Here is a 57,671-nt window from a genome sequence, read left to right on the forward strand (position 1 = left end):
CTGAGTAATTGAACTTAGGAATACTAAAAACAAGTATAGTCCCATTTTAGCTTGTTCCCAATATAAAATTGAGACAAGCAATAAATATAAATTAAAAATGAAACTCGACTCCTATTTAGTCGCTGAGTAAGTTTGAGGAACGAAATATGAAAATTCCGACTCTCACTTAACTATTTTCAAAATCCAATTACAATGCCATTTTGCCTATTGCATATATAAACATAGATTTAATTGCAAATTATTATTCTTGAAATATAACTGAATTTACTTGTGCTACAATTTCTTCTTTTTTATCTTTAGATTTATTAAATAAATCATCTAATTCTTCTTTTATTTCATTAAAGAATATTTCATCATCTCTTAAGCCATTTAAATTAACTTTGACATTCATTATTGCACTCTCTATAGTGCAGTGTAATAATATTGCTGACATGCCTAAGTCTGATAAAAGCATTTTGTTACCATACTTACTCATAACATCTAAATTTTTATAAAACTCAAAAGATTCTCTTGCTAATTTTAATGGTGGTAACATAGCTTCTTTTGTACCTTCTTTTATAGCATTATTTCTATTGCTTTTTTCTTCTTCTGTATCTTTAGGAAGTTTGTAGCAATCCATTAACTTTAAAAATCCATTTCGATCTTCTTCCATAAGTTCTAGGCTTCTATATGTAAATCCTTTAGATTTTTCTCTAAAATCATCTATCATAGTTTTAATTTCTTCATCTAATTGTTGGTATTTTTTCTTACCTACTGTTAAAGAATATACCATTGAATTCAGTGCACCTGATAATGCACCTATTAGCCCTGCTACACTTCCGCCACCTGGTGATGCTTTATCACTTTCTACATCCCCAATAAATTCTTTAATTGTTTGTTTATAAAATTCCATTAAAAATCCCCCTTATTTATTATTGCTTATATTTTTATTATCTAATATAGATATTATATATCCAAGATATATCCAAAACATAATAGATATAAAACTTATTATATAAACTAAATTACTTTCAAATGCATTTACTGCTAATATTCCAAGTAACATGGAAGATATTGTAGTCATTTGAAGCTTTTCTTTCCCCTTCAGCTTATCTAATCTCTTTATTAGAAATACCATAATACTTATTAGAAAAATTAAAATTAATGCTAATGAAATAATTCCATTTACAGTTGCTATTTGAAGATAAATATTATGAAGTCCACCATATTCTATTCCTGGTAAATATTCAACTATTCTAGCATTTCTTACTGCTTCTATTAAATCTGAATTTCCTACTCCAAGCAACAGATTGTCTTTTATAACAAAACTAGCTGATTTCCATAAAATATTTCTTCCACTTGTAAAGCTATGTAGTCTGTCTTCATCAAAAGTTAATAATACACTTGAACATAATAATGGAATTATTAATAATGCTATTCTTAAATGTTTACTTTTTAAATATACAAATATAAATAAATATATTACAGCAATTATAAGCAAATATGAACTTCTTCCATTTGCTTTTACCATTGTAATACCTTGTATAATAACATTTAGAAATAATAATATTTTCATCTTAATATTATTATTTTTTAACATTAAATATATACTTAATACAACTGCTAATCCTGCTGCTATAGATAAAGCATTTTGATTTACAAAAATCCCAAATGATCGACCTGTTCCAAATACCATATCAGTTGCTTGTATAGTTATCTTCTTATAGTCCACATATAATGATACTATTGATAATGGTAACATTAAAGCAATATAAAAATATGATATAATATTCATTTCTTTTATATTTTGCCTTTTGCTTTTAAATACATCTATTGTATATAAAGATGTAAATATCATTAAATTAACTATCCATATTTTGATGTTTTCCGTAGTCCTATAAGCAAATATGTTAAGTGCTAAAGTAAAAATTATAAATAAAATTATTGGAATATCAAATTTATATATCTTTCTTGTTTTATAATCTTTAAATATCATAATTAATATTAGTAAAATACCCCATGCTAAAACAATAGTATTTAATTTTTTTATTGCTGGAACATATAAAAAAATAGTTGCAAAACCTAAGCTGACTAATATATATAGTAATCTAAAATATAATCTGTTACCTATAAAATTGTAAATTTTATTTAATACCTCTTTCATTTACTTTTTTATACACTCCCTTCAAATTCTTTACCAATAAATCTTCTGAATAATTTTTAACTGTCATATCTCTAATATTGCTTTCATTATAATTTTTATAATTTTCTTTCATATATTTCAATGCAGATATTAATTGTTCTTCATTGTTTTTTTCAACAATAATTCCATTTTTTTTAGTTATTATATCTTCAGCGCCACCATTTTTAGCACCTATAACAGGTTTGCCACAAGCTAAAGCCTCTATATATACAACGCCAAAGGTTTCATGTTCTGATGGTAATGCAAATATATCACAATTTTTCATTTCATTAGCTACCTCTTGCCTTGATAACGCCCCTAAAAAAAATATCTGTTTTTCCATACCTATACTTTTAACTAATTCTTCTAATGAAGATTTTAGAGACCCGTCTCCCCCTATTTTAAGTACCACATTTTCATTAATAAACACTTCTTTAAAAGATTTTATTAACAACTCCATACCTTTTCCCTCTTCAAGAAAAGCACATGAGAAAAAAGTAAGCGTATTATTCTTTGCGTCTTTATTGCACTCTGCTTCCATATTAAATAAAGATAAATCAACCATATTATGAATAACTTCTATATCTCTATTTACATATGTGTTAAGTTCCTTTTTTAAGCCATTACCTACTGCTATTAATGAATCACAACTTTCATAAGCTTTATAAATATGTTTTCTATAACTATCTTTTAAATATTTTGCATACTTTAGTGATGAATGCTCTGTTATAACTAATGGTATATTATATTTTTTACTTATATAAGCTGCAGAAATTCCACCCCACATTGCAGAATGGGCATGTATTATATCAACTTTACCTTCTTTTTTAACTATTTCTTTATATAATTTATCCATTCTCTTATTAAAGCTTTTAAACATTAATGGGTTCTTAGGAAAATAATTGAAATCTTTATATCTATAAGTTCTAAGGTTATCTTCTATACTAAAATTAATTTTTCTTTTTTCTTTTATTTTACCAATTAACGTAAGTGGCCAAATTTCATTATAAGCCACCGTAATTTTTTCATCACTATTAGATAATGCTTTAAACTGTTCTTTAAAAAAGCTTCCATGAATTTTATTTCTTGGTGATGAATACCACGATGGTATTACCATAATATGCATTTTTATCACTTCTCTTCTAATATAGTATTTAGCTTCTTAACTATGCTATTCCATTCATATCTATAATCTGGTTCTGACTTTATATTATTACTTTTATATAAGCCTATTAACCTATATATATTATCTTTTATTTCTTTAACAGAATTACTAGCATTAATGCACTTTTCATTATTCTCAACTATATCTTTAATTGGATCATTATCATCACCATAAATAACAAAAATTCTTGCATCCGTTCCAAAATAATCATATATTTTTGCAGGTATTTGTTTAGAATTTTTATTACCAAATAAAATTAATATTTCTGAATTTAACATATACTTAAGTGCTTCATCAAAAGGTATTCTAGATGAAACTTTTGCTATTTCTAGATTACTTAATTTTCTTTTAACTTCAATATCATCTATGTTGCCAAAAAATAAAATATTAAGTAATTCATAGTCATCTTTATTTTCATTTTTAATCTCTTCTAACGCTTCAATGAAAGGATTTATATTTCTTAATTTAGTAAATATTTCTCCTGTATAAACCATGTTAATTTTATTGCTTTGTATAAGTGATGGAGTATTTTCTAATGATAATTTATTATATAATTCTTTATCAAATCCTCTATTTAATATATAAGTAAAATCGCTTTTAGCTTCAACAACTTTGTATTGATTTAAGTAATCTTTTCTATTTTCTTCAGTTACAAAAATAAATTTATCTGATAATTCAACAACCTTCTTTTCCATATTCTTTTCGATTAGTTTTTTTAATATAAAAGAATTTTGACGTGTTGAATCCTTAAGCCAAGGATCACTCCAATATGTAATCCATGGTATATTTTTGAATTTTCTTTTTATATAGTATGCACACAAATGAGAAGATGGCGGCTCATGCATTGAAAATATAACATCAAATTTTTCTTGTTGCATAAGTTGAATTCCATACTTTGCTGCTTTTTTAGCCCATCCATAATACATATCAGGTATTACAAGTGCATTTTTAATCCTTCTTAAAATTTTTCTATTTTTTATAGATTCTTTATTTATCTTAGATACACTTTGCTTTCTAGGAATAAATTTTTTAAATATTACTCCACCATCAATTAAATGATATTTTATTTTGCTATCCATCATAGAAAATAAATATTCATCATAATATATTGAATTTTTAGGAAAATTAACAGTTAATAAATGTATCTCATTTCCTGGAATTTCGCTTAATTTATTTAAATACTGCAAAGTTTCTATTGCAGCTGAATTATTTATTAATGGAGAATAACAAGCTATAAATAATATTTTCATATGTCCTCCTATTATTTCTTCTTTACTTTGTTTAAAAATAAATTTTTTATCTCCTGTACCTCTTTTATATTAAATAAATTACATAATATAAAATAGCTTATGATACCAATAATAGTTCCAAAAATAATAATCATTATTTTTGGTATTATTTCATCCATAAAATTTATAAATGTAATAATGACTAATCCCATTAAAATTGAATTAATAATTATCTTGAATATTTTAACAAATAAATCTTTATAAGTAAAATTACGTTCTAATTTTGTAATACTAATAAATAATAAAATCGAAGTTATCATCATAGCTATAGAAGATGCTAATGCTACTCCATATATTCCTATAGTTTTTGATAATATTATGCTTAAACATATATTTATGATTACTCCTATAATTCCATTTACAGTTGTAATCTTAGTTTTTCCCATAGAAAATAAAGTAGAATTTAATATATCTCTCATTCCAGTAAAAAATATTCCAACTGTATATCCAAGTAAAGCTAAACTTGTTAATTTTACTGCATATTCTGTGAATTTTCCTCTTTCATATATAATACTTACAATATCTTCTTTAAATATTATAACTCCAACTGTAATTGGTATTAAAATTAGAGCTAAATATATAAGAGATTTTTTTAATAATTCTACAAACTCATCTATTTTTTTTGCATTCCTAGCATTAGCCATCATAGGATATGCAACACTAGATATAGATGTTGTTATTATACTATTTATAAAAAATATAAGCTTTTCTGCATAACCTAATGCTGAAATAGATCCGATCTCTAATGATGATGCAATTCTTTTGTCAACTATCATATTTAGAGAATTTGCACCCGCTGCTATAACCACTGGAATTATTAAGAATAAAATGGCTCTTAATCCTTCATCTTTTAAGTTAACAAAAAATTTATATTTATACCCATGTGATACTAACGATGGTACTTGAACTACTACTCTAAAAAAGTTTCCTATAACATTAGCTATAGTTAATCCAATAATATCATAACTTCTAAAAAATAGTAAATACACTATCATAGGTAAATTAAAAAACAAACCTAATATTGATGGTATAACAAAATCTTCATTAACTTGTAATAATGATGTAAAACATGCGTTAATTGACATAAATAATAAATTAATCAGTGTAATTCTAGTTAATCTAATTGCTAAAATAGTTGTTTCTGTATCAAACCCTTTTCCCAAAGCCATAACTATTTCTTTTGAAAAAATACTAGTTATAGCAAAAAATATAACTGAAATAATAAATAATATATTAATCACATTATTAGCAAAATAATACATTTCATTTTTGCCTTTTTTCGCCTTTATCTTACTTAGTACTGGTAAAAATGATGTAGAGATTGCAAGGCCTATAAGCATAAATATAGTTTCCGGTACAGTAACAGCAATATTATATGCATCTGTATACATACCAGCTCCAAAATTATTTGCAATAAGCATATCTCTAACAAAACCTATAACTCTGCTTATACACGATACTATCATTATTATTAAAGTAGATTTTAATAAAGTATTCTTCTTCATATTTATCACCTTTTATTATACTTTAATACTTTTATTAAAAACTTAGGTATAGAAGTAAGTCTTGTTATTCTCCAAGGTTCCTTTATCACCCTGTAAAGCCATTCAAGTCCTAAATTTATCATCCATTTAGGTGCTCTTTTAGAAATTCCTGAAAATATATCAAAACTTCCTCCAACACCCATAAATATATTACAAGGTAATATATCCATATATTTTTCAATAAAATATTCTTGTCTTGGGCATCCCATAGCAATAAAAATAGCCCAAGGCTTTTTCTCTTTTATTTCATCTTTTATTTCAGCACAACTATCTAAATCAAAATATCCATTATGTAAACCGCATATATCTAAATTATTAAATTCATTTTTAATATTTTCCGCACATTTTTGAATTACTTCTTCTTTTGCTCCTAATAAATAAATAGATTTATTTTCTAAATTAGCTTTTGATAAAAGATCTTTCATAACCTCTATTCCAGCTATTTTTTCTTTTACTGGATTTTTTAACAATTTAGAAGCAAGAACTGTCCCTACCCCATCAGGAATAATTACAGAGTTGTCTTCTTTAAAACATCTATTAAGTATTTTATCATTTAATCCATTAAATAATATCTCTGGATTTCCTGATATAATATTTATCTTTTCAAATTTCTCTATGTATTTCATCAGTTCTTTTTTGTTGCCATTAAATATTTTAAAATTAAGTATATCTGTAAACATAAAATTCGCTACTTAAAATTACAAAGTTAAAAATTTAGATATAATTTAAAGTAGTTTCTCCTTTCATTATGTAGTATTTTCATAAATATAATACTTATTATTGATTAGACTATTATATCATATAATAAATCCCTTTTTATGTATTAAAATAATAATTTTTTAAAATTGCTATGTTTTAGCAACGTGTTGATATATGCATATTAAAACATCTTTTCCTATATATAAAAAGCACTAACAAAATATCTAATGCTATTTTGATAGTGCTGAAATAAAACCCTTTATTTAAAAATAGTGTTCATAATTTTAGTATAAGGGCGCAGTAGCATTGAAATTTACTTTTTAGAACTCTTAATAGATATTTGTTGAATTAATTGCTTGTCACAATGTTTCATTGGGAGCATGCATTAATTAGACTAATATCTGTTTTAGTGTTCTTAAATGAAATTTCCCTGTCTACGAGCTTTATACTAAAATTATAAACTTTCTTTTAAAACACAAACTTAACTATTTAGTTAAAGCTTTTTCTAATTGACTTACAATTTCATCTTCAGGTTTTAATTTTTTAGCAATTTCTAAATGAAGTTTTGCTTGTTCATTATCGCCTAAATTCATATAACACATTATTATGTTAGTACAAATTTCAACATCTCTTGAAGCCTCAAAAGCCTTTTTAAAGTATTTTATTGCTTCTTCATAATTACCAAGACAAGCATAATTTATACCAAGTTCATTAACTACTTCTAATATACCTGATTCAATACTTAAACTTTGATTTAAATAGTATATAGCTTTTTCATAGTTTTCTAAATTTCTATATCCAACTGCTAAGTAATAATATAAAAGTGGATTTGTTTCAAATTGGTCAACTAATGGCAATAACATTTCTATTGCTTTTTCTGGCTTTTCATTTAAAAGCTCTATTGCTTTTTCATATTGACTTACATTGTTAATATCGTTGATTATTTGATCTATCTCTCCGCTCTTTACTCCGCCTTTATTTAGGTAGCTATTAATTTCTTCTTTAGCATTTATAAAGTCTCCATCATCTCTTAATATAAGTGCATTATACAAGTAAGGTTCTGGCATATTTTTAAACTTTATCTTTCCTTCTTCAATATCTTGTAATAGTATTGATTTGAATTTAGAATCCTTTTCTCTCAAGGCTTCCCCTGTCAATAATAGATTTTTAAAAACCTCTTCTTCTCTATTATATATATATAATCCTTTTAATAATATATAAGCTTCTTCTAATCTTTCTTCTTTAATTCTATTAGCTATAAGACTTTTTATAGATTCTTCGGCATTAGCAATATAAGTTAAAATAATTCCATAATCATCATTAAATCTTAATTTTTCATCACATGCAAAACATATAAACATTCCTTCAATAAAATAATATATAGGTAAGTTCTTCATTTTTATTTCATCATTAACATTAGATGTTATATATTCTGAACTTATAGGCATATATAAATCTTTATTTTTAAATGTCACATATTCCGGAATATTTACAGTCTTTTTAAATCCCTCTATATCCATTTCTAAAAATAATATCTTACTTAATTTTTCCTTCAACATTGTTTTATAATCCATTATGTTACACCACCTAATTTTATCTTGATAGTATTTAAGAACAAAAGCTGTCTCAAATGATTATTATATCACTTAAAACAGCTTATTTGTAGAATTAATTTAGTTTAATTTTTCATTAATTAATTTCATGACATTTTCTTTGAATTCTGATATTTGCTTTTCAGCATCAGTCAAGCTATTTCCCTTAATAGATAAATAAACTTTCATTTTGGGTTCAGTTCCTGACGGTCTCACTACAAAATAAGAATCATCTTCAAGTATAAATTTTAATACATTTGATTTTGGTAAATCAATTGCTACCTTACTTCCGTTTTCTACATCTTCATCCATACTTAATTTATAATCTAATTTTCTGACTACTTTTACATTATTAATTTCACTTACTTTACTATTTCTCATAGCATCTATACAAGAAGCTATTTTTTCTTGACCTTCTTTTCCTGCTAATTCTAAAGATACAAGAGTTTCTTTAAAGTATCCATATTTTTCATATAATTCTATTAAAGCATCATATAAACTCTTTCCATGTTCTTTATAATATAAACACATTTCACATATTAACATTGAAGCTATTACTGCATCTTTGTCACGAACAAAGTCTCCTGCAAGATATCCATAACTTTCTTCAAATCCAAATAAGTAAGTATGTTCTCCTGATTCTTTAAATTCTCTTATCTTTTCTCCTATATATTTAAATCCAGTTAGTACATCTAATATTTCTATATTAAAATCATCAGCAATTGCTTTAGCACCTTCTGTAGTTACTATTGTCTTAATAACTACTCCATTTTCAGGTAACTTATTCGTTTCTTTTAATGAACTTAACATATAATGAGTTAATAATAATCCAGTTTGGTTACCAGTTAAAACTTTGTATTCACCTTTGCTGTCTTTTACAACAACACCAATTCTATCACAATCAGGATCTGTTCCAAATATGATATCTGGATTTGTGCTTTGTGCCATATTTAAAGCTAATTTAAATACATCTGGATTTTCTGGATTAGGATAAGATGCTGTTGGAAAGTTTCCATCTGGAGCTTCTTGTTCTTTTACAACTTCTACATTTGTATATCCTAATTCTTTTAATACTCTTCTAACTGGAACATTGCCTGATCCATGAATTGGAGTATATATAACATTTAAAGTATTAGCTTTTTCACTAACTAATTCTTTTCTAATAGTTAAAGATTTTACTTTTTCCATATAAACTTTATCTAATTCTTCACCTACATATTCAAGTAAACCTTTTTCTAAAGCATCTTTTTCATCTATAATTTTAATTTGTGAAAAATCTTCAATTTGGTTAACACAAGTTATTATTTTGTTAGCTTTGTCATCTGTAACTTGTCCTCCAAATTCATCATAAACCTTATATCCATTATATTGTTTTGGATTATGTGAAGCGGTTACAACTATTCCACCACTACATTTTAATTCTCTTGTAGCAAAAGATAACACTGGTGTTGGTCTTAAACTTTCATATAAGTATACTTTTACATTGTTAGCGCATAATGTAAGTGCTGCTGCCTTAGCAAATTCCTTTGACATATTTCTAGAATCGTATGCAATTGCAACTGCTGGTTTGTTAAAGTTTTCATTTAAGTAATTAGCAAAACCTTGAGTGGCTTTTGAAACACTATATACATTCATTCTGTTGCTTCCTGCACCAATTACACCTCTTAATCCACCTGTACCAAACTCTAAATCTTTATAAAATCTATCTTCTATTTCTTTTTCATCACATATAGCTTTTAATTCATTCTTTGTTTCTTCATTTATACTCTCAGAATTAAGCCATGAGTTATATTTTTCTTTATAATCCATATATGTTCCCTCCCATTTGTATAAATCATTTGTTAAACATTTATACTAACTTAACAAAATTTTACTTAATACTTCTATTATTATACAATACTTATCCATAATAAAAAATAGTTTTTTTAATATTTTATAGTATTTAGTAATAAATTTTTCCAATTACTAACATTTCTTATTTTTCATGTTCATTCTTTATAGTTTTAATTTCCTCTATTGTTAGCCCTGTAGCTTCTGATATTTCATCTATTTCAGTAAATCCCATAAGATCTTCTGCTAAAGATATTATTAGTCTTTTTACATTATCCTTAACTCGACTTGGCAAATCAGAAAATTCATCTAAACATTCTGTCAAATCCAATGACTCATCATAATCATCTTCCTCTAAGTTTAAAAATTTTTTTCTTTTTAATTTGTTTTCAAAATATTCATTTAAATATATTAATTTTTCATTATTAGGTTCTATATCTTCTTCAGAAAATACTTCTATTCCTTCTTTTTGCAATAAGTATGCAGTAAGTCCCATTCCATCTATTTTGTTTCCTTGAAAGCTTCCATCATATACTTTATTAACACCACATGATGGACTTTTTTCTTTTAAAATAGCCTTTGTAGCATTCACTTCTTTAGCTATCTTTAATGTTTCATATGCACCTTTTACAAATTGATTTGTAACATCTAAACCATCTTTTGTAATTGCTATTCCATGCCCTTCTAGTATATCCTGAGCAGAATTTTTTAATTCTACTGGAGTTCTAGGAGTACTTAATCCTCCAAGTTGTTCAGGACATACCAAAATAGCTTTTCCTCTTCTAAATAACTCAACACACTTTTCATTTAAATTATTTTCCCCACTATATTTACAGTTAACTCCACATAAACATGCACTTATAATATACATGCACTCACCTCAAAATTTCTTCATATTTATTTCTTATTCTACCCTATTTTAAATATGTTGATCTTTTGTTATAAAGGCGAAGTGGCATTGAAATTTACTTTTCTAGAACTCTTAAGTAAGAGTCAAAATTTTATATTTTGCTACTCTTACTTACTCAGCGAATGTACTTGAGTTGAGTTTCCTTTTAGCCTTACAATTAATTGCTTGTCAAAAGTAAGTGTCCAAATTTCATATTTGAAAACACGAACTTTCACACAGTACAATGTTTCATTGGGAGCATGCATTAATTGGACTAAGCTTTATTTTAGAGTTCTTAAAACAAATTTCTCTGTCCACGAGCTTTATACAAAAGATCAATATTTCAAAACATCACATTATTTTAGTTCGACTATTGTTGCACCATCTCCACCTTCACCATATCCACCTAATCTATAATTTTTAACATGTATATGTCTCTTAAGCATGTCATTTATTGCTTTTCTAAGAATTCCAGTACCTTTTCCATGAACTATTGTTACTTCTCCAAGATTGCCCATATAAGCATCGTCTAAATACTTATCTACTCTATAACAAGCTTCTTCTGCATCTAACCCTCTTAAATCTATACGATTTTCAACTTTACTTAAATTTAATTTTAATTCTCTCTTTTTCTTTACCTTTTCAACTTTAGATTGTTTAGTTTTTCTAAGATCCTTTAACTTAACTGAAATTTTCATAATCCCAGCTTCAACTTGTACTTCCCCTTTATTATCAGGCATAGAAATCACTATCACATTTTGATTGAAAGATGGCAAAAACGCTTCCATACCTAATGTTACTTTTTCAAGTACTTCACCATCATTTTCTTTCATTTTATATAAATTCTTTTCTTTTTCTTCTAAACTATCTTTAAGTTTTTTACGTTCTTCTTCTAGTCTTTGTCTTCCACCACTTGAAATACCAAGTTTTTCAAGTTCTCTCATAGCTTTTAATATATCATCTGCTTCGTCTTTTGCATTAGATACTATCTTTTTAGCCTCTTCTCTTGCTTCCATATAAGCCTTATCTTTAACTTTTTCAAGTCTTTCAAGCTTTTGTTCATATTTATTCTTTAATTCTTCCGCTTGATCTTTAATGACTTTTGCATCTCTTGCATCTTTTTTAGCTATAATACTCTTTTCTTGAAGATTTCTTATTAAGCCTTCAAACTCTAAATTTTCTTTAGACATATAATTTTTTGCACAATCTATAACTTCTTTTCCAAGTCCTATTCTTATAGAAATCTCAAATGCATTGGATTTTCCTGGAACTCCAATTAACAATCTATATGTAGGTCTTAATGTATTAATATCAAACTCTACAGATGCATTTTCAACTCTCTCTTTATTTAATGCATATGCCTTTAATTCACTATAGTGAGTTGTTGCTATTAATTTTGCACCTTTACTACTTAAATTTTCTATAATAGCTATTGCAAGTGCTGCACCTTCTGCTGGATCAGTTCCTCCACCTAATTCATCAAATAGAATAAGTGATTGTCTATTATCATATTCCATGATATTTACTATATTAGTTAAATGAGATGAGAAAGTTGATAAACTCTGCTCAATACTTTGCTCATCTCCTATATCAGCAAATACTTCCTTAAAGAATGATACTGATGAATTAGAACTTGCAGGTATAAGCAGTCCACTCAATGCCATTATATGAAGCAATCCCACTGTTTTTAATGTAACAGTTTTACCACCTGTATTAGGTCCAGTTATCATCAAAGTGTCAAATTCATCACCTAAATTTACATCTAAAGGTACAACTTTATCTTTTTCAATTAAAGGATGTCTACCAGACATTATGTTGAATATTCCGTCATCTCTTACCATAGGTTTTATTGCATTTAATTCACATGCATATTTACCCTTTGAAAAAATAAAATCTAAATTAGTAAGTATTTTAAAATTACTCTCGCAGTGTTCTGCATTCATTTTTACTTTTAATGACAATGCTGAAAGTATCCTATCTATTTCAGCCTTTTCTTTTAACATAAGTTCTTTTATTTCATTATTTAAATTAACTAACCCCATAGGTTCTATAAAAAGAGTAGCTCCTGTTGAACTTTGATCATGTACAAGCCCTGGCACTGAACCCTTATATTCAGCCTTTACTGGAATTACATATCTATCACCTCTTATTGTATATAAAGAGTCTTGTAAATACTTTGAATTACTTCTAACTATTGAATTTATTTTTTCTCTTACTGAAGAATTCTTTTCTTTTAAACTTCTTCTTATATTATATAAAGTAGTGCTAGCATTATCACTAACTTCATCTTCTGATAAAATAGATCTCTCAATTTCTTTTTCCAAGTCATTAATAGGTGCTAATATATACGCTAAATCTTCTAACTTAGGAAAAGATACTTCTTGTTCTTCTCTTTTAAAAAATTCCTGCATTCTTCTAGTTGCTGTAAGCATTCCTAATACCTTTAATAATTGTTCTGGCGTTAATGTACCTCCTTTTTTCGCTCTTTGAAGTATATCTCCTATATCACAAAGACCTTCTATTGGAGGATTACCCTTCTTCATTAATATTTCAAGTGCCTCATTAGATTCTTCTAATCCATTGTTTATTTCATATGTATTGTCATAAGGTACAAGTTCATCTACTAATTTCTTAGCAGAACTGCTATATGCATACTTTTTAAGTATTTCCTTTACTTTATTAAATTCTAAAACTCTTAAAGATCTCTTGTTCATTTATAGTTCCCCTCTATTCTACACCACGTTTATAATGACCTTTAGTATAGATTCTATTTTCACTTTTTTTAAGTTTTTTCACTTCTTCTAATATCACTTTAACTTCATTATAAGTTTCATCTTTAAAGTCAAATCTAAACGTAGATATATTAAATGTTTTTAACTCTTCAATTTCTTCTATTAAATTTAAAGAAAGTGAATTTAATATATGACTTCTACAGCTATTATCACCTAATACTTTAAATGTTTCATTTTTTCTATCTACTAATGTGAATTCATCTCTCATACAAACTCCATTACACTCTTTAGAAGTAGATTTATTTCCAAATGTACTTCCTATTGGACAGTACTCACTAACCATTAATTCTGTTTTTCCATAAACACCAACTGCAACATTATAATTAACACTTTTCATTATTTCTTTAATTTCTTTTCTGTTTAATTCTAAGCTTAATGTTGGAATCTCAATATCTTTCCTATAAAAATCTAAAGCTTCTTTATTAAACAGATTTAATTTATAATCACCTATTATAAATAATTTATCTTTATATAAATTAAGTATTCCTACATTTGAAGTTATTAATCCTTTTATATATGGAATAACTTCATCTATTTGTTTAACTACATTTTTAAATTCTTCTTTTATTATATTAGGAGTCATAAAATATAAGTTTTTATTTTCTACATTTTTAAAATCACTTATATTTAACGCACCTTTATGCTTAGTATAAGATATATCTAATGCTATGTTTTTAACAGTATGATCTTCTAATAATGCTTTCAATTGTTCTTTATTTATACAACTATAAATATAACCTAAACTTTCGCCTGATTTCAAGTTTTCACCTAAAGTATCAGCCTTAAATCTTTTACGCCTATAAGAAGAAGCTTCTTCTTTTAATATTTTTTCAAATAATTCTCTTCTTAAGTTATTTAAAGAAGCTATTCTTATAAATCCGTCTTCAAAAGCATTAAATAATACTTTTTCGAACTTATATGGTATTTCTCCAGATTTCATTAAACATTCTTCTACTCTTTTTATATCTAATGGTGACTTCTCTGCTACTTCAACTGTATCGCCTAAAGCTTCATATTCTTTTCCATTGAATTTAGTTTTTAATTTTAAAGGTAAACCAACTCTAAATTCTAATTCACCTTGTAATAATACTTTTCTTTTATATGGTTTTACATAGTCCTTTAATTCATCATATAACTTTTTATCAGACATTCTGTATATTAAATCACCTTTTTTATAACCACTAGGTATTAATTTAACTTTATCCCCTTTAAGTGCTTCCTTTACTTCTTTGCCATTAAGTAATATTTTACCTAATACAAATCCGTCATTCCTATATCTTATTCCGTCTCCAATGCTTATATTTCCATCTAATATAATTTCATTTTTATCAACAGCCTTACCTATAGGAATACCAGTATTTTTAGGAAAATTATAACTCATCATATCTTTTCCTGTATTTTTATAAAGATATGCTTTAGAAAATCCTTCTCTATTAAATAACTGAGCTAATTGAATTCTTCCCTTTTTTAAATCAAATTTTTGTTTACAAGTTACTCTATCAATTGCTTTTCTATAAGTATCTACAACTCCTGAAACATACTCAGGTCTCTTCATTCTTCCTTCTACTTTTAAAGATGATGTTCCACTTTTTATTAATTCTTCTACATCATCAATTAAGCACATATCTTTTGGGCTAAGTAAATATGCCTTTTTAGGTGAAGTATTTTCTCCTTGTATTGTATATTCCATTCTACAAGGTTGAGCACATCTTCCCCTATTGCCACTTCTTCCTCCTATCATAGAACTCATTAAGCATTGTCCTGAATAGCATACACAAAGTGCTCCATGTACAAATATCTCTGTTTCTATACCTAAATCCTTTGATATATACTTAATTTCATTCAAAGAAAGCTCTCGAGATAAAACTATTCTAGACAATCCCTTTTCTGTAAAATACATTGCACCTTCACCATTATGTACTGTCATTTGAGTTGATGCATGTAATTCAAAATCTGTATATGTTTTTTGTATTAAATTAATAAGTCCCGTGTCTTGTATAATTAAAGCATCTACCCCTATATCATAAAGATATCCTGCATATTTTAAAGCTTCTTTTATTTCATTTTCTTTTAATAAGGTATTTATAGTTACATATACCCGAGCTCCATAACCATGTGCATAATCTACAGCTTTCATCATCATTTCATTATCAAAATTTGATGCATATGCCCTTGCAGAAAATTTATTTCCTCCTAAATAAATAGCATCAGCGCCTCTATTTATAGCCGCTATTAAACTTTCCATACTACCTGCTGGTGCTAACAGTTCTATTTTTTTCATTAATTTCCTCCTAAGTATTTATACTTATCTTTGTTTTAAATTAATATTAATATTTTAGTATAAAGGCGTAGTGACATTGAAATTCGCTTATACGACAATATGAATACTATCTTAAAAACAAAACATCATACTTTTATTATTCTTAAAAACCTTTAAAAACTGCTATTAAAAATAGCAGTTTTTAAAAAATTATTATAATTCTATTAATATTATCCTACTTTTTATGTGAAAGTGGTCCTATAACTTTTTTTGTTTTACCATTTAAAAATTGTTGGCTTTTTAATGCTGCTAATTCTATTTCTACATTTAATAGTTTATCCTTTAATTCCATAACTTTATACTTAGATGTTCTAAGATTATTATTTACAGTTTTGCTTCTTTCCATAAGTTTACTCTTATGCTTATTTAATTCTTCAACTTTATTTTCTAATTCTACTACAGAAGCATCCTTTTTACTTAAAGTATTTTTTAATACCTCTAAGGTTTTCTCTTTTTCATCTAAGTTATCTTTTAATTTTTCTAATGACTTTTCTTTGCACTCTAAGATATTTTTTATATCTATTAATGATTTATCTTTATTGCTTAAATCATCTCTTAATTCTTCTATTTCTTTATGTTTTATATTTATTGTCTTTTTACTATTATCTTCATTGACAATTAACTTAGAATACTTATCCCTTAAGCTTGTAAGTTCCTCATTTACTTTTAAATTCTCTTGTTTTATTTTATTTTTTTCATTATTTATTGAATTAATATTATTATTTAATTTTTTAATATTATCTTCTAATACTTTTTTATTTTTTATTTCCATGTTTATTTTAGAATTTAATTTTTCATTTTCTCTATTGACTTCTTCAATTTTTTGTTTGAAAATTGTAACTTCTTTATCAGTTTCATAATAAAGATCACTGATATTTTCAAGCTCTTCTTTACATTTAGTATATTCTTCTTGAAGAACTCGTTTATTGCTCTTTTCATTTGATATTAATAATGTTAATTCTTCTATCTTACTTTGTAAAGTTAAGCAATTGTCTTCTAAAGACTTACTTTTTTCAATCAAGATAGAATTTTCTTCTTCTAAACTAGCTCTAACTTTAATCATTCTTTCAAGTTCTAATGAATTTTCTGTATTTAAAGTATTTAAATCATCAAACTTTTTACCTAAGTTAGTACATTTGTTTTCTAAAAAAGAAACTTTATTTTCTAATTCTTTAACATTTCCACTTGAAACTTGTAATTTATTTCTTAACTCTACTTCTTTTCCTTTAGATTCATCTACTTTTTTATAAAGGAACTTATTTTTCTCTTTTATTTCTACAACTTCTTTGTTTAGTACTTCATTTAAATTACTAATTTCTTTTAAATTATTTTCCAACTTATTATTCTTCTCTAATAATAGGCCCTTTTCTTTTTCTAGATTAGTTGCCTCTTCTTTTAAATTAGTAAGTGTCTCTTCTATTTCTAAATATTTTTCTTTTAAAGATTGCTCACCATTTACTAATTGTTCTTGAAGTTTTGTTTTCTCTACTAATGTTGTTTTTAAATCTTCATTTAACTTGTCTACTTTTTGAATCAATTCACTTTTTTCAGTTTCTATATTTTTCTTCTTATTAATGGCATTTCTTAAATTAGAATCACATTCGTAAAGTTCATCTGCTATATTTACTGCCGCAAGTACTGTTGCAGCACTCGTGCTTAATCTAGAATTTTTACTCATTATCTCTTTTACTTTACTATCAACAAAATCAGCTAAATCAACTAAGTATTGTTCATTTTTATCACCTTTTAAGTTGTAATCCATACCATTTATATTAACTGTTACCTTAATCATAAATTACACCTCTTAAAATTTCTTTCTCATTGTTTAATTATATTCTATATTCACTCATAACACAATTATATTGATACATACTTATGATATAAAAATATTTACTTTTTTCTTACTTTTTTTAATATTAAAAGTCTCTTTATATCTAACATTAAAATTTAATAATTTTTGTAGTCGAATAATTGATACTAAATTCTCAATTTTTAATATTAGTAATATTTATGCTATATAAAAATTATAAGAACCAAGAGATAAATTCAAATAATTCACTTCTTGGTTCTTATAATCTTTATTTAATACAAAACATTATAACTTATGTTTTAAATTATTAGCATGTTCCTTTATAATTTCACCTTGTTCTGTCATCTTACCTTTTATTTCCCTTGCAGTTTCTTTTATTTCTGTCTTCATTTTTCTAGCAGTATCTTTTATTTCTTCTCCAAATTTTTCCATGATACATTTTCTCCTTTCAAAAATAAATTTATACACTTATAAGTTTGTGTAAAAATATAAATATTATAAATAATATTTATATTTTTTATCAATTCACAAATTTCAAATTCATTTATTTAAAATAAATTGAATTTTTTAGTATTTAAGGGTATAATTTAATAATTATTTTTATATTTAGCTCTGTTTTAAATATTAATAAAAGGAGATTTAAGATGAAATTAAAAAATAAATTGATACTTATATTTTCCCCATATTCAGGACTCCCTAAAGAAATTTATATACTTTTTCTAGGTAAAATAATAAATTGTATAGGATCTTTTATTTATCCATTGTTATCACTAATACTTATTCAAAAAATAGGTCTATCTATAAGCCAAGCTGGTGAATTTGTAACCTTTTTAGCTATTCTTCAAGCCCCCTGTGTATTAATAGGAGGTAAACTAGTTGACTCTATAGGAAGAAAAAAAGTAATACTTGTTTTTCAAGGATTGTCAGCTTGTACATTTATAATTTGTGGTTTTTTACCTTTATCTAATACATTAACTAACTTTATACTATTAGCATCTTGTTTTTCATCGGTATCTTTGCCTGCTTATGATGCACTAGTTTCAGATATCACAACTTCTGAAAATAGAAAAAATTCTTTTTCACTTATATATATAGGATTAAATTTAGGATTTGCAATAGGACCACTATTAGGTGGCTTATTATTTAATAATTATTTAAGTCTAATATTTATAGGTGATGGTGTTACAACATTGATTTATCTTTTATTAATAGGATATTTTATAAAAGATATTAAACCTAATTTATTAGAAGGTTCCATTAACGAAAATAAGAGTTCTTTCGAGAAAGCTGAAAATTGTTCAGTATTTAAAATATTTCTTAAACGTCCTATTCTAATTTATTATTCCTTACTAATGTTAACATTTCATTTTGCTTATTCTCAGTGGGGATTTGCAGTACCAATACAATTAAATGATATATTTAGCACTAATGGTGCTAGATACTTTGGGGTTTTGAGTAGTTTCAATGGATTAATAGTAATTCTATTTACTCCAATAATAACAGTTCTAACAAAGAAATATAGAATACTTTCTATCATTTCAGTTGGAGGACTTCTGTATTCATTGGCCTTTGGCCTTTGTAGCTTTGCCTCTAATATTTTTTCATTTTTTATCATTGTTACTATAATGACTATAGGCGAAATATCAATTGCTACAAATTCTCAAACTTTTATAGCAAATCTTAGTCCTTCATCACATAGAGGAAGAATAAATTCAATTTTACCTTTATTGTATGGTACAGGAAATGGTATTGGACCTATAATCATGGGTAGAATGATTTCTGTAGTTGGAATAAGACAGGCTTGGTTAATTGTTAGCTTAATCGTTGGAATAGGTGGAATGTTAATGTATCTTCTTAATTATATTAATATATCTTCATATAATAAGAAGTAGTAATACTGTATTCTTACTACTTCTTAATTTTTAAAAATATCTCTGTTTTAAATATATGTATATATATGCACTAATTGAATTTTTAAACTTATACTAATAATTGTTCTTTAGCATCTATAAACTTTCGATAAAACATGTCTGTGCTCTCAGGTTTTCCAAATAGATATCCTTGAATATAATCTGGGTTTACTTTATTTATAATTTCAAATTCTTCTACAGTTTCAATACCTTCAATACATACTTTAATATTAATGCTATGCATAAGTTTTATTACATACTCTATAAATGTAAAATTATAACTTTTTTCCGTAAGATGTCTTACAAAAGAACGATCTATCTTTACAATATTTACTGGTAAATTTCTAAGATAATTTAATGAAGAATATCCTGTTCCAAAATCATCTATAGCCATATTTATGCCATATTCCTCAAAATCAGCAAATTTTTTAATTAAAAATTTAAAATCTGGTGCCCAACAACTTTCTGTTAATTCTAGTATAACAGAATTTTTATTTATTCCGAATTCTTTTATACATTCATCTAAATACACATTAAAATTATCTTCCTTTAATTGAATATATGAAACATTTATGCTCATTTTAAAATCTTCGATTATACTTTGCCAATTCATACACATTTTTAATGCTTCCCTAATAACCCATTTACCAACCTTTACAATTAAACCACTCTCTTCTAAAAACGGAATAAATTCTAAAGGAGATATTTCTCCTAGTTCAGGTGAATTCCATCTAAGTAGTGCTTCTGCACCCTTTAATTCATGATTAGACGCCTTAACTTGTGGTTGATAATACAATTCAAATCCATCAAAATTATTTCTTATACTTTCTCTTAATTGCTCTTGAAGTGTTAGGAAACGTATTTTCTTATTATATAATTCTTCTGAAAAAAATTCTAATCTATTTTTTCCACTTATTTTGGCAAATTCCATGGCACTATTAGCCCTTTGAAATAGTTCCATACATGAAAGTGCATCATTAGGATATAATGCTACTCCACATGATAAAGTGCAAAAATATTTTTTATCATCAATTTCATGTTGTACATTCATATAGTCCTTAATGTTATTAAATAATACTTCTACTTTTTTATAATTTGCGTCCTTATAAAAAATTGCAAATTTATCTCCATCAATTCTATATATATTCATATTCTTAGGTAGCATTAAAGTGATTTTTTGAGCCACATCTCTAATAACCATGTCACCAAATAAATAACCATGTTTCTCATTTATGTTTTTAAAATTATCAATTCCCATAACTATAACTGCAGAAACAATTTCAGATTTATTATCAAGAAAATTCATCATATCTTCTTGAAATTTACTTCTATTTAGCACTCCTGTTATAAAATCTATTTTTGTATCTTTATTCATATCAGTTATATGTCCAAATACAATTATAGCGTTTTCATTTTCATCTTTTAATAAACTTCCACGAAAAGAAATCCATATCACTTCACCTTTTTTATTTACAAGACGGCATTGAAAAATATTAATATTTGAAAGTCCTGATTTTATTTTATTTATTCCATGCAAAAATATATCTTTATCATCATTATATATAATTTTAGACCAATATTCTTCTATGTCACTAGTTGTTGTACCATCTAAATCAAAATCACATAAAATAGATGATGATATTTTAAATACATTGCTATTAACATCCCAAATAAATACATAATCATCAGTACTGTTATCTATTAACTTGTATATTGTGGAAGCTTGTTCAAAATTTATAATTTTCGAATTATACTTATGCTTCACCTATATCACTTCTTTCTAGAATATTAAACTTAAATTATAAACACTTTTATAACAAAATAATAATTTTAAACATATTATATCATGTTATGGAATATTTTTATATAAATTTGTCAAAAAATATCTATTTTTGTTAATAGAATATATATAAACCACAATTAAGTAAATTACAAATTTAACAATTATCTACTTATATATTCGTATTATTTTTATAAAACTTCTATTTTAAAAAGCAACTAATAAAAAAAACAGAACCTACCAGAACCACTTACTAGGGTTAAGATAATTTCTGTTATTTTTTACTTATAATTATTTATTGTTTTTTCTCTTAAAATGGTTATATTTAACTCTTTTTTGTTTTAACTGATATAGTCTTTCCATTAGATGTTACTGTTATTTCACCTTGTAAGTCTGTTCTATAAGTTTCTATTCCATTTTTAGAAATCTTACTCATGGTTTCTTTATTAGGATGACCATAACTATTATCTGTGCCACAACTTATTATCCCATATTGTGGTGATACAGCTTGTATAAATTCATTACTTGAAGATGTGCTTGACCCATGATGACCAAACTTTAATACATCTGCTTTAAGATCTTTTGAATATTTAGACAAAACTTCTTGTTCTACAAGTGTTTCTGCATCCCCAGTAAACATTAACTTTTTATCACCAAATGTTAATTTCATTATAGGTGAGTAATTATTAAACTCCTCATAACTTTCTTTTATTGGAGAATATACATCTATTTTAGCACCAGAACCTAAATCAAATTTCATACCTTCTTTTATCGTTTGAATCTTAATCCCTTCATTTGAAACTGCATTTAACATATTTTCAAATGTTTTTGTTGTATGAGTAACTTTAGGCATATAAAAATTTTCTACTTTATACTTTTGAAATATTTTTGTCATTCCACCTATATGATCTTCATGTGGATGAGTCGCAATTACCATTTCAAAATCATCTATATTTTTTTCTTCTAATTGCTTTAATAAATGATCTGCTTCACTTCTTGGACCTGCATCTATTAATATATCAAAATCATTAACTCTTATATATGCAGCATCACCTTGTCCAACATCCAAATAAGAAACTTCTAAGTTCCCACTTACATTTCCTAAATTTTCTGGGGTATTAGAATTAAAATCATTTCCAAAAACAAAGCTCATAAGTCCTATAATAGCAAAAAGTATTATTGTTATGAATTGCGCCTTTTTATTACCTTTATTTTTTTTCATACTCTTTTTAAAAGCTTTTTTTAGTTTGTCATTATTATTACTCAAATTATTTCCTCCATCTTAATAATTAAAATTCTTTTCATCTCTTAGTTAAACTGCTTTTAACTAAGACTATGTTTTAAATATGTATTGATATATTCAATAGGAAAATTGGATATGTCCACACGCTACTAAAATATAAACTATCATTCAAAACATATGTTCGCTAATTTATAGTATAAACTAATAAAGTTATCAAATAAAGACCTTTATTTGATAACTTTATCTAAATCATATTATTTATGTCTATATTTTAAATATGCAATAGGTAAAGATCATTGTAATTGAACTTTATTGCTTAATTTCTTTATTCTAAAATATTTATCTCTTGATTATCTGCATTAATTTTTATTTTAGCACCTAAAGGAAGGGTAAGTGTTGGTAAACAATGTCCACAATAAACATCATATAATGCAGGTTTCCCCTCTGATGCTATTAACTCTTCAAATATTTGCATTAATGACAAGCTTTCTCTACCCTTTGGTGGTAAACAATCAGTCCATTTCCCTAAAATTATCCCACTTGCATCCTTTAATTTATTGCATTGTTTTAATTGCATAATCATTCTATCAATTTTGTATGGATATTCATCAATCTCTTCTAAAAATAATATTTTTCCTTTAGTATCTATTTCATAATCTGTTCCTAGTGTTGAACAAATTACTGAAAGATTTCCTCCAACTAATCTTCCTTCTGCTTCTCCTTCAAATAAAGTTTTAATTTCTGTGCTCTCTATATTTCTTAATTTTCCTAAAGGCTTTAATGTAAATATACTCTTTTTAAAATAATACTCAGTGTACTTATCTAGTCCCTTATACATTTCTGTTGCTGGCATAGGTGCATGAAATGTAATAAAATTACACCTCTTATTTATTACATTATGAATAGCTGTAACATCACTATATCCTGAAAATACTTTAGCATTCTTTTTTATCATATTATAATCTAGCTTATCTAAAATCCTTGTTGATCCATACCCTCCCCTTATTGCAAAAATTCCAGATATTGATTTATCAGAAAACATAGTATTTAAATCATTAGCTCTCATATCATCACTTCCAGATAAATAACCATAATGAGCTTTACAACTTTCACCAACTACAACTTCAAATCCTAATTCTCTCATTGCTTTAATAGATAATTCTAATCTTTCTTCAGTTGTTGGACTAGATAATCCTACAAGAGCTATTTTATCTCCTTTTTTTAATGGTTTAGGTCTTCTCAATATATTTCCATCCTCTATAATTACTTTAATATCAATATATTTAAACTTAAACTTATTTATCCTTAAAGTATAAAAAAATGACTAGATTTTAAATTATAAAATCCAGTCATTTTTAATTTCAATTTAATTAGTCTCTTAAAGTAGCACCTAATTTATATTCTAAAGATCTTAATATCTTATCATGTACTTTATTAACTTCTTTATCTGTTAATGTTTTATCCGCTCTATAGCAAATAGCATAAGCTATACTCTTCTTACCATCAGGAATTTGTTTTCCTTTGTATATATCGAATAATTCTACTTTTTCAACTAAATTTCCGCCAGCTTTTCTTATGCACTCTTCAATTTCTTGAACTAGTATACTATCATCTACAAGTAACGCAATATCTCTTGTAACCGCAGGGAATTTAGGTAATGCTTTATATTTTTTATCCATGTCAGCATTTTCATATAATGCATCTAAGTTGAGTTCTGCAATAAAGCAAGGTACATCAATACCATAATTTTCAGTTATATCTAAATGAACTTCTCCTAAAGTACCAACTACATTCTTACCTATAACAAGTTTTGCAGTTTTTCCTGGATGATAACTTACATTTTCACTTTCTCTTTCATATTTAGAATTCTTTATTCCAAGACCATCTATTATGTTTTCAACTGCGCCTTTAAGATCTAAATAATCGCAATCTCCATACATACCAATAGTTAATATGTTTCTTTCAGTTGGAATCTTAGTTTCATCTTCATTTTTAATATATACTTTAGCCATTTCAAATAGTCTAACATAGTCATTATTTCTTGAGTAATTTCTTCCTAAACATTCCATCATTGAAGGTATAGTCGAAGTTCTCATAACACTATAATCTTCACCTAATGGATTTTTAATTCTAACTACATTTCTAAGCTCGCTATCTTCTGGTACATTAATTTTATCAAATACCTTTGGAGATACAAATGAATAACTTATAGATTGATTTAATCCACTGCCTGTAGCAAGCATTACTACTTTATCATCTAATAATCTCTTTCTATATTTAGGTTCTCTTGATGTAGCTACGCTAAATATTGTAGCAGGAATAACATCATATCCATATATTCTAGCTATTTCTTCTGCTATATCTTCTTTAATAGCTATATCTATTCTAAATGTTGGAGCTGTTACATTTAAATTGTCTCCATGGATTTCTGTAAATAAATCAACACTATCTAGGCATTTTTTCATTTCTTCTTTAGAAATATCTGTTCCAAGGAATTTATTGACCCAGTTAAAATCAACAACTAATTTTCCAGTTTCTTTCTTTTTATTATATATATCTATTGTTCCTTCTACAATTTCTCCAGCACCTAATTCACAAATTAAAGCACATGCTCTATCAATTGCAAGTTTAGCCAAGTTAGGATCTATATCTTTTTCAAATCTTCCAGAAGCTTCACTTCTTAAGTTTAACTTCTTAGAATTAACTCTTATGTTAGTACCATCAAAGTTTGCAGATTCGAAAATAACTTCAGTTGTATCTTCTTTTATTTCTGAGTTTAATCCACCCATTATTCCAGCTAATCCAACTATTTTATTGTCATCTTTTATGCAAAGCATAGAGTCATCTAATTCTCTTTCAGCTTCATCTAAAGTAGTGAATTTTTCACCTTGTTTAGCTCTTTCAACTACTATTTTATTAGTAGATATTTCTCTAGCATCATAAGCATGCATCGGTTGACCTAATTCAAGCATTACAAAGTTTGTAATATCAACTATATTATCTATAGGTCTTATTCCTGCTTCAAGAAGTCTTTCTTGAAGCCAACCTGGTGATGGTTTCACTTTTACATTTTTAACTTTTCTAGCCATGTATCTTAAACACAAATCATCTTTTACTTCAACTTTTAGTTCATTATCTACATTGCCTTCACCAGAAACTTTATATTCTAAATTAGGCATCTTATAAGTAGTTCTTAAAGCTGCTGCTGTTTCTCTAGCCATACCAACTATACTTAAACAATCAGGTCTATTTGAAGTTATTTCAAAATCTAAAATAGCTTTATTTAACTTTAATAATTCTTTAAGTTCTACTCCAAGTTTAGTATCTGTAGGTAAAATCATTAATCCATGAACGGGTTCATCTCCTGCAATTCCAAGTTCTTCTTCAGAACAGAACATACCATTTGATGGTACCCCTCTAAGCTTACCTTTTTTAATCTTAGTTCCATCTGCCAATGTTGAACCATGTAAAGCTACTGGTACTACGTCTTGCTCTTTCATGTTTGTTGCAGCAGTAACTATTTGAATAGTTTCAGTTCCAATATCAACTTGACAAATGCTTAGTTTATCAGCATCCGGATGTTTTTCTATTTCAGTAATTTTTCCTGTAACAACTTTATCTATAACATCACCTTGAATTATTAATTCTTCTAATTGTGATCCTGTTAAAGTTAATTTATCTCCTAATTCTTTAGGGCTAACATTTATATCAACATAATCTTGTAACCAACTAAATGGTACTTTCATATTTTTTCCTCCTCATTTACCTTTAAATTCTTTATTAAAATTGATTTAAGAATCTCATGTCACTTTCGTATAGTAATCTTATATCATCTATACCATACTTAAGCATTACCATTCTATCAACACCAAATCCGAAAGCGAATCCACTATATACTTGTGGATCTATTCCACAATTTCTAAGTACATTTGGATGAACCATACCACAACCTAAAAGTTCTATCCATCCACTATTTTTACATACTCTACAGCCTTCTCCTCCACATACAAAACAAGTTGCATCCATTTCAGCTGATGGTTCTGTAAATGGGAAGTGATGTGGTCTAAACTTAGTTTGAACTTTATCGCCAAACATCTTCTTAGCAAATAATTCTAAAGTTCCTTTTAAATCTGCAAAAGTAACTCCTTTATCTATAACCAAACCCTCCATTTGATAGAATATAGGTGAATGTGTTGCATCCACTGAATCTGATCTATAAACTTTACCTGGTGAAATCATCTTAATTGGTGGCTTTTGATTTTCCATAGTTCTAACTTGAACTGGTGAAGTTTGAGTTCTAAGAACTATATTATCATTTATATATAATGTATCTTGTTCACTTCTAGCCGGATGATTTTTAGGTATATTTAATGCTTCAAAATTATAGTGATCATATTCAACTTCTGGACCTTCTTCAATTGTAAATCCCATTGATACAAATATATCTTCCATATTTTGAAGTGTTAATTCTAATGGATGTCTCTTTCCTATAACCTTCTTTTTACCTGGAAGTGAAATATCTATAGTTTCACTAGCAAGTTTTTCTGTTTTCTCTTTATCTTTTATTTTCTTTATTGCTGTCTCTAATTTTTCTTCTACTTTAGCTTTAGCTTCATTAACTAGCTTTCCTACTAAAGGTCTTTCTTCTGCAGATAATGCCCCCATACCTCTTAATATTGTAGTAAGTTCCCCTTTTTTTCCTAAGAACTTAACTCTAATTTCTTCTAATTCATTACTTTTCATTGAATTTTCAATTTGCTTTAATGCAAGTTCTTGCAATTCTTTAAGTTTTTCTTTCATGTTTTTTCTCCTTTCAAACATTTTTATGTACAATAAAAAATCGTCCCCCTATAAAAGGGACGAATTATCCGCGTTACCACCCTAATTGAAACTTATAAAAATATATTATAAGAATCCAACTTAAAATTTAACGGCATTGACCGCTAGCTACTACTTAATTTCACAGCTAGAACTCCTGAGTGAACTTCAACATTATTTCATTTAAATAAGCTTCCAGTCTATGACTTATTCTCCCTAAAAACTTTCTAATATCTACTCTCTCATTCACAGTTTATAATTATTTAATTCCCTATAATTATACAAATAAACTAATTAAAATTCAATACTAAAAATTCAATTAAAATTTTGTCTTACTTTTTCATAAATTATAATGGATGTCGCTATAGCTACATTTAAAGATTCTGCTCCACCTGGCATGGGTATTTTAACTCTTCTATCGGCTAAGTCTAACACTTCATCAGATACACCATTTCCTTCATTGCCAACTGTAAGTATAGTCTTTCCTTTTAAATCTTCTTTAAAAAAATCTTTACTACTTTCTAATGACGTAACTATTAATTTAAATCCATCTTTTTTCAATGATTTTATTAATGAAAAATCATCATCATAATATATAGGCATATAAAACAATGATCCCATTGTTGATCTTATTGTTTTTTCATTATATATGTCTACAGTTCCTTTAGATAATATTATTCCATTTACACCTGCTGCATGAGCAGTTCTTATTATAGTTCCTAGATTTCCTGGATCTTGTACTTTATCGCAAAACAAATAAAAATCCCCTTGAAAATCTAGATTTTTATTCTCCATTTTAACTATAGCAATTATTCCTTGAGGATTTTCTGTTGATGTTAAATCTTTAAATAAATTATCAGCAATACAATAAACCTTTTTATTTTCTATATTGTTTTTATCTATATAATTATCTAATTTTTCATACCCTACTTCAGTTAATATTAAATAATCTATATCTAAATTTGCTTTTATTGCTTCATTAACAAGTCTAAATCCTTCAATTACATATTTATTAATTTTATTTCTATTTTTTCTCTCTTTGAGTTTTTTAGCTTCTTTATATATAGTATTTTCTTTACTTTCAATAAAAATCAAAGTCTACACCTCAATTATTTTAATCTTACTATCATACCCTCAAGTTTACTTAAATCTTCTGCTGAACCAATAGCTACTATTATATCTTTAGCTTTTACAATGTGATCAGCTGAAGGTGATATATTTATATCTTCGCCTTCTTTAATTGCCATAACATTTATTCCATACTGACTTCTTAATTTTATTTCCCTTAGACTTTTTCCATCCCATTCATCTAAAGCTTCAATTTCCATTATACTGTAGTCTGAAGATAATTCAATATAATCTAATATACTAGAAGAAACTAAATTATGAGCAACTCTAACCCCCATATCTTGTTCTGGTAATATTACCCTATCAGCACCAATTTTATACAAAACTTTAGAATGTATCTTATTATTAGCTTTTGCAATTATATATTTAACACCTAATTCTTTAACAAGTAATGTTGCCATAATGCTTGCTTGTATATTAGATCCTATAGTTACAATTGCAACATCAAAATTTCTAAGTCCTAATGTTCTTAATGCATTCTCATCAGTAGAATCCATTTGAACTGCATGAGTTACATTATCAGAAATATCTTGAATTATATCTTCGTCTTTATCTATTACTAAAACATCATTTCCTAAGTCATATAAAGTCTTAGCAACAGAAGCACCAAATCGACCTAACCCAATCACCACAAATTGTTTGTTTACCAAAACTAAGTCACTCCTATCCTATCAATATCTTACCTTCTGGATATCTATATCCCTTTTTTTTCTTTCTATTTAACAATGCTAAAATTACAGTTAATGGACCAACTCTACCACAATACATAGTAAGCATTATTACAATCTTTCCTGTAAATGATAATTGTTGCGTTACTCCAGTAGTTAATCCTACTGTACCAAAAGCTGAAGTTGCTTCATAAAGTAAATTTATAAAAGATTGATTTGGTTCCACTATGGTAAGAATCATTGTCACTATCATCACAAGCATCATTGCAATAAAAAATAAAGTAAATGCTTTATATACTAAATCTTTTGAAAATCTTTTTTCAAATGCTTCAGTATCTTCTCTTCCTTTTAAAACAGAAATTACTGTTAAAATCAGAACACCAAATGTAGCAGTTTTTAAACCACCTGCTGTTGAACCCGATGATCCTCCTATAAACATTAATATTATAGTAATTAATTTACCAGACATCGTCATATCATCAGTAGAAATACTATTAAATCCTGCTGTTCTTGGAGATACAGATGCAAAAAATGAATTTAATATTTTGTCTTTAAAAGACATCCCACCTATAGTTTGCATATTCTTATATTCAAATAAAAATATACATATAAATCCAAAAATAATTAAAAATATAGTAACTAATAATACCACCTTAGAATTAAGAGATAATCTTTTAGAACTTTTATTATAATTATATATTTCAAGCCATACTGTAAAACCTAAACCACCAATTATTATTAAAGCACTTATGCTTAATATTACTACTATATTACTAGAATAACCAGTTAAACTATTAAAATTTCCAAATAAATCAAACCCTGCATTACAAAATGCTGAAATAGAATGAAATATACTATAAAATAATCCCTTTGAAAATCCAAGCTGCGGTATGAACTGAGTTGATAATAATAAGGCGCCAAAAAACTGAACTGAAAATGTTAATGCAAAAACATATTGAACCATTCTTACTAAACCTTCAATATTGAAAGTGTTCATAGCTTCCTGCATTAATAATCTATCCCTTAAAGTTATCTTTTTTCCTAATAATATTGCAATAAATGTAGTAAAAGACATGAAGCCCATGCCACCAATTTCTATTAACATTATAATTATAACTTGACCAAAAGTACTCCAGTGAGTTCCTGTGTCTAATGTAACTAACCCAGTAACACATACTGCTGATGTAGATGTAAAAATGGCATCTATAAAATTTGTACTTTCACCGCTGACAGAAGAAATAGGTAAAGTTAATATAAGTGCTCCTATTAAAACAACTATAGCAAAACCTATAGATAGCACTTGAACTGCATTAAGTCTTGATTTTTTTGTCAGAACTTTTCCCATATACTCACCTCAAAAGGTTAATTTAAAATTACTTCATTTTATTTTACCTATTTAATATAAATTTTATGTAAACTAAAGATATATAAATAATTTTTATATTATAATATTTTTCAATATATAATAAAAATGCGACCTAGGTCGCATTTTATTAAGCGTTTAATTGTTTTTTAGCTACTTCTACTAAATCAGCAAATGCTTTTGCATCATTTATAGCGATTTCTGATAACATTTTTCTGTTTATATCGATACCAGCTAATTTAATTCCGTTCATGAATTTTGAATATGAAAGACCATTGATTCTTGTTGCTGCATTTATTCTAGCAATCCATAATCTTCTGTAATCTCTCTTTTTATTCTTTCTTCCAACATAAGAATTTCTTAATGCTCTAATTACTGATTCGTTAGCTGTTTTAAATAACTTACTCTTTCCACCGTAGTATCCTTTTGCAAGTTTTAAAACCTTTTTATGATTCTTACGAGCGTTTTTTGCTCTCTTTACTCTTGCCATGCTTTAAACCTCCTGTAACCTCTTCAAATTATAGATATGGTAATAATTTTTTCATTACTTTTTCTTCTGATTTTGATACGTATCCACCTTTTCTAAGATTTCTCTTAGTTTTAGGACTCTTCTTTGTTAATATATGGCTTTTGAATGCTTTCGCTCTCTTAAGCTTTCCTGTACCTGTTTTCTTAAATCTCTTTGCTGCACCTCTGTGGCTTTTCATTTTTGGCATAAATAAAATCCTCCTCTCAAGTTATCCCTTTTTAGGGCCTAAAACCATTGTCATGTTTCTGCCTTCTTTTTTTGGATGCTTTTCTATTTGGCAGACATCTTCCAATTTCTTTGCGAAGTTATCAAGAATTCTTGCTCCAATATGAGTCAATTCCATCTCTCTACCTCTAAATCTAACAGTGATTTTAACTTTATCTCCGTCTAATAAGAATTTTCTGGCATTCTTTGCTTTTATAGCAATGTCATGTTCTTCTATTGTAAGACTTACTCTTACTTCTTTAACACTTACAACCTTTTGTTTCTTCTTAGCTTCTTTTTCTTTTTTAGATTGTTCATATATGAACTTACCAAAGTCCATTATTTTACACACTGGAGGGTTTGCATTTGGTGAAATCATAACTAAATCTAACTCTTGTTCTTCTGCTATTCTCATAGCTTCTCTTGAAGAAATTACACCTAATTGTTCTCCATCATTTGCAACTACTCTTAATTCTTTTTGTCTTATCTCTTCATTAATAAAATAATCTTTACTAATACTTTTCACCTCCGAGGAATTTTATACATAATAAAAGACGGCCATAAGCCGTCTTACACTATCACTATTGATAAAATCTAGAGATATAACCACACTAGTACTTCACAACTGTATGGTGAGAAACGGCTATGTTTCTTCTTTACGAACTAAATTATATCAAGCATTTCATAATGTGTCAATACTTTTTATTATTATTTTTTTATTTTCACATTTCATGCATCCTGTGCAATATTCGACCCTCTCTTCAAACACATTATTAATAGTATCTAAAAATTCTCTATTAATAGAATTCTCTTTATTATGAATTATTATTTTTTTAGGAGTGTTTGTAATTAATCCACTTATTAATATATCTTCTGTACTAACATCGCTCATTTTCTTACAATCCGAAAATTCTTCCTTAAATGTTTTTAATAAATCTGTTCCATAATTATCAGTTACTATATAGTTACCATTTTCTTCTATAGATATATCTATCAGTTCTATCTTGCAATCTTGTATATCAACAAAATACTTTAATAACTTAACAAATTCCTTATACTCCTTTTCAACAATATAATTTTCAACTACTTTTTGTATTATTTTCTCTATATCGCCTCTAAGTTTCTTCATTCTAAATGTTATAAATCCATTTATATTAATTTCTTGCTTTTCTTTTATGCAATCTTTTATCTCTTCAATAATTCCGTTCATCTTATTTAAATAATAAATAGAGTTACCATCTTTTAATCCACTTTCACATTCTAATACTTTAACAATATCATCTTCTATTTCTAATATTTCATCTTGTTTTAAGAAAAAATAATTTTCTGTTAAAAATTCAAACATTTCTTTTTGTCTATAATTTTCAATAACAACTTTATATAAAATATTACTTACATATAAATTAATAATATCTTTTACCTTTTCATTATAATGTTCTTCTTCACAAATAATTTTTATAATATGAGTCTTATCTTCTATGCTTTCTACTAATCCTATTATTATATTTTTTTTCTTTAGCAATTCTCTTAAATCTTGTAATTCACCAACAAAATCTAATTCATCATTATAAGCTAATTTCAAAACAAGCATGGATTTCACTCCCTTCTTACATTAGTATGTAATAAACTTAAAACTCTTATACTTATAAAAATACTAAATTTTAGATTTTCATATCCTATTGTTTTTTTTTTAATCTTGTAGTAATTTCTTATTATAAATTACTATATTAAAGGAGTATTACTATGTATTGTTTTATTGACTATAGAGCAACAAAAGAAGAAATTAATAATTTACACAAACTTAATATTGAACCCATTTTAGTTCCTAAATCTAATAATGTATATGACTCAATAAATGGTCATCCTGATATTCAAATGAATATATTAAACAATTCATCTGAAAATCAAATTATTATTCATAAAGATATCCCTTTAGAATTTATAAAACTATTGGATAGTAAGAATATAAAATATATTCTTTCAAATTCTAACTTGTCTAATACATACCCTAAAGATATTATTTTAAATTCTTTAATTTTAGATGATTATTTTATTCACAACTTAAAATATAGTGACAATACTCTCTTAAATTCTCAATCATCTAAGTTAAATATCAATGTATCTCAAGGATATACAAAATGCTCTGTACTACCTGTTAGAAACAAAGCACTTATAACAAGTGATGTAGGAATTTATTCCACACTAATAAATTATGATTTTGATGTCCTTTTGCTTCCTCCGGGTGATATACTTCTTCCAAATTTAAATTATGGATTTATTGGAGGTACTGGAGGGCTAATTTCTGATAATAAGATAGCTTTCTTTGGTGAATTAAGTCATTATACGTGGGGAAATGAAGTGAATAAGTTTTTATATAAATATGATGTTTCTCCTATTTATTTAAGAAAAGGTAAATTAATAGATAGAGGTAGCTTACTTGTGCTTTAAACCTAATTTGTAAATTTATCACATCCACTATTAATAATATGATTTTATTTTTTTTCTGTTCCTATATTAATATTTTTCTAATATAAAAAATGTACTTTAACTTAAAAGTCAAAGTACATTTTTATTACTTACTGCTTAAGATTATAATTTAGTTGTAAATTTTACTATTATTTTTTTGTAGAATTTAATAACTCACCAATATCTTTAGTTGTAAATGCATATTTAGTGTTACAAAAATTACATACTATTTCTTCATTTTTACCATCATCATATATTTCTTGCAACTCTTTCTTACCTATAGATGCTAATGCTTTCTCTACTTTATCTCTTGAACAATCACATCTATATTTAGGTTCAATAGAATCTAGTATATTTAAATCCATGCCCTCAAATATAAATTCTAATATTTCTTCTATACTTTTTCCTTCTGATATAAGTGTAGTTATAGGTGGTATCTCTTCTAATCTATATGTTACTAAATCAGCTAAAAGTTCATCTGCATCAGGCATCATTTGAACTATAAATCCTCCTGCTGCTTTTATAGATATATCTTTATCCACTAGCACTCCTAAAGATACTGCTGATGGTGTTTGTTCAGATACTGTAAAATAATAAGCAAAGTCTTCTGCTATTTCCCCACTATATATTGGAACTTGACCTACATATGGTTCTTTTAAACCTAAGTCTTTAATTACATATAAAAGTCCATCCTTACCTATAGCACCACCAACATCTAACTTTCCTTTAGCGTTTAATTCCCTAGTAACATATGGATTCCCTATAAAACCCTTCACACTTGCATCATTATGTGCAGTAACTGTTATTCCTTTTGCTTCTCCTCCACCATTTATCTTTAAAGTTAAAGACTCTTTTTCACTTTTTAATGTAGTTCCCATTAAAGTTCCTGCAGTAAGCATTCTTCCTAACGCTGCTGCTGCAACTGGAGTACATTCGTGAATCTTACTACCCTCATCAACTAAGTTTGTAGTGATTCCTCCTATTATTCTAACCATCCCATTTTTAGCCGTTGCTCTAACTATTTTATCTTTCATATAAATATCGCCCTCCATTATTTACTTACAACATAAACTATTCTTTCACTTTCTTTAAATACAGATTTATTACTGTAACTATCGAACTTACCTACTAATTTAAAACCACAGTCTTTTAAAGCTTTTTCTAATTCAACCTCTTTATAAGCTCTTTCTATGTGTTGCTCTTCAAATTTCTCGTATAATTCTTCTTTACTTTTAACAAAAAAAGTTAAAAACATATTAAGTACTTCTTCTTCAAATACGTTTTCCCATGTATAAAATACATCATCTGAATTATATGTATAAATATTATTACCTAATATAGTTGATAATTTGTAATAAGAATTTATATCGAATATAAATATTCCGTCATCTTTTAAATGTTCATGTACTCTATTAAAATAACTTATTAACTCATCATATTCTGTTAAATAATTTGTAGAGTCAAGAACAGATGTTATTAAATCAAATTTATGATTTAATGATAGCTCACACATATCTTGACATATTATTTTTGCTTTAATTTTATTTTTTTTGAATTTATCAAATGCTATATTTAACATATCATCTGACAAATCAACAGCATATGTATTTTTAAAATATGTAGCTACATTTATTGATACATTACCTGTCCCACATGCTAAATCTAAGTAGTCTTCATATTTTATATTATTTTCTTTACATAGTTCTATAATTCTATTGCCTACTAAGTCGTAATTTATATCTTCATATATTAACTTATCATAAATATTTGCAAATTCGCCATAAGCCATAAATATTACCCATCCTTAAAATATCATATATATTTCCAACAATTATATTATATCTTAATAAGTAATTCGTCAACTTTAATAGAATATAATCACATTATCATATATATTTCCTTTACTACATATAAATATTAGACTATAGCCATATAGATTTTATACTTTAAATTATATTTTCTTATTATAATTTAAATTTTGTAATATTTGATTATTAGTTGGCATATTAAGTATTTTCTTTCTTTTTGTCATAAGACCTCCTATACGACCTGTCTCTTCTGCAGAAAGTCCACCCCAACCTTCTTTATCAACTTTATCACTTAAGCCAAGTTCTTCTGCAATTTCATATTTTAATTTTTCCCTCATTTTTTCTGCTTCAGTAAGTTCTTTATTAGATTTTATTTTGGATTTTATTATTTTTTTTAATGGTGTACCACTCACAGTTACGCACTCCTTTCAAAAAACAAATTATTAAGACTATATAATATCTAATAAAGTGTATATTATTTTCTTAATTTGTTTTATATCATTATTCACTAATAATATGTTCTGAATATACTATTAGTATGTATAAAACATAGCTATTATATGAAAAATTTTCACTTATTTTATACATGCACTTGATATTTTCATTATATTTAACTATAGTATTTGTATATTAGATAATTTTTTAAAATAAATTATACTTATAAAAATAATTAGGAGGGATTAATGTGTATAATGTCGCAATAGTTGGGGCTACTGGAAATGTAGGAAGAAAATTTTTAGAAATTCTAGAAGAAAGAGATTTTCCAGTAAAAAATTTATATCTTTTTGCATCTAAAAGATCCGAAGGAAAAACTTTAAAGTTTAAAGGAAAGGATTTTATTGTTGAAGAAACATGTGAAAAGAATATAAAAAGTAAAAAAATAGACTATGCACTTTTTTCAGCAGGTGGAGATGCTAGTAAAGAATTTGCACCTATATTTGCTTCATATGGAGCTGTAGTGATTGATAATAGTAGTGCTTGGAGAATGGACCCTGAGGTACCTTTAATAGTACCAGAGGTAAATCCTGAAGATATAAAACTTCATAAAGGAATAATTGCTAATCCAAACTGCTCTACTATACAGGCTATGCCTATAGTGAAAGCATTAAATGATAAATATGGAATCAAAAGAATAGTATATTCAACTTATCAAGCCGTATCAGGTGCCGGAATTCAAGCCATAAAAGATTTAGAAGATGGCGTTAAAGGAATTGCACCAAAAAAATTTTCTTATCCTATAGCAGGTAATGTTTTACCTCATATAGATGTCTTTTTAGATAATGGATACACTAAAGAAGAAGAAAAAATGATTAATGAAACAAGAAAAATACTTAATTGTCCTGATTTAAGAATAACAGCTACTACAGCTAGAGTTCCTGTATTAAATGGGCATAGTGAAAGTATAAATGTAGAATTAAATTCTCCATTTGAAGTGGAAGATATTTTTGAATTATTTAGAAACACTAATGGTGTAACTGTATATGATGATGTAAGAGAATTAAAATATCCTACCCCTCTTATGGTATCAGGAAAAGATGATGTTTATGTTGGTAGAATCAGAAGGGACTTTAGTATTGATAATGGCTTAAACCTATGGGTTGTTGGAGACAATATAAGAAAAGGAGCAGCTCTTAATGCTATTCAAATTGCTGAAATAATGATCCAATCTAACAATTAAAAATGGAGGAATTTTAATGTCAGTATTTGAAGGTTCTGGTGTAGCACTTGTTACTCCTTTTAATGATAACGGAATAGATTATGATAAATTACAGGATTTATTAGAATGGCACGTTAAAGAAGGAACAGATTCTATAATTATTTGTGGAACTACTGGTGAAGCAACTACTATGACAGAAAGCGAAAAAAAAGCTGTAATCAAATTTGCAGTTGATACAATAAATAAAAGGATACCAGTAATTGCTGGTACTGGCTCAAACAACACTGTTTCTGCTATTGAAATGAGTAAATACGCTGAAAGTGTTGGAGTTGATGCTATACTTGTAATTACTCCTTATTATAATAAAACTTCACAAAAAGGATTATTTAAGCATTTTAAGGCAGTAAATGATTCTGTAAATATTCCTATAATTCTTTATAATGTACCAAGTAGAACTGGTGTAAATATAACACCTAAATCTTTAGTACAAATAGCAGAGTTAAATAATGTAGTTGCTATAAAAGAAGCAAGTGGTAATATAAGCCAAATTATGGAAATGAAATCATTATGTAAAGATAAAATAGATATTTATTCTGGTAATGATGATCAAATAGTTCCAATAATGTCTCTTGGAGGCAAAGGCGTTATATCAGTTTTAGCTAATGTTATACCAAATGAAGTTCACACACTTACCAAAAAGTGTTTAGAAGGAAAATTTAATGAAGCTTTAGACATTCAATTAAACAGATTGAAATTAACAAATGCTTTATTTATAGAAACAAATCCTATTCCTGTAAAAACAGCTATGAATCTTATGGGATTTGAAGTTGGCTCTTTAAGACTTCCACTATGCGAAATGGAAGATAGTAATTTAGAAACATTAAAGACTATTTTAAAGGAAAATAAATTAATATAAGGTGATTAAATGATAAAAATAGTATTAAACGGTTGCTGTGGCAAAATGGGTAAAGTCATAACTGAATGTGCTAGCAAATTTAATAATTTAAAAATTATTGCTGGTATAGATAAGTTCCCTCATGAAACATCTTATCCTATATTTGAAACGCCTGAAGACTTAGATCTAGATTATGATGTACTATTAGATTTCTCAAGAGCTGGTGCTTTAAAAGGATTATTAAATCTAACTGAAAAAACTAAGAAACCTTTAGTAATCTGTTCAACTGGATTTTCTAATGAAGATTTAACTTTAATAGAGGAAAAGAGTAAAACTCTTCCATTATTCCGTTCTGCTAATATGTCTCTTGGAATAAATTTAATAAATTCTCTATTAAGAAAAGTAACACCTCTTCTTTATGGTAATTATGATATTGAAATCATAGAAAAACATCATAATCAAAAGGTAGATTCTCCTAGTGGTACTGCAGTTTTACTTGCAGATACAATAAAGGAATCTATAAATGATGAAACAAAATTCGTTTATGGACGTTCAGGAGCATCTAAAAGAGAAGAGAATGAAATAGGAATTCATGCTATTAGAGGTGGCTCTATAGTTGGAGATCATGATGTAATCTTTGCTGGAGTTGGAGAGGTAATAGAATTATCTCATAAAGCGATTTCTAGAGAAGTATTTGCTATCGGAGCTTTAAAATCTTGTGAATACATGGGTAATATATCAATTCCAGGTTTATACACTATGGATGATGTTATAGGTATAACTAAATAATTTTTTGGATATTTAAATTCAAAAAAGAGGAGATTTTTAAAATCTCCTCTTTTTTATCTATTCATATTTTAAATATATGTTGATTATGTAATAGATAATATGTCATTGTAATTGGACTTTGAGAATTCCTAAGTTCAATTACTCAGTCCATTTTATTTATACATAATCAGCACTTTGCTTAAATTTTATTTTCCTTCTACATATGCCTTATCAAAGTATATGAATCCTAATGGTGATACTTTAACACCTTTTACATAGTCTTTAATCCCTTTAGTTTTAACTTGATAATTTAATGGTATTACAGGCATATCTTCCATTAATATATCTTCTGCTTGATGTAACATTTCAAATCTCTTAGTTTGATCTTGTTCAACCTTTGCAGCTCTTATTAACTTATCATATTCTGGATTATTATATCCTGCACAGTTTTGGCCTGATGTACTTTCCCACATATCTAAGAATGTCATTGGATCTATATAATCACCTACCCAAGAATGGAATCCAATTTCATATTGTTTTGCAGTTCTTGTAGTTTGGAATACTTTCCATTCTTGACTTTGAAGTTCAACATTAATTCCTAAATTAGTTTTCCACATATCTTGAAGCGCTTGAGCAATATCTCCATTTGGATTAGTTGGATTAATAAGTGCTACAAGATTAGGGAATCCTTCACCATTTGGATATCCAGCTTCTGCTAATAATTTCTTAGCTTCTTCTAAATCACCCTCTGCTTTAAAGTATTTTTTATCAGCAAAATCTGATCCATCTGGGTTTTTAATTCCTTGTGCTACAAATCCTGTTGCTGGTGTTTGACCACCTTTTAATATATTTTTAATTATTGAAGGTCTATCTATTGCAAGATTTAAAGCCTTTCTAACTCTTTTATCTTGTAATACTTTTGTAGCATTAGGATCAATTGCATTTACTGAATCAGAAACATTTATTACATAAAATCCTGTTCCTAGTAATGGGAAGTTCTTTCCTGTTCCATCTGCTAATGCGCCTTCTATTTCTGATGTTGGCACAATATCTACCATATCAAAATCACCTGTTTTAAAGCTAGCCCAAGCAGATGTATCTTCAGTAACTAATTTTACATCTAACTTATCAAGTTTTATATTATTAATATCATAGTAATTTTCATTCTTTTCTAATACTATTTCATCTTTCATACCATATTTAGTTATCTTGAAAGGTCCATTTGAAACGTAAGTTTCAGCATTAAGAGCCCAAGTATCCTTATTAGCTTCAACTGTAGCCTTATTTACTGGTAAATAACAAGTAAATGCTGTTAAATCTAAGAAATATGGACATGGAGCAGCTAATGTTACTTCTAAAGTTTTATCATCAATTGCTTTAACTCCTACTTCTTCTACGGTTCCTTTTCCTTGGTTATAAGCTTCTGCACCTTTGATATATGACATTTGGAATGCATATCCTGATGCTGTTGCTGGATTTAATACTCTCTTCCATGAATATTCAAAATCATTTGCTGTAACTGATTCTCCATTAGACCATTTAACACCATCTCTTAAATGAAAAGTATAAACTGTTCCATCTTCTGAAACATCACATTTTTCAGCAATTCCAGGAATAGCCTTGTTATTCTCATCTAATTTATACAATCCTTCAAATGCATTTACTATAATAGTTGCACTATCTACAGCTTCACTTAATGCTGGATCTAAAGTTTTAGGATCTGCATTTAAATTATAAGTTATAATTTGTGCATTAGGATCATTCTTACTTGATCCTCCACCACAGCCTACTAAAGTTGAAAAACCTAAAGTTAATGCCAATGTTATTGCACACAACTTTTTAATTTTACTAGTTTTCATTAAAAATTTCCCCCTTAACAATTCTGTCAAATTTATCTTGCAAACTAACAATCATTATTTATTTCCATAATAAGCAAAAAGATAACGATTGCAGCACCCTAGATAAGGACTTTAAGTTTCAGATGAAGCTTTTTAACTTCACCTGAAAACTTATAATCCTATTTTATTATAAATATCTAATTAAAGATATTTATTAATCATATAAATGACATGCTACAAAATGTCCTGGCTTAACTTCTTTTAATTCAGGATCAATTTCACTACAAATTGGTTTAGCATATCTACATCTACCTTCAAATCTACATCCTGGAGGTGGATCAATTGGAGATGGTATATCTCCTTCTAATATTATTCTTTGATTATTCTTAGCTTCATCAGGGTCAGGTATTGGCACTGCTGAAAGAAGTGCTTGAGTATATGGATGCATTGACTCCGAGTATACTGCATTACTTTCTCCTTTTTCAACCATTCTACCTAAATACATAACTCCAATATGAGTTGATATATGTTTAACCATTGAAAGGTCATGTGCTATAAAAAGATAAGTTAATCCTAACTCTTCTTGAAGCTCTTCAAGCATATTTATAACTTGAGCCTGAATTGAAACATCAAGTGCAGATATTGGTTCATCACATATAATTAAAGATGGTTGAACTGCCAATGCTCTAGCAATACCTATTCTTTGCCTTTGTCCACCTGAAAATTCATGTGGATATCTGTTTATATGATCACTAGCAAGACCTACTTTAGTTAAAAGACTTCTTATTCTATTAGTTCTTTCTTCACCTTTATATAATCCATGAATATCAATAGCTTCTCCTATAATATCCCCTACTGTCATTCTTGGATCTAATGATGCATATGGATCTTGGAAAATCATTTGCATATCTTTTCTTAAAGATATCATATCTTTTACTGAGTAATCAGTAATATCTTTTCCTTTAAAAATTATCTTTCCTGCTGTTGGATTGTATAATTTTAATATTGTTCTTCCTGTAGTTGTTTTACCACAACCTGATTCTCCTACTAGTCCTAAAGTTTCCCCTTTATTTATTGTAAAAGAAACTCTATCAACAGCTTTAACATAACTTTTTCCTTTGAATAAACCTTTGCTAGCAGGGAAGTATTTACATAAATCTTTTACTTCTAAAATTACTTCTTTATCTTTTTCCATTATTCTTCCCTCCTCTTTATAGGTGACTCTACTTTAGGAGCATTTTCATGGCATAGCCAGCATGATACCTTATGATTTTCTCCTATTTCAAATTGTGGAGGTTGTTTTTGAAGACAAACCTTCATTGCATATTCACATCTAGCTGCAAAAGGACATCCTACTGGTGGTTTTAATAAATCTGGTGGTTGTCCTTCAATTGGTCTAAGTTTTTCTTTAGAGTTTTCCTTAGGATTTGGTACACTTCGTAAAAGACCCCAAGTATAAGGATGTTTTCCTCTATAAAATATATCTTCTGTAGTACCTGTTTCAACTACAATTCCACCATACATTACATTAATTCTTGAACAAAGATCAGCAACAACTCCTAAATCATGAGTAATTAATATAATAGAAGTATTAAGTTTTTCTTTTAACTCCTTCATTAAATCTAAAATTTGTGCTTGAATTGTAACATCTAATGCTGTTGTTGGTTCATCAGCAATTATAAGTTTTGGTTCACAAATTAAACTCATTGCAATCATAGCTCTTTGTCTCATACCACCTGAAAATTCATGTGGATATTGTTTTATTCTTTTTTCTGGGCTCGGTATTCCTACTAATTTAAGCATTTTTATAGCTTCTTGTTTAGCTTCTGATCTACTCATACCAGTATGTTTCATTAATGGTTCTGTTAATTGATCTCCTATAGTATAAACAGGATTTAATGATGTCATAGGATCTTGGAATATCATTCCAATATCATTTCCTCTTATACTTTCCATTTCTGATTCTTTTATGTTTGATAAATCTTTACCATCAAATTCAATTTCTCCACCTGCTAATTTTCCATTGTCAGCAAGTAATCTCATAATTGACATCATAGTAACACTTTTACCACAACCTGATTCTCCAACTATACCTAAAGCTTCTCCTTTATCTAAGTAAAAAGAAACACCTCTTACTGCATGCACTTCTCCTACATTAGTTTTAAAGGAAGTTTTTAAATCTTTTACTTCTAATAGTCTTTCCATTATATCTTCCTCCTATCTCTTATTCTTAGGATCTAGTGCTTCACTTAATCCATCTCCGAAAAGATTAAATGCTAATATTATTAAGCAAATTGCTAATGCTGGGAATAGCAATTGATAAGGATATTGATATATTGCTTTCATTGCTTCATTAGCTAAAGTTCCTAAAGATGCTTTAGGAGGAACAAGTCCTAATCCTATGAAGCTTAAAAATGCTTCTGTAAATATCGCTTGTGGTATAAGCAAAGTCAATGTAACCATTATTGATCCAATACAGTTTGGTATTAAATGTCTTATAAGTATTCTAGTATTAGATGCTCCTAAAGCTTTTGCTGCAAGAACAAATTCTTGTTGTTTTAATTGTAAAACATCTCCTCTTACTATTCTTGCCATTCCAATCCAATAAGATATTGAAAGTGCTAATATAATAGTTGAAAGACCACTACCACCACTTCCTGGTTTATTTAATATAGTCATTAAAATGATTACATATATTATTAATGGGATTGAATATAATACATCAACGATTCTCATCATTAAATTATCTATTTTTCCACCGCAAAATCCTGCTATACCACCATATAATACACCTATAAATAAATTAATAAATGCTGCTGCTACACCTATCATTAATGAATATCTAGCACCAAAAAATACTCTTACAAATATATCTCTACCTAATTGATCTGTTCCAAACCAATGTTCTGCTGATGGTTTTAAATTAACAGCAGATAAAGAATTTGAATCATAAGTATATTGTGATGTCATAGGAACTAAAATTGCTGCTGCTGTAATAATTATTATTCCAATTAAAGATATTATAGCCATTTTATTCTTCTTAAGTCTGTTCCATGCGTCTTTCCAATAACCAATACTTGGTCTTACAATAACCTCTATCTTTTTTTCTTCTTCAGTTAGAGGAGTAAATAAGTCCTTTTCTAAATTAACTTCTTGTTCCATAACTTTTTTTCTCCTCCCTACTAAACTTCTGCATCTTCTAATTTTATTCTTGGATCAATTACTACATACATAATATCAACTATAAAGTTGAACATTATAAGTAAAGTACAAAAAAATACTGTAACTCCAAGTAACATAGTGTAATCTCTATTTGTAACTGATTGAACAAATTCATTACCTAATCCAGGAATTGCAAATATTTTTTCTACAACGAAACTACCAGTTAAAATACTTGCTATTAATGGTCCAACATAAGTTACTATTGGTATTAATGAATTTCTAAGTGCATGTTTTAATATAACTTTTCTTTTACTTAATCCTTTAGCTTTTGCTGTTCTTATATAATCAGATTTTAACACATCCAATAATTTGTTTCTTGTAAGTCTTGTAATAAAAGCCATTGATCCTAGTGATAATGCTATTACTGGCATTATATAGTGCTTCCAACTACTAAATCCTGTTGCTGGTAATAATCTAAGCTCAACAGTTAAGAAATAAATTAATACAGCTCCTATTACAAAACTTGGTATAGTAATTCCTAAAGTAACTAAGAGCATGATAAGTGAATCTGCCCATGTACCTTTTTTTAATGCTGCTACTATCCCTAATCCTACTCCTACAAGAACTGATGAAGCCACACTCACTAAACCAATTTTTGCAGATGCTGGGAATGAATATGATATTGTTTCTGATACTCTTCTTCCTTTAAATACCATTGATTCACCAAGATCCCCTTTAACTAGGTTTTTCATATACAATGCATATTGCTCTCCTAATGGTTTGTCCATTCCATATTTTGCTTCCATATTAGCTTTAATTTCAGGTGTTAATTTTTCACTATCAAAAGGCCCACCTGGCATAAGTCTCATAAGGAAGAATGTTAAAGTTATGACAACCCATATTGTTAATATACTTGCTAATAATCTTTTTCCAATGTATTTTAGCATTTTTCCCTCTCCCTTTTTACAAAATTCGATATTTATAATCATATCAATTTATTTAATAATTATATAATAATATTAATTTTTGTCAATAAATTAGAACCATTTCTATTGATTAATTAATAATTTAATATATATTTTTCACATATTCTATCCTCCTCTAAGCCTGTATTTCGTTCAAAAACACTTGTATTTTTAAATGTTGATTACATATTTTTTTACATATTTTTTTATTAATGTAATTTTATTTTCTTGTTTTTTTATTTTTATATTAATATATATAGTTTTTCACTGATATATCGTTAATAATATTGCTTTTTGCTAATTAATTTCCATTAAAAATATTGATATTATATAAAATAAAATAGATTGCAATTATATAAAAACGACATTGTTAAATAATAAACTACTATTTTTCTCAAATATATATAAACAAATAAAAATTATGTACGATATCTTTATATTTAAGATTTTTATAATCTCCTAAAGAATTAAAAATTGCTTCAGAATGTATATAGATTAGAATCCATATACATTTGAAGCAATTTCAATAATAAAACTACTTTCCGTCTATATAAGCTTTATCAAAATATATAAATCCTAATGGTGAAACTCTAACATCTTTCACATAATCTTTTACACCTTTTGCTTGAGTTTCATAATATACTGGAATTATTGGCATATCTTCCATTAATATATTTTCAGCTTGATGTAATATTTCCATTCTCTTAGCATCGTCTTTTTCTGTCTTTGATTTCTTTATTAATTCATCATATTTAGGATTATTATATCCTGCATTATTTTGTCCAGAAGTGCTAATCCACATTTCTAAGAATGTCATAGGATCAACATAATCTCCAACCCATCCATGTCTAGCAATTAAATAATCTTTATTATCTCTAGTTGTTTGGAATACTTTCCATTCTTGACTTTGAAGCTCTACATTTACACCTAAATTATTTTTCCACATATCTTGTACTGCTTGAGCAATAGTTCCATGTCCTTTTTCTGGATTAAAAGTTAATACTATCGCTGGGAATCCTTCACCATTTGGATATCCTGCTTCAGCTAATAATTTTTTAGCTTCTTCAACATTACCTTCTGGTTTGAAATACTCTTTACTAGCAAAGTCTTTTCCATCTTTATCTAAAATACCTTCTGGAACAAAGCTATATGCTGGTATTTGTTCAGCTTTAGTAACATTTTTAACTAATGAAGGTCTATCAATAGCTAAAGCTAAAGCTTTTCTTACCTTTGCATCTGATAATGCTTTTGCTGCTTCTGGATTTACAGTTTTAGCTTTTTCAGATACATTTACACAATAGAAATAAGTTCCTAATTGTTCAAATATTTTAGCACTACCATCTTTAACAGCAGTTTGAATCTCTGATAATGGAACAACATCTACCATATCAAATTCACCTGATTGATAACTTGCCCAGGCAGAAGTTTCTTCTGTAACTAATTTTACATTAAGTTTATCAAGTTTAACATTCTTTGTATCATAATAATTTTCATTCTTTTCTAATACTATTTCATCCTTTATTGCATATTTAGTCATTTTAAAAGGACCATTTGATACATATGTTTCAGCCGTATTTGCCCAAGTTGGATTTGATTCAACTAAAGCTTTGTTGACTGGGAAGTAGCATGGAAATGATGTTAATTCTAAAAAGTACGGACATGCCTCATGTAAAGTTACTTCTAATGTCTTATCATCAATAGCTTTAACACCAACTTCATCTGCTGTAGCTACTTTACCATCTCCATCAACATCTTTGTTTTGATTATATTCAGTAGCATTTTTTAAATAACTCATTTGATATGCATACTCTGCTGCTGTTTTAGGATTTATTACCCTCTTCCATGCATATTCAAAGTCTTGAGCTGTAACAGTCTCTCCATTTGACCATTTAGTATCTTTTAAATGGAATGTATATACTGTTCCATCATCTGAAACATCCCATTTTTCTGCTACTCCTGGAATAGCTTTATTATTTTCATCTAATTTACATAGACCTTCAAATGTATTTACTAGCATTATTGCCCCATCAACTGCATTATTTAATGCTGGGTCTAAAGTTTTAGGATCTGCGTTCAAGTTATAAGTCATAACTTGTCCATCTGCTTTTGCTGTATTAGTAGATGATTTGCCACAACCTGCCAAAACTGATATCCCTAAAGTTAAAGCTAAAGTTACAGCAAATAACTTTTTAAGTTTGTTCTTTTTCATAATTATATTATCCCCCTTATTTTTATAAACGACATAATAGCGTACTTATTGCAACACACTAATATCATTTTTTAATTTTTATTTATTAATATTTATTAAATTATATAATATTTTATGTTTTTGTCAAACAATACTCTCTTTTCAAGGCTATTAATTAACACATTAATAATACGAATTTATTAATAAATCATATTGTTAATTTTTTTTTTACTTATATTTGATATTTCTTTTAGTTTTTTTTGATAATTTAGTATATTTTGAAAAAACGTCAAATATTTTAAATAAATATTTGACGTTAGAATATTTTTAACTATTTTTTCAATTTCCATTAAAGCTTTTAATTACAAGCAAAATATATTAAGTAACTATATATAAAACTAAGATTTATTCTTCTTATCGATAAACATAAAAATTCTATAGTTGATAATCATTTAGACAACTTTTTTATAAACTTTTCTAATCTGTCAAAAGCTTGTGACAAAATTTCATTACTATAGCAATAAGATATTCTCATGTATCCTTCACCTAATTTTCCAAAAGCCGTTCCTGGAACACAAGCTAACTTTTCTTCATTTAAAAGTCTAGTACAGAATTCTTCTGATGTCATATTAAATTTCTTAATTGATGGAAATATATAAAATGCTCCTTTAGGTTCAACAACTTCTATCCCCATATCATTTAATCTTTTAATACAATATTTTTTTCTTAGTTCAAAAGATTTCCTCATCGTCTCTACATCATCAAGTGATTTTTTTAATCCTTCTAAAGCACCCCATTGTACTATAGATGGAGCACAAGAAACAGCATATTGATGTACTTTTATTATTTCTTTCATAAATTCACTTTTGCATGCAAAATATCCTATTCTAAGTCCTGTCATTGAAAATATTTTTGAAAATCCACTTACATATATAACTTTTTCTAATATTTCATTATCTTGAGCAACAGAATAATATTCATCAAATATTATAGCTGAATACATTTCATCTGTTATTATAGTAATATTAGTTTCTTTTATAAGTTTTATTAATTCATCTCTGTTTTCTTTAGATAGTATTGCTCCAGTGGGATTAGATGGAAATGAGATTAATAAGTATTTAATATTTTGTTCTTTTATATTTTTTTTAATTTCATCTATATTTAATGTAAAATCATCATTTAAAGAATAATTTACTACATCAGCTCCTATTATATTAGATATGCTTTCATAAGCTGGATATGCAGGAGATGGTATTAATATTTTATCACCTTCATTAATAACTGCAGATAATACTGAATATAACCCTTCGCTACCACCAACTGTTATACATATTTCTTCCTTATTATAATTAATATTAAACTTCTTTAAATACTTGCTTATTTCCACTCTTAAAGATTCAATACCAGAATTAGAAGTATATGTAGTTTTATCTTCTTGTATTGCAGTTATCATTGCCTTTTTTATATCAATTGGAACATTAAAATCCGGTTGCCCTATTGTTAAAGATATTGCACCTTCAACTTTTTGAACTTTTTCATAAAATCTTCTTATTCCCGAAATTTGTATTTTTTTTACCCTATTATTCATCATTATTCTCCTTTTTTTTACTTTTATTTTATGATCTGTTTTAAATGAACATTGATATTAACATTATTATTTATTAAAATATTGATACTATAACATAGTATATCTATTATTTTCTTATAAATCATTCTACATTATTAAATAATAGTATTCAAACTTTTCTATTTTCAATGTTTCTCTTTCATTTATCTTGTTTTTTTATTATAATTAAAGTAATTGTAATTAATGAAAGGGTGATATACTTGTCTTATAATTTAACAGATCCTTATGAAATTGCTAGATTTATTAAAGAATCAAAAAAATCTACTCCTGTTAAAGTATATGTTAATGGAGATTTAAGCAATGCTTTAATGGATGATATTGAATGGTATGGAGCAAATGGCTTTTACATATTAATAGGAGAATCTGATTTAGTAGCAAAAATCATATTAGATAATAAACATCTTATAAAACATTTTAGATTAGAAAATGATAGAAGAAACTCTGCAATTCCTATGCTTGATTTACTTGAAGTGGAAGCTAGAATAGAGCCTGGTGCTATTATTAGAGATAAAGTAACTATAGGAAAAAATGCTGTAGTAATGATGGGTGCCGTAATAAACATTGGTGCTGAGATAGGTGATGGTACTATGGTAGATATGAACGCTGTAATTGGTGCTCGTGGTAAGCTAGGTAAAAATGTCCATCTTGGTGCTGGCGCTGTTGTTGCTGGTGTCCTAGAACCACCAAGTAAAGAACCTTGTACAATAGGAGACAATGTTTTAATTGGTGCTAACTCTGTTATTTTAGAAGGAGTTAAAATTGGTGCTGGTTCTGTTGTTGCAGCTGGTTCTGTTGTTGCAGAAGATGTTCCTGAAGGCGTTGTTGTTGCTGGTTCTCCGGCAAAAATAATTAAATCAGTTGATGATAAAACAAAAGGTAAAACTCAATTATTAGAGGATTTAAGAAAATAATACATATAAAAAGAGGATTTCTAATTTAAGAAATCCCCTTTTTATTTATATATTAATTATTTTAAACTGCTCCTTCTTCGTTTGAAGAATTGTCACCCTCTACTTTTTCCATTTTTGATATAGATACTTCATAAGCAATTTTCTTTATAGTTTCAGTATCAGAAACTTTCTTTTGATACTCTCTGCTTTGAACTCTACCCCATACTCTTATATTATCTCCAACATTTAAGCTTTGACAAAATCTTGAGTTTCTTCCCCATGCAATTGTTGGAATATAATCAGATTTATTATATGCTCTATTTACAGCAAGTAATACATCTGCAATTTCTCGGCCAAAAGGTGTTGTTCTGTAAACTGGTTCTTTGCAAATATAACCATCTAAGAATATTTCATTTGGGTTTTTACTTCTTTCTAAACATGGCTCTATATTTCTTGCAAAAACAGTAAGTATAAGTTTATTAGATCCATCTATAAATTTATTGTATGATCTTAATTGACCATCAACAATAACTTCTGTTCCAATACTTAAATCAATATTTGCAATTAATCTTTCTGATATAGTTATATTTAACCTATCAACCGAATCACTTAATCTCATAACATCTAAATTAAAAGTATAAAAACCCTCCCCATACATTTCATGGCTATATTCTAATCCAGATGCTATTTTACCTTCTAGATAAATCTTGTTATTTAACATTAAATTATCCATTGTTACCCCTCTCTCTACTGTTAATAATTTGGTAAACAGTACTCCCACTAGCACTTATTACCATTATAATACAAATCCTGGTTTATTTTCAATCTTTATTATTTATTTTTGTGCTGAATACCATTTTCGTCTATATAATATTCATCAGAATATATTAAATTTCCTACTGTTTTAAATTCATATCCTTGAGTTTTTAACTCTTTTATAATTCTCTCCAAATTGTTTGGAGTATATTTTGCATTATTATGAAAAAGTACTATTGCTCCTGGCGCTACCCCTTTCATAACTCTATTATATTCACTTTCTTGTCCTAATTCTTTCCAGTCAACAGAATCCGCATTCCATTGAATTGGAATATACCCTAAACTTTTTACTTTTTGAATTGCTTGTTTATTGTATGACCCACTAGGAAACCTAAAAAGTTTAGTTTTTTCTCCTATGTTATTTTCTATAGTTTCATCTGTCTTTTTAAGCTGTTCTTCTATTTTTAATTCACTTATCTTTGCAAAATCAGGATGTTTATAACTATGATTACCTATTTCATGCCCCCCTTCTTTAATTTTCTTTAACTTTTCAACGTTTTCACTACTATAATCAACCCATCCCCCCATTATAAAAAATGTTCCTTTTACATTGTATTTATTTAATATTTGTAATATGCTTTGAAGATTATCCTTTTCCGCCCAATTTATATCAAAAGTTAGACTAATTGCTTTTTCTTCTATATCAACAGAATATATAGGATGTTCATATAGATTTACACAAATAGCATTTACATTTTTATTAGACTCTATTGATATGAAAATTACTATAATTATTAAAATTAAATCCAAAAATATCCGTGTTTTTCTCCATTTCATCCCTAAACTCTCCTTATATTTTATAATTTTTCATTCTACTTAATTATTATTAATATTAACTATATTCAATAAATCATATTTTATGATATAATATATATATTATTTAAACGATCATGGGGGTTTAGTTTATGTACGAAAGTTCAGCAGAATTAGCGGAGAATAAATTATTAATACTCTATGTATTAAAAGCAATAAAAGACCCGATATCTAATACTCAGTTAACAGAAATAGTACTTCAAAATAATTTTATTAATTACTTCACACTTCAACAATATTTATCTGAATTAGAAAGTGCTGATTTTGTTGTTTACAAAGAGAATAATGATAAGAAATTATTATGCTTAACAAAAAAAGGAGATACTGTTCTAACTTTATTTAAAGATAGAATATCCCCTTCAAAGATTTCAATTGTACAACAATATATAACAGAAAAATTAGAACTTATAAAAAAAGAGCTTACTATACATAGTGATTATACACTTGATAATAATGATAATTTTTTAGTACACCTAAAAGCTATAGAAAATGAAGGTGTGCTTATGGAATTAAAACTAACAGTTCCAACGAAAAAACAAGCTATTCTCCTTTGCAATAAATGGAAAGATAATCCATCAAATATTTATAATAATATAATAAATATGTTATTTAGTGAAGATTCTTAACTAAAAGCATAGCATTAGGTTCTTTTCCTATTGCTATGTTTTTTATCATCCTACCTTTTAAATCAATAACCTTCAATTTTCCATTTAGATAATCTCCAACAAAAATTTTTTCATTAACTTTAATAATTCCTCTTGGCATACCTGAAATAAATATTTTACTTTCTTCTTTTAATTTATTTACATTAATAACACTAATGGATCCTTCTACAAAATTAGAAACATAAATATATCCTTCTTCTTCCCAAAAATCAACTGGACCATTCCCTACTTTTATAGTTGCTTTTAAAGATAAGTCTTCTAAGGATATTATAGATATACTTCCGCTTGTAGCATAACCTATATAACTTTCACATATATATAAATGCTTTCTGTTATTAGATATGACTATTTTAGTCGGATATTTATTACATTTTATTCTTTTTATCTCTTTATTTTCAATACAATCAATTATTGATATAGTGTCATCACCCATATTACTTATAAATGCTCTATTTTTTTCATGAAAAAATACTATACTATGAGGAAATACTCCCATTGGTAGTTCTAAATCAATGTCTCTTTTAAATAAGTCATATATTATAAGAGAATTTGCTTCACCGCATAAGACATATAGCTTATTATTGTAAATTGCTAAATCATTTGGATGTGCTCCTATATATATATTTTCTTCTTCTTTAAATTTATCTGCATCTATTAATGATATAGTATTACTATAATTGTTGGCTACTACGATTTTTTTATCATATAATGACAATCCATGAGGTCCTATCTCTTTCCCTTCTAGAGATAAATTCAAAGTTTCAATCCCTAAATTTTCAACATCAATTTTACTTAATGTATTTGATCCTGTATTACATATAATAATTGATTTTTTCATCTCTTTCTCCCCCCTTGGATAATCATTCTTGTATTTATAATATATTCTCAAAAGATATTAATGGTACTACTATTTTTTTTCTAATATCTTTATTTCTTGACAAAATACTACTATAATAAAAATATTAGTTTATTTTTATTAATAATAAGGAGAGTGAAAGTTAATATGTTTTCATATAAAACTCAAGGTGTTTGTTCCACTACTATAAATATTGAAATTGAAGATAATAAAATACAATCTGTAAATTTCATTGGTGGCTGTGCAGGAAATCTTTTAGGTATTGGTGCATTAGTTAAAAATATGGATGTTGATATGGCAATTGAAAAATTAAGAGGAATTAAATGCGGAATTAAAGAAACTTCTTGCCCTGATCAATTAGCTAAGGCCTTAATAGAATGGAAAGTGAGTTGTTAAAAATAAAAGGTGTATCGTAAAAAATTCGATACACCCTTTTTTCTATTGTAAATACTTTCCATCCCTATTATATAATAATGATATTGTGTTGGTTATTTCGTCTATAACATCTTTATAACTCATATAAATCATAATATCAATTCTATCAAAATTTTCACTTATCTTTTCAATTACTCCATAAAAATATTTTCCATTATCAATCATATTCTTCAATATTAAACTATCCGATTTAGGTACATACCCTAATACATACCCCTTACCTGTAACTATATTTATAGCATTTTCATCATACTTACTATCTTTTTCTCTAATTAAATATAGTATCTCATCTTCTAAGTAATTATTATCTATAACACTTAAATCTCTATATTTAGTATCTGCAATATATGTTGACATAACATATATATCCTTAACATGAGGTATTATTTCCTCTTTATTTAATTCTAAATATTCTTTCTTTTTATTAGGCAAATTGTCTAATAAAGATGTTAATGATTTTTTTAAAGTTTCTTCCGTTAATTGCTGTTCTATTATTTTTTTATCATCATCTGAAAACTCATTTTTAATTAACATAAGATTGTTAATAGCTTTATTACGAGTTTCTACTAAACTAGCATTTAAAGCATCAAAATTTATTTTCTTATATTCTTCAGGAAATTCATTATATTTAATTCCCTTAACTAAAAAATAGAAACATAGATGATACATTGGCTTAATTATAAGATCATCTAAATCTATAATTTCTTTATTTCTATTTAAAATTTTTATAATTGGAAGTTTATCATATGCTATATTATATATACATTCTTTTAATTCTTTATTTCCTTTTTCAAGTCCATATCTATATAATGCTGGATTCATATGATCTCTTTCTATAAGTCCTATAAATTCTTCGTTAGAAATCTGAAACTCTGTTTTTTCCATTGCATCTATCAAAACTTCAATTTCTAAATCTATATTACTTAACTCTTTTAAAATAACATCTTTCCAAATATCTTTTATATATATTTCATCAGCAAAATTAGAAAGTTTTTCATACTGTGGTATTAAAGATGTTATCCTATCAACTCTATCATCACCATATTCTTCAAATATAAAAGTATCTATAGAATATATTCCACTTATAACCCCATATAAACTATATATATCATATCCATACTTATCAACTAATTTAAAGTATTCAAAACATACATTAAAACCATTATCTATGTTATTAATTGTATACTCTGAAAACAGTTCACCAAATGACTTAGATAGTAGTTTAATATTATCTTTATTTATTCTCCCTGATTTTAAAAACTTAAGAAGATTTACTGATAACATTGTATACTCTAATGACTCCAAATAGCCAAAATTTTGTTCTAATCCATCTAATATTAACCATTCAATTATTTCATCACTTACAGGCTGTAATTCATGTATACATATTGCTTTTCCATATCCTATAGAATGCTTAGCTAAATTAAATACTCTTTCATTAGAATTTTTCATAGTTTCATATACTTGTATTACATAAAAAATATATTCATTATTGATTGATAATACTTTCAATACTTTCTCTATATCATCAATTTTTAGAACACATAACATCATAAGTCCAAGCTTTATTTCATCATGAGAATTACTTTCTAGTATTAATTTTTTCAAAAGATTAGTTAAGTCTTCTTTATATTCTATAAAAGCTTCTATAAATGCTCTAAAATTTTTTATAAATTCTTCATAATAATCACTTATTGGATTAAGGGCCATATATCCTCTTATATTTTCAAAAATCTCTTCTTTCTCTTCCTTTGTATAATCTACCAATAACTCAATAAGCTCATTAGCTAATTTTACTCTTTGATTTTTTTTTAATGGCTTTATTTTATTATATAAAACCTTAAACTCTCTTAATCCTGTTATTTCAAAATCCTGATAACTATATGGTAAATCTGGGGTTTTACTATAAAACTTATTTAATTCCTCATATATTGTTGTTTTTTCACATTTATTAGTAAAATCAAACATTAAATTCTCATTCCCTTCTAAGTACAAAAAACATATAAAAACTTTTTCTATATCTTTATTTTTTGTGTTATTATTTTTCTCATATCCCCTATCATATATAATGACCCACTTATCAATATTAAATCTTCTGATTTTGCTTCGTTCAATGCTTGCTTAATTGCTTGCTCATAACTATCTAAAGCTATAGTATTTTTATTATATTTTAATATCTCACTTTTTAATTCTGTATTCAGTTCTGCTCTATCACTATGAGGCGTCAATGCATATATTTTATGTGCTATTTTAGTTATCTCTTTAACCATCTCTTCTACTTGCTTATCTGCTAAAATTCCTAATAATAGATAAATCTTATTATATCTAAAGTATTTTTCTACATTATTCCTTAGCATCTTTATGCCTTCTATATTATGAGCACCATCAATTATAATTAAAGGATTTTTATTTAATACTTCCAATCTACCTTTCCACTTTACAGATTCAATAGATTTTTCCATTATCTCTTTATTAATTATTAACCCCTCTCTTTCACATAATACCTCTATTGTATTTAAAGCCACACTTAAATTTAAAATTTGATGTTCACCCATTAATGGTAATTTAACTTCATATAAATTATTTCTAGTCTTAATTTTAACTTCTTGATATAAATTTTCATTAAAAGTTATCTTTAAAAGTGTTCCACTCTTACTATCTATCTCATAAACCTTACTCTTTTCTATTTCAGCTTTTTCTTTTATCGCTTTCATAGCTTCATTACTTTGAGGATAAACTACTACTGGAATATCTTTCTTTATTATTCCAGCCTTTTGCATAGCAATTTCATATAAAGAATTTCCTAAAATATTCATATGATCAAAACTAATTGATGTAATAACACTAACAATTGGAGTTATTACATTTGTAGAGTCTAACTCACCTCCAAGTCCTACTTCAATTACAGCATAATCAACTTTTTCATTATAATAGTATAGGTACATAACTGTTGTTAAAATTTCAAATTCAGTTGGATGATCATATCCTTCTTCTATAACTTTATCTACAGCTTTTTTTACTATATTAATTGAATAAGTTAATTTCTCTTTAGGTATATTTTCACCATTAATTTGAATTCTTTCTTCAAACTCTTCTAAAAAAGGTGATGTATACATTCCAACTTTATATCCCATACCAATTAAAATTGAAGTTATCATTGAAGTTGTAGAACCCTTGCCATTAGTTCCTGCTATATGAATTAATTTTAATTTTTTTTGAGGATTTCCTAATATCTCTAATAATCTATAAGTTCTCTTTAAGCCATAATTAGATCCAAACCTACCTACACTACTTATATAATTCATTGCTTCTTCATAATTCATTTTCATTTGCTTCCCCTTTAATTATCTGTAAAATTTGCTTATTTAGCTTATATAACCAACTGTATTAATATTTATTTTACTTTTTTTAATATATACTTATTATATTAAATTATTTAATTACTCTTTACTTATATATATTAGTGATATTAAAAATTTCTAATATTATTCACAATAAACAGCAGTACCTGATGCTGTTACCATAAGCATTCCATTATCTGCTCCTAGTACTTCATAATCAATATCTACTCCAACTACTGCATTAGCTCCCATTTGTATAGCTCTATTTTCCATTTCCTTCATAGCCTTTTCTCTTGCCTCAATTAATTCACCTTCATAAGTGTTAGAGCGTCCCCCAAAGAAATTAGATAATCCAGCTGCAAAATCTTTTATAAAATTCACACCTGAGATTACCTCCCCAAATACCACTCCTTTATATTCTAAAATATTTTTACCTTCTATAGATGGTGTTGTTGTTATAATCATGTAAAACTCTCCTTTATACTTAATTTTATTTGTAATTATTAACTTTTATCTATTTATTATTAAAATGATTATAATATATAATTTAACCTTAAACCATGTTTTTAAATTATTTTAAGATTAAAATAACAAAGTTATTATTTTACCCCTTTAGTGAAATCTACTTGTTTCTACTTTTTAGACACTAAAACTTCCATCAATGATTTTTTTCTTAACTTTTAATTCTCACCTTTTATTTGCTTTTCACTATATTTTATTTGCTTTTCATGCTTTAAAAATTCTATA

49 protein-coding genes and 1 other annotated feature are annotated in these 57,671 nt (G+C 26.8%); of the genes, 8 read left to right on the plus strand and 41 right to left on the minus strand.

Annotation, left to right across the window (positions count from 1 at the left end):
- Window positions 1-241 precede the first annotated feature (241 nt).
- The 13 genes from NG918_RS10340 to NG918_RS10400 all read right to left on the minus strand — a co-directional run bounded on the left by NG918_RS10340 (window position 242) and on the right by NG918_RS10400 (window position 18,523).
- Window positions 242-892, minus strand: coding sequence for a cyclodeaminase/cyclohydrolase family protein (locus NG918_RS10340; RefSeq protein WP_252226062.1), 651 nt, complete (start codon window positions 890-892; stop codon window positions 242-244).
- 12 nt (window positions 893-904) lie between these two features.
- On the minus strand, window positions 905-2,143 hold the full coding sequence (locus tag NG918_RS10345) for an O-antigen ligase family protein (protein ID WP_252226064.1): 1,239 nt from the start codon (window positions 2,141-2,143) through the stop codon (window positions 905-907).
- On the minus strand, window positions 2,124-3,287 hold the full coding sequence (locus tag NG918_RS10350) for a glycosyltransferase (protein ID WP_252213227.1): 1,164 nt from the start codon (window positions 3,285-3,287) through the stop codon (window positions 2,124-2,126). Before NG918_RS10350 ends, NG918_RS10345 begins: the two co-directional genes overlap by 20 nt.
- Window positions 3,288-3,292: 5 nt before the next feature.
- Window positions 3,293-4,576: a glycosyltransferase family protein gene (locus NG918_RS10355; RefSeq protein ID WP_252226066.1), complete on the minus strand. Its 1,284-nt coding sequence runs from the start codon at window positions 4,574-4,576 to the stop codon at window positions 3,293-3,295.
- A gap of 11 nt (window positions 4,577-4,587) precedes the next feature.
- A complete protein-coding gene (gene murJ / locus NG918_RS10360) occupies window positions 4,588-6,120 on the minus strand; it encodes a murein biosynthesis integral membrane protein MurJ (protein WP_252213225.1) in 1,533 nt (510 codons plus the stop codon).
- A 5-nt stretch (window positions 6,121-6,125) separates the two neighbouring features.
- Entirely contained in the window at window positions 6,126-6,839 is a 714-nt protein-coding gene (locus NG918_RS10365; RefSeq protein WP_252213224.1) for a WecB/TagA/CpsF family glycosyltransferase, read from the minus strand.
- A 504-nt stretch (window positions 6,840-7,343) separates the two neighbouring features.
- Window positions 7,344-8,432 (minus strand): tetratricopeptide repeat protein, encoded by a 1,089-nt coding sequence (locus NG918_RS10370; protein WP_252213223.1) that lies wholly within the window; start codon window positions 8,430-8,432, stop codon window positions 7,344-7,346.
- A 99-nt stretch (window positions 8,433-8,531) separates the two neighbouring features.
- Window positions 8,532-10,259: a phospho-sugar mutase gene (locus NG918_RS10375; protein WP_252213222.1), complete on the minus strand. Its 1,728-nt coding sequence runs from the start codon at window positions 10,257-10,259 to the stop codon at window positions 8,532-8,534.
- Window positions 10,260-10,425: 166 nt separating this feature from the next.
- Window positions 10,426-11,151: a 2-thiouracil desulfurase family protein gene (locus NG918_RS10380; protein WP_252226070.1), complete on the minus strand. Its 726-nt coding sequence runs from the start codon at window positions 11,149-11,151 to the stop codon at window positions 10,426-10,428.
- A gap of 374 nt (window positions 11,152-11,525) precedes the next feature.
- Complete coding sequence (locus NG918_RS10385; RefSeq protein ID WP_252226072.1) at window positions 11,526-13,883, minus strand: endonuclease MutS2; 2,358 nt, start codon at window positions 13,881-13,883, stop codon at window positions 11,526-11,528.
- 13 nt (window positions 13,884-13,896) lie between these two features.
- Window positions 13,897-16,242, minus strand: coding sequence for a U32 family peptidase (locus tag NG918_RS10390; protein WP_252226074.1), 2,346 nt, complete (start codon window positions 16,240-16,242; stop codon window positions 13,897-13,899).
- 214 nt (window positions 16,243-16,456) lie between these two features.
- Window positions 16,457-18,073, minus strand: a complete 1,617-nt coding sequence (zapA, locus tag NG918_RS10395) for a cell division protein ZapA (RefSeq protein ID WP_252226076.1) — start codon at window positions 18,071-18,073, stop codon at window positions 16,457-16,459.
- 303 nt (window positions 18,074-18,376) lie between these two features.
- Window positions 18,377-18,523: a hypothetical protein gene (locus NG918_RS10400; RefSeq protein ID WP_252213212.1), complete on the minus strand. Its 147-nt coding sequence runs from the start codon at window positions 18,521-18,523 to the stop codon at window positions 18,377-18,379.
- Between the two features lie 212 nt (window positions 18,524-18,735).
- Between NG918_RS10400 and NG918_RS10405 the strand changes: the two genes are divergently transcribed.
- A complete protein-coding gene (locus NG918_RS10405) occupies window positions 18,736-19,983 on the plus strand; it encodes an MFS transporter (protein ID WP_252226079.1) in 1,248 nt (415 codons plus the stop codon).
- An 88-nt stretch (window positions 19,984-20,071) separates the two neighbouring features.
- Here the strand turns inward: NG918_RS10405 and NG918_RS10410 are convergent, their stop codons facing one another.
- From NG918_RS10410 to ytxC, 12 genes are all read right to left on the minus strand, one after another.
- The gene (locus NG918_RS10410; protein ID WP_252213210.1) at window positions 20,072-21,766 is read right to left on the minus strand and encodes a putative bifunctional diguanylate cyclase/phosphodiesterase; all 1,695 of its coding nucleotides are present in this window, start codon (window positions 21,764-21,766) and stop codon (window positions 20,072-20,074) included.
- Between the two features lie 340 nt (window positions 21,767-22,106).
- On the minus strand, window positions 22,107-23,048 hold the full coding sequence (locus tag NG918_RS10415; protein WP_252226081.1) for a ComEC/Rec2 family competence protein: 942 nt from the start codon (window positions 23,046-23,048) through the stop codon (window positions 22,107-22,109).
- A gap of 301 nt (window positions 23,049-23,349) precedes the next feature.
- Entirely contained in the window at window positions 23,350-24,267 is a 918-nt protein-coding gene (locus NG918_RS10420) for a S66 peptidase family protein (protein WP_252213208.1), read from the minus strand.
- 127 nt (window positions 24,268-24,394) lie between these two features.
- Entirely contained in the window at window positions 24,395-26,770 is a 2,376-nt protein-coding gene (gene pheT, locus NG918_RS10425; RefSeq protein WP_252226083.1) for a phenylalanine--tRNA ligase subunit beta, read from the minus strand.
- A 34-nt stretch (window positions 26,771-26,804) separates the two neighbouring features.
- Window positions 26,805-27,824 (minus strand): phenylalanine--tRNA ligase subunit alpha, encoded by a 1,020-nt coding sequence (gene pheS, locus NG918_RS10430; RefSeq protein ID WP_252213206.1) that lies wholly within the window; start codon window positions 27,822-27,824, stop codon window positions 26,805-26,807.
- Between the two features lie 52 nt (window positions 27,825-27,876).
- Window positions 27,877-28,101 (minus strand) — a binding site (T-box leader).
- Window positions 28,102-28,157: 56 nt separating this feature from the next.
- Window positions 28,158-28,937: a TrmH family RNA methyltransferase gene (locus NG918_RS10435; RefSeq protein ID WP_252213205.1), complete on the minus strand. Its 780-nt coding sequence runs from the start codon at window positions 28,935-28,937 to the stop codon at window positions 28,158-28,160.
- A gap of 14 nt (window positions 28,938-28,951) precedes the next feature.
- Entirely contained in the window at window positions 28,952-29,620 is a 669-nt protein-coding gene (locus NG918_RS10440) for a potassium channel family protein (protein WP_252213204.1), read from the minus strand.
- A gap of 13 nt (window positions 29,621-29,633) precedes the next feature.
- Window positions 29,634-30,983, minus strand: coding sequence for a TrkH family potassium uptake protein (locus NG918_RS10445; protein ID WP_252213203.1), 1,350 nt, complete (start codon window positions 30,981-30,983; stop codon window positions 29,634-29,636).
- Between the two features lie 148 nt (window positions 30,984-31,131).
- Window positions 31,132-31,491, minus strand: a complete 360-nt coding sequence (rplT, locus tag NG918_RS10450; protein ID WP_003369926.1) for a 50S ribosomal protein L20 — start codon at window positions 31,489-31,491, stop codon at window positions 31,132-31,134.
- Window positions 31,492-31,519: 28 nt separating this feature from the next.
- Entirely contained in the window at window positions 31,520-31,717 is a 198-nt protein-coding gene (rpmI, locus tag NG918_RS10455; protein ID WP_003373773.1) for a 50S ribosomal protein L35, read from the minus strand.
- A 21-nt stretch (window positions 31,718-31,738) separates the two neighbouring features.
- Complete coding sequence (gene infC / locus NG918_RS10460) at window positions 31,739-32,260, minus strand: translation initiation factor IF-3 (RefSeq protein ID WP_252213202.1); 522 nt, start codon at window positions 32,258-32,260, stop codon at window positions 31,739-31,741.
- Window positions 32,261-32,416: 156 nt separating this feature from the next.
- Window positions 32,417-33,325 carry a putative sporulation protein YtxC gene (gene ytxC / locus NG918_RS10465; RefSeq protein WP_252213201.1) on the minus strand — a complete coding sequence of 303 codons (909 nt, stop codon included), beginning with the start codon at window positions 33,323-33,325 and terminating at the stop codon, window positions 32,417-32,419.
- A 152-nt stretch (window positions 33,326-33,477) separates the two neighbouring features.
- Between ytxC and NG918_RS10470 the strand changes: the two genes are divergently transcribed.
- The gene (locus tag NG918_RS10470; protein WP_252213200.1) at window positions 33,478-34,182 is read left to right on the plus strand and encodes a DUF6873 family GME fold protein; all 705 of its coding nucleotides are present in this window, start codon (window positions 33,478-33,480) and stop codon (window positions 34,180-34,182) included.
- A 167-nt stretch (window positions 34,183-34,349) separates the two neighbouring features.
- On the opposite strand, the gene hslO is transcribed toward NG918_RS10470, so the two are convergent.
- From hslO to NG918_RS10485, 3 genes are all read right to left on the minus strand, one after another.
- On the minus strand, window positions 34,350-35,234 hold the full coding sequence (gene hslO, locus NG918_RS10475; RefSeq protein ID WP_252213198.1) for an Hsp33 family molecular chaperone HslO: 885 nt from the start codon (window positions 35,232-35,234) through the stop codon (window positions 34,350-34,352).
- A 17-nt stretch (window positions 35,235-35,251) separates the two neighbouring features.
- The gene (locus tag NG918_RS10480; protein ID WP_252213196.1) at window positions 35,252-35,989 is read right to left on the minus strand and encodes a class I SAM-dependent DNA methyltransferase; all 738 of its coding nucleotides are present in this window, start codon (window positions 35,987-35,989) and stop codon (window positions 35,252-35,254) included.
- A 162-nt stretch (window positions 35,990-36,151) separates the two neighbouring features.
- Window positions 36,152-36,421: an alpha/beta-type small acid-soluble spore protein gene (locus NG918_RS10485; protein ID WP_252213194.1), complete on the minus strand. Its 270-nt coding sequence runs from the start codon at window positions 36,419-36,421 to the stop codon at window positions 36,152-36,154.
- A 272-nt stretch (window positions 36,422-36,693) separates the two neighbouring features.
- Between NG918_RS10485 and NG918_RS10490 the strand changes: the two genes are divergently transcribed.
- Genes NG918_RS10490 through dapB form a run of 3 tightly spaced genes read left to right on the plus strand, consistent with a single transcriptional unit; the run spans window position 36,694 to window position 39,349 of the window.
- Entirely contained in the window at window positions 36,694-37,686 is a 993-nt protein-coding gene (locus tag NG918_RS10490) for an aspartate-semialdehyde dehydrogenase (RefSeq protein ID WP_252226089.1), read from the plus strand.
- Between the two features lie 16 nt (window positions 37,687-37,702).
- Complete coding sequence (gene dapA / locus NG918_RS10495) at window positions 37,703-38,581, plus strand: 4-hydroxy-tetrahydrodipicolinate synthase (protein ID WP_252226092.1); 879 nt, start codon at window positions 37,703-37,705, stop codon at window positions 38,579-38,581.
- Window positions 38,582-38,590: 9 nt separating this feature from the next.
- Window positions 38,591-39,349 carry a 4-hydroxy-tetrahydrodipicolinate reductase gene (gene dapB / locus NG918_RS10500; protein WP_252213190.1) on the plus strand — a complete coding sequence of 253 codons (759 nt, stop codon included), beginning with the start codon at window positions 38,591-38,593 and terminating at the stop codon, window positions 39,347-39,349.
- A 185-nt stretch (window positions 39,350-39,534) separates the two neighbouring features.
- On the opposite strand, the gene NG918_RS10505 is transcribed toward dapB, so the two are convergent.
- The 7 genes from NG918_RS10505 to NG918_RS10535 all read right to left on the minus strand — a co-directional run bounded on the left by NG918_RS10505 (window position 39,535) and on the right by NG918_RS10535 (window position 49,069).
- Window positions 39,535-41,187, minus strand: coding sequence for a peptide ABC transporter substrate-binding protein (locus NG918_RS10505; RefSeq protein WP_252213189.1), 1,653 nt, complete (start codon window positions 41,185-41,187; stop codon window positions 39,535-39,537).
- A 193-nt stretch (window positions 41,188-41,380) separates the two neighbouring features.
- Window positions 41,381-42,361: an ABC transporter ATP-binding protein gene (locus tag NG918_RS10510; RefSeq protein WP_252213188.1), complete on the minus strand. Its 981-nt coding sequence runs from the start codon at window positions 42,359-42,361 to the stop codon at window positions 41,381-41,383.
- The gene (locus tag NG918_RS10515) at window positions 42,361-43,371 is read right to left on the minus strand and encodes an ABC transporter ATP-binding protein (RefSeq protein WP_252213187.1); all 1,011 of its coding nucleotides are present in this window, start codon (window positions 43,369-43,371) and stop codon (window positions 42,361-42,363) included. The genes NG918_RS10510 and NG918_RS10515 overlap by 1 nt, the downstream gene beginning before the upstream one ends.
- Before the next feature lie 12 nt (window positions 43,372-43,383).
- Complete coding sequence (locus NG918_RS10520; RefSeq protein WP_252213186.1) at window positions 43,384-44,328, minus strand: ABC transporter permease; 945 nt, start codon at window positions 44,326-44,328, stop codon at window positions 43,384-43,386.
- A 20-nt stretch (window positions 44,329-44,348) separates the two neighbouring features.
- Window positions 44,349-45,275 carry an ABC transporter permease gene (locus tag NG918_RS10525; RefSeq protein ID WP_012424500.1) on the minus strand — a complete coding sequence of 309 codons (927 nt, stop codon included), beginning with the start codon at window positions 45,273-45,275 and terminating at the stop codon, window positions 44,349-44,351.
- 553 nt (window positions 45,276-45,828) lie between these two features.
- Entirely contained in the window at window positions 45,829-47,502 is a 1,674-nt protein-coding gene (locus NG918_RS10530; RefSeq protein ID WP_252213185.1) for a peptide ABC transporter substrate-binding protein, read from the minus strand.
- A 427-nt stretch (window positions 47,503-47,929) separates the two neighbouring features.
- Window positions 47,930-49,069 (minus strand): pyridoxal phosphate-dependent aminotransferase, encoded by a 1,140-nt coding sequence (locus tag NG918_RS10535; protein WP_252213184.1) that lies wholly within the window; start codon window positions 49,067-49,069, stop codon window positions 47,930-47,932.
- A gap of 239 nt (window positions 49,070-49,308) precedes the next feature.
- On the opposite strand from NG918_RS10535, the gene dapD reads away from it, so the two are divergent.
- Window positions 49,309-50,019 carry a 2,3,4,5-tetrahydropyridine-2,6-dicarboxylate N-acetyltransferase gene (gene dapD, locus NG918_RS10540; RefSeq protein WP_252213183.1) on the plus strand — a complete coding sequence of 237 codons (711 nt, stop codon included), beginning with the start codon at window positions 49,309-49,311 and terminating at the stop codon, window positions 50,017-50,019.
- A 61-nt stretch (window positions 50,020-50,080) separates the two neighbouring features.
- On the opposite strand, the gene NG918_RS10545 is transcribed toward dapD, so the two are convergent.
- Together NG918_RS10545 and NG918_RS10550 are read right to left on the minus strand one after the other, a co-directional pair.
- Window positions 50,081-50,731: a single-stranded DNA-binding protein gene (locus NG918_RS10545; protein ID WP_252213182.1), complete on the minus strand. Its 651-nt coding sequence runs from the start codon at window positions 50,729-50,731 to the stop codon at window positions 50,081-50,083.
- A 98-nt stretch (window positions 50,732-50,829) separates the two neighbouring features.
- Window positions 50,830-51,591 carry a polysaccharide deacetylase family protein gene (locus NG918_RS10550; RefSeq protein WP_252213181.1) on the minus strand — a complete coding sequence of 254 codons (762 nt, stop codon included), beginning with the start codon at window positions 51,589-51,591 and terminating at the stop codon, window positions 50,830-50,832.
- Between the two features lie 128 nt (window positions 51,592-51,719).
- Between NG918_RS10550 and NG918_RS10555 the strand changes: the two genes are divergently transcribed.
- A complete protein-coding gene (locus NG918_RS10555; protein ID WP_252213180.1) occupies window positions 51,720-52,253 on the plus strand; it encodes a DUF4364 family protein in 534 nt (177 codons plus the stop codon).
- Here the strand turns inward: NG918_RS10555 and NG918_RS10560 are convergent.
- Window positions 52,237-53,130 carry a YncE family protein gene (locus NG918_RS10560; RefSeq protein ID WP_252226096.1) on the minus strand — a complete coding sequence of 298 codons (894 nt, stop codon included), beginning with the start codon at window positions 53,128-53,130 and terminating at the stop codon, window positions 52,237-52,239. The two genes, NG918_RS10555 and NG918_RS10560, sit on opposite strands and share 17 nt — an antisense overlap.
- A gap of 165 nt (window positions 53,131-53,295) precedes the next feature.
- Between NG918_RS10560 and NG918_RS10565 the strand changes: the two genes are divergently transcribed.
- Complete coding sequence (locus tag NG918_RS10565; protein ID WP_252226099.1) at window positions 53,296-53,544, plus strand: TIGR03905 family TSCPD domain-containing protein; 249 nt, start codon at window positions 53,296-53,298, stop codon at window positions 53,542-53,544.
- Between the two features lie 42 nt (window positions 53,545-53,586).
- On the opposite strand, the gene NG918_RS10570 is transcribed toward NG918_RS10565, so the two are convergent.
- The 3 genes from NG918_RS10570 to NG918_RS10580 all read right to left on the minus strand — a co-directional run bounded on the left by NG918_RS10570 (window position 53,587) and on the right by NG918_RS10580 (window position 57,389).
- Window positions 53,587-55,551 carry an HIRAN domain-containing protein gene (locus tag NG918_RS10570; RefSeq protein WP_252226101.1) on the minus strand — a complete coding sequence of 655 codons (1,965 nt, stop codon included), beginning with the start codon at window positions 55,549-55,551 and terminating at the stop codon, window positions 53,587-53,589.
- Window positions 55,552-55,598: 47 nt separating this feature from the next.
- Complete coding sequence (locus NG918_RS10575; RefSeq protein WP_252213176.1) at window positions 55,599-56,912, minus strand: bifunctional folylpolyglutamate synthase/dihydrofolate synthase; 1,314 nt, start codon at window positions 56,910-56,912, stop codon at window positions 55,599-55,601.
- A 156-nt stretch (window positions 56,913-57,068) separates the two neighbouring features.
- Window positions 57,069-57,389 carry a putative heavy metal-binding protein gene (locus NG918_RS10580; RefSeq protein WP_252213175.1) on the minus strand — a complete coding sequence of 107 codons (321 nt, stop codon included), beginning with the start codon at window positions 57,387-57,389 and terminating at the stop codon, window positions 57,069-57,071.
- Between the last annotated feature and the right edge of the window lie 282 nt (window positions 57,390-57,671).

The sequence above is a fragment of the Clostridium sp. ZBS2 genome (genome assembly GCF_023845855.1).
Taxonomy (GTDB): Bacteria; Bacillota; Clostridia; order Clostridiales; family Clostridiaceae; genus Clostridium; species Clostridium aquiflavi.

What these genes read in the sequence shown, in the direction of transcription:
- NG918_RS10340 (WP_252226062.1), bottom strand. Translation starts at nt 892, where the DNA reads ATGGAATTTTATAAACAAACAATTAAAGAATTTATTGGGGATGTAGAA.
- NG918_RS10345 (WP_252226064.1), bottom strand. Translation starts at nt 2,143, where the DNA reads ATGAAAGAGGTATTAAATAAAATTTACAATTTTATAGGTAACAGATTA.
- NG918_RS10350 (WP_252213227.1), bottom strand. Translation starts at nt 3,287, where the DNA reads ATGCATATTATGGTAATACCATCGTGGTATTCATCACCAAGAAATAAA.
- NG918_RS10355 (WP_252226066.1), bottom strand. Translation starts at nt 4,576, where the DNA reads ATGAAAATATTATTTATAGCTTGTTATTCTCCATTAATAAATAATTCA.
- murJ (WP_252213225.1), bottom strand. Translation starts at nt 6,120, where the DNA reads ATGAAGAAGAATACTTTATTAAAATCTACTTTAATAATAATGATAGTA.
- NG918_RS10365 (WP_252213224.1), bottom strand. Translation starts at nt 6,839, where the DNA reads ATGTTTACAGATATACTTAATTTTAAAATATTTAATGGCAACAAAAAA.
- NG918_RS10370 (WP_252213223.1), bottom strand. Translation starts at nt 8,432, where the DNA reads ATGGATTATAAAACAATGTTGAAGGAAAAATTAAGTAAGATATTATTT.
- NG918_RS10375 (WP_252213222.1), bottom strand. Translation starts at nt 10,259, where the DNA reads ATGGATTATAAAGAAAAATATAACTCATGGCTTAATTCTGAGAGTATA.
- NG918_RS10380 (WP_252226070.1), bottom strand. Translation starts at nt 11,151, where the DNA reads ATGTATATTATAAGTGCATGTTTATGTGGAGTTAACTGTAAATATAGT.
- NG918_RS10385 (WP_252226072.1), bottom strand. Translation starts at nt 13,883, where the DNA reads ATGAACAAGAGATCTTTAAGAGTTTTAGAATTTAATAAAGTAAAGGAA.
- NG918_RS10390 (WP_252226074.1), bottom strand. Translation starts at nt 16,242, where the DNA reads ATGAAAAAAATAGAACTGTTAGCACCAGCAGGTAGTATGGAAAGTTTA.
- zapA (WP_252226076.1), bottom strand. Translation starts at nt 18,073, where the DNA reads ATGATTAAGGTAACAGTTAATATAAATGGTATGGATTACAACTTAAAA.
- NG918_RS10400 (WP_252213212.1), bottom strand. Translation starts at nt 18,523, where the DNA reads ATGGAAAAATTTGGAGAAGAAATAAAAGATACTGCTAGAAAAATGAAG.
- NG918_RS10405 (WP_252226079.1), top strand. Translation starts at nt 18,736, where the DNA reads ATGAAATTAAAAAATAAATTGATACTTATATTTTCCCCATATTCAGGA.
- pheT (WP_252226083.1), bottom strand. Translation starts at nt 26,770, where the DNA reads ATGAAAGTACCATTTAGTTGGTTACAAGATTATGTTGATATAAATGTT.
- pheS (WP_252213206.1), bottom strand. Translation starts at nt 27,824, where the DNA reads ATGAAAGAAAAACTTAAAGAATTGCAAGAACTTGCATTAAAGCAAATT.
- NG918_RS10445 (WP_252213203.1), bottom strand. Translation starts at nt 30,983, where the DNA reads ATGGGAAAAGTTCTGACAAAAAAATCAAGACTTAATGCAGTTCAAGTG.
- rplT (WP_003369926.1), bottom strand. Translation starts at nt 31,491, where the DNA reads ATGGCAAGAGTAAAGAGAGCAAAAAACGCTCGTAAGAATCATAAAAAG.
- rpmI (WP_003373773.1), bottom strand. Translation starts at nt 31,717, where the DNA reads ATGCCAAAAATGAAAAGCCACAGAGGTGCAGCAAAGAGATTTAAGAAA.
- ytxC (WP_252213201.1), bottom strand. Translation starts at nt 33,325, where the DNA reads ATGCTTGTTTTGAAATTAGCTTATAATGATGAATTAGATTTTGTTGGT.
- NG918_RS10470 (WP_252213200.1), top strand. Translation starts at nt 33,478, where the DNA reads ATGTATTGTTTTATTGACTATAGAGCAACAAAAGAAGAAATTAATAAT.
- hslO (WP_252213198.1), bottom strand. Translation starts at nt 35,234, where the DNA reads ATGAAAGATAAAATAGTTAGAGCAACGGCTAAAAATGGGATGGTTAGA.
- NG918_RS10480 (WP_252213196.1), bottom strand. Translation starts at nt 35,989, where the DNA reads ATGGCTTATGGCGAATTTGCAAATATTTATGATAAGTTAATATATGAA.
- dapA (WP_252226092.1), top strand. Translation starts at nt 37,703, where the DNA reads ATGTCAGTATTTGAAGGTTCTGGTGTAGCACTTGTTACTCCTTTTAAT.
- dapB (WP_252213190.1), top strand. Translation starts at nt 38,591, where the DNA reads ATGATAAAAATAGTATTAAACGGTTGCTGTGGCAAAATGGGTAAAGTC.
- NG918_RS10505 (WP_252213189.1), bottom strand. Translation starts at nt 41,187, where the DNA reads ATGAAAACTAGTAAAATTAAAAAGTTGTGTGCAATAACATTGGCATTA.
- NG918_RS10510 (WP_252213188.1), bottom strand. Translation starts at nt 42,361, where the DNA reads ATGGAAAAAGATAAAGAAGTAATTTTAGAAGTAAAAGATTTATGTAAA.
- NG918_RS10515 (WP_252213187.1), bottom strand. Translation starts at nt 43,371, where the DNA reads ATGGAAAGACTATTAGAAGTAAAAGATTTAAAAACTTCCTTTAAAACT.
- NG918_RS10520 (WP_252213186.1), bottom strand. Translation starts at nt 44,328, where the DNA reads ATGGAACAAGAAGTTAATTTAGAAAAGGACTTATTTACTCCTCTAACT.
- NG918_RS10525 (WP_012424500.1), bottom strand. Translation starts at nt 45,275, where the DNA reads ATGCTAAAATACATTGGAAAAAGATTATTAGCAAGTATATTAACAATA.
- NG918_RS10530 (WP_252213185.1), bottom strand. Translation starts at nt 47,502, where the DNA reads ATGAAAAAGAACAAACTTAAAAAGTTATTTGCTGTAACTTTAGCTTTA.
- NG918_RS10535 (WP_252213184.1), bottom strand. Translation starts at nt 49,069, where the DNA reads ATGAATAATAGGGTAAAAAAAATACAAATTTCGGGAATAAGAAGATTT.
- NG918_RS10545 (WP_252213182.1), bottom strand. Translation starts at nt 50,731, where the DNA reads ATGGATAATTTAATGTTAAATAACAAGATTTATCTAGAAGGTAAAATA.
- NG918_RS10550 (WP_252213181.1), bottom strand. Translation starts at nt 51,591, where the DNA reads ATGAAATGGAGAAAAACACGGATATTTTTGGATTTAATTTTAATAATT.
- NG918_RS10555 (WP_252213180.1), top strand. Translation starts at nt 51,720, where the DNA reads ATGTACGAAAGTTCAGCAGAATTAGCGGAGAATAAATTATTAATACTC.
- NG918_RS10560 (WP_252226096.1), bottom strand. Translation starts at nt 53,130, where the DNA reads ATGAAAAAATCAATTATTATATGTAATACAGGATCAAATACATTAAGT.
- NG918_RS10565 (WP_252226099.1), top strand. Translation starts at nt 53,296, where the DNA reads ATGTTTTCATATAAAACTCAAGGTGTTTGTTCCACTACTATAAATATT.
- NG918_RS10570 (WP_252226101.1), bottom strand. Translation starts at nt 55,551, where the DNA reads ATGTTTGATTTTACTAATAAATGTGAAAAAACAACAATATATGAGGAA.
- NG918_RS10575 (WP_252213176.1), bottom strand. Translation starts at nt 56,912, where the DNA reads ATGAAAATGAATTATGAAGAAGCAATGAATTATATAAGTAGTGTAGGT.
- NG918_RS10580 (WP_252213175.1), bottom strand. Translation starts at nt 57,389, where the DNA reads ATGATTATAACAACAACACCATCTATAGAAGGTAAAAATATTTTAGAA.